The sequence below is a fragment of the Streptomyces sp. NPDC026500 genome, assembly GCF_055567635.1.
Genome location: NZ_JBVHQB010000038.1, coordinates 1 through 56,778 on the forward strand (window position 1 = coordinate 1; position 56,778 = coordinate 56,778).

Here is a 56,778-nt window from a genome sequence, read left to right on the forward strand (position 1 = left end):
GTCGCGGCAGGACAGGGCGGGATCCCCCGCCCCCGGCGATCAGCCGGTGCCGGAGGGACGACACCGCCCAAACAGCGGTCGAGCGTCCGTGAACCCCAACCCACCTCGGTTGAAATCCCCCTCTTTTAAGAGGGGGAGGATGTCAATTCTTCCCCCGCGACCTGGTCGACCACCTCGCCGACGGCTGGGACCTTCAAGAGGTCCACCCGTTCGAGGAGGGCGGCCTGCCGCGGCGGCTGTGGCGCGTCACCCAGGCCCTGCCCCGGTGAGCGCCGCCCCGCCGCCGTCGGCGGACCTGGTGGTCGACGGCTTCGGCCTGCTGTGCGTCACCCTGCTGCTGCGACTGCGCGCCCGGATCACCGCCGCCGGGCAGGTCCGAAGCGTCGAGTGGCGGCCGGGATCCAGTGACTGGTCGCGCAGGGCGGCGGCCGAGGCGACGGCGTTGCGCAACCGGTCGCCGCGGGTGGTGTCGCGGAAGTCGAGGACGACGGTGAGGTCCCACCGGCCGGTCGTGTCCCGGGGTTCGGCGCTTGTTGTCGCGGCCACGTGCCGCGTGGTCGGCGTGCCGTCGGCCGGGCGGCTTTGGTAGCGGGGGCCGCGGTCCAGGACGATGCGGTTGCGGTCGTCGAAGACCCGTACGTGTTGCGCCAGTTCGGCCGCCATGGTGGGGTCCGCAACTATGTGAACAACAGCAGTGGCAGCACCAGTTGTTCGGGCTGGATCGACTGGGCCCCGGAGGGGGACACCGGCCACTTCTACGGTCTGCAGAACCGGATCTGGGCCAATCCGTGGACGACCCTGGAGTCCACCTACATCCCGGACAACTCCCCCGCCCTGGCCCGGGTCTGTGTGCAGGCGACCGGCGACAACACCGCGCGCTGCACCGCATGGTGGTAGAACGCTGACGGCCACCGCCTGATCGTCAGGGGTGCTGAACCCTCGCCGGGCACCGCTGCCGGGCCGCGGTACCCCCGCGGCCCGGCAGCGGTGCCCGGCGTCCTGGCGGACGTTGCCGAGATCGGCGCCACATCGCCGGCGGAGGGCCCGGCGCGGATCCGCTCAGCCTTCCCGTACCCGTCCCCTGCACACTCCTGCACCCGGGCCCGGGCAGCCCTGCGGGAACCGGACGAAAGCAAGCTCACCGGGCTGCAGCAGCCCGGTCACCAGCGCCGCCGATGCGAGGCCCCGTGCTCCGGGCCGGCTGACGCGCTCGGCCCGCGACAACGACCGTCAGGTCAGAGGTGGTTGAAGGGCTCGGCGTAGGCGAAGGTGCCGCGCAGGGTCGGCTCGTACGCCGAGAGGGTCCGCACCTGGAAGTAGTCGCCGTAGCCGGGGTCCGGCGCGGTGATGCCGTACTGCGTGCTGGGGTGGAAGCCGTAACGGCCGTAGTACGCGGGGCTGCCGAGCAGGGCGACGAGCGGTTCGCCCAGTGCGTCCGCCGCGCCGAGCGCGGTGTGGACGAGTGCCAGCCCGACGCCTCGGCGCTGGTGATCGGGGTGCACGCTGAGCGGGCCGAGTCCCAGGACCGGGGCGGTGTCGACGTGGGCCCGGGTGCAGATCACATGCCCGACCACCTCGTCCCGCTCGTTCACCGCCACGAGCGACAACTTGGGCAACCAGCCCTCGCAGGTGCGCAGTTCGTCCAGCAGGGTGGCCTCGACGGGGACCGCCGTCCCCGGTTTGGCGAACGCGGCCGCGGTGAGGGCGAATACGGCTGGAATGTCGGCGGGTGTTTCGCGTCGGATCAGCACCGGCACAGTCTGGGTGTCGGGGCGGCGCGGGTGCAAAGGAATAAGGAAGAGGGAATCAGAAGGTGTTCTCCTTCCTCCCTGCTGTAACCGGCGAGACCGACTCCGGGGCGGCTCAGTGGCCGACGCGCCCCGGTTTTTCCTGGGTCCGCACGGAACGGCGAGGCGTCCGCCGGCGGCTCAGGTCGGCAGGGGCAGTCCAGCGAGCATGATCGCCGACCGGATGACGTTGCCGAGGTCGCGTTCCGACTGCTCGGCGTTGTGATGGACTTCGTACTGGATCACCAGGCCGTCCACGGCGGCGACGATGAAGCGTACGAGTGCGGGCAGGTCGACCTCGGGCGGGCTGGGCATGTGGGCCAGTGCGGAGGCGAACACCTCCTGGGCGGACATTTGGTAGCGGGTGTACTGCCACTCCGCGAGCCACTCGAACCCGGGGGTGCGGCGGCAGAAGACAGTCAGCTCGTACTGCATCAGTTGCAGGCCGTCGTCACCCACCACGTAGGCCCAGAAGGCCCGCAGTCCCGTCTCGATGGCCTGGGTGAGTCCGCCGGCCGGGTCGACGGCGTTGCGCAGCACCTGTTCGACCTGTGTGGTCACTTCGGCGATGACCGCGCTGAGCAGCTCGTTCTTGTCGTGGAAGGCGTAGTGCAGGGCCGCTTGTGGGGCGCCGGCGTGCTCGGCGATGCGGCGGGTGGTCGCCCGATCCAGGCCCTCCCGGGACATCACTTCGATCGCGGCTTTGACGAACTGCGCCCGACGCGCGTCGACCGTCATCCGAGCCAGTGTTCCCACCTCTTCGCGCCTGCCGCCGAGCATCGTCCCGGCAGAAGTTTCAACATCGCCTCTTGACGGGCCAAGGTCACTCTACTTCACTTGGGCAACCGACTTGGTCACTTGCCCAACTTTGGAGTTGCTCATGTCCGACCCCCATGACACCGACGTCGTTGTGGTGGGCGCCGGCCTCGCCGGCCTGTCCGCCGCACGCCGCCTGCACGACGCAGGAGTGGACGTGGTCGTCCTGGAAGCCCGCGACCGCGTCGGGGGCCGTACCTACTCCGCCACCGAGGACGGGGGCCGCCTGGTGGAGTACGGCGGCCAGTGGATCGGTCCCACCCAGGACCGCATGTACGCGCTGGTCGAGGAGTTCGGCCTGGAGACCTTCGCCCAGTACAACGACGGCGACAACCTGCAGCTGTCCGACGGCAAACTGCTGCGTTACCACGGCGCGATCCCGACCGGAGACCCGGTCATCGCCGCCGACCTGATGGACGCGATGGTCGAGCTGACCTCCGCTGCCATGACCGTCGACACGGCCGCGCCCTGGGCGCATCCGCAGGCCGCCGAGTTGGACAGCACGACCGTGGAGACCTGGATCCTCCAGCAGTCGTACTGCGAGGGCGCCAAGGTGTGGCTGCGCGCCCTGACCCGCGCGCTGTTCCCCGCCGAGCCCGGCGAGATCTCGATGCTCCACGCGCTCTTCTACATCGCCTCGGGCGGCGGGCTGGAGAAGCTGATCGGCACTATCAACAGCGCCCAGGAGGCCCGGATCACCCACGGCTCGATGCAGGTCTCGCAGCGACTGGCCGCGCTGCTCGGTGATCGGGTGCGGCTGAACAGTCCGGTCCACCGCATCGAGCACGGTAGCGACGCGGTCGCCGTGCATCACGAGGGCGGTGTGCTCCGGGCCCGCCGGGTGATCGTCGCCATCCCGCCGACCCTCGCCGGACGCATCCGCTACCTCCCGGCTCTGCCGGGCCTGCGCGACCAGCTCACCCAGCGCTCCTTCATGGGTTCCGCCGTCAAGATGAGCGTCGTCTACGACAGCCCGTTCTGGCGCGAGGAGGGCCTGTCCGGCCACATGGTCAGCGACAGCGGCCTGGTGTGCACCACCTTCGACCAGACCCACCCCGACCGCCCCGAGGGCGTCCTGGTCTGCTTCGTGGACGCAGGCGCCGCCCGCCGCGCCGCGGCGATGACCGCCGCTGAGCGGCAGACGACCGTCATCGAGGACCTGGCCAGGTATTTCGGCGAGAAGGCGCGCACCCCGATCGCCGTCCACGAGAAGCTCTGGCTCGACGACGAGTGGGCGCGCGGCTGTTACGTCGGCATCATGTCGCCCGGTACCTGGTCCACCCTCGGCTCGGCCCTGCGTGAACCGATCGGCTCCATCCACTGGGCCGGCACCGAGTACGCCACCGTCTGGAACGGATACATGGACGGGGCGGTCAGCTCCGGGCAGGAGACCGCCGACGCCGTCCTCGCCGAGATCACCGCCGCAGCGGCCGCCTCGATCGCCACCGAGGTGACCCGATGAACGCCGGAGCAGAGCAGGAGACGGTGACCGCAGCGGAACTGCAGCAGGCCCTGGCCGACTACGCCGACAAGGCCAACGCCAGCCCGCGGGCCAGGAAGACCCTGGCCACCTGGAGCTGCCTCATCCACATCGAGGCCACCGACCTCTCCGAGGCCGCCTTCACCTTCCATGTCATCGCCGGCGCCGCCCAGCCCGTGGCCGAGGGGCGCCGCGGTATCCCGGACCTCGTCGTGCGCGGCCGCGCCTTCGACCTGGCGGAGATCTTCTGGGGCGACGCCAACCCCGTGTCCAACTACATGCAGGGCGCCATCAAGACCCAGGGCCGCGCGGAGGACGTCATGCGTCTGGACGCGATGGCCATGTTCATCTTCCTCGGACAGTAGGAGCAAGACACCCGCCATGGCCGATCAGATCTCGAACGAGCAGCCCCAGCTCAGCCGCTCCCTCTCCCTCGGCGGCGCCTCCGCCATCTCCACCGGCCTCGCGTTCGCCGCCATCAACTTCCTGGGCCTGGCCCAGTTGCTCACCTACGTCAGCGGGCCCGTCTCCTGGCTCGCGGTTCTCGCCGGCGCCGTCCTGATCCTCGGGGTGCGTGCCCTGTTCTCCGAACTCAACGGCCTCTACCCGACCGCCGCCGGCATCCGGCTGTGGATGCAGCGGGCCATGAACGACCGGCTGGCCCTGATCATCACGCTCACCTACATGACCGCGATCGTGCTGGTCATCGGGGCGGACGCGTACATCATCGGCGAGGCCATGGCCTACGCCTTCCACAACGGCCATCTGGTCGCGATCGGTTACGTCGCCGCCCTGCTGGTCCTGGCCACCTGGACGAACCTGCGCGGCATCAAGCTCGCCGGCGCCGCGGAGAAAGTCGTCACCACCGTCGTGGTCGTGGCGACCGTGGCGATCGGGGTGATCACCATGATCCACCACAGCCCGCTCGCACACCCGGGCGCCGGATCCAGCAGTTCCCCGGTGCAGGCGCTGATCCTCGGCATCTTCCTCTACACCGGCTTCGAGTGGGTCACCACCAACGCCGAGGAGGTCACCAGGCCCACAACCATCCAGCGGGCCATGCTCGTCTCGGTCCTCGTGCTCGCCGGCAGCCAGGCGGTGTTCGCGGTCGCCATGGGCGTCACCCTGAATGGCGCCCAACTCGGCACGGCCTACCCGCAGTTGCTCGTCGCCCAGTCTTCCCTCGGCCATGTCGGGATGCTGGTGATGCTCGCCGTCACCGCACTCACCGCCGTCAACACCTTCAACGGCGGCTTCGTCACCCTCTCCCGGTTCATCTACGCGGTCGCCCGCGAGGGCAAGCTTCCCCGCCCGCTGACCCGCCTCAACGACCGTGCCGTCCCCGTCCTGCCCATCTACCTCCTCGGCGGCAGCTCCCTCGTGCTGGCCGTCGTGGTCGCCGCGACCGGTTCGTTCGCCGTGATGGTGTCGGTGTGTGCCGCCCTGGAGATGATGATCTACGCTGCGGCCGGCTTCGTCGTGTGGCGGCTGCGCCGCCGCGCCCCGGAGCAGGCACGGCCGTTCAAACTGCGCGGCGGAGCCCCGCTGGCGCTCGCCTTCACCGTGCTGTTCGGCCTGCTCGGCCTGCTCGCCGGCGTCAGTGTCGGCCCCGACATCACCCCCGTGCCGCTCGCCGTCGTCCTCGGCTGCGCCGCGCTCGTCGCCGTGTACGTCTTCACCTACGTCCCTCGTCTGGAGCGCCGCGAGGCCGAGGAACTCGCCGCCCGCCGGGCCGCCCGCGCCGCCGCCCGCGCCATGCGGTCTGCGGAAGGAGCCAACCCCTGACCGCCGCCTTGGCCCTGGACGTCGAGTCCCTGGAACGATGGTGTCGCCGAGCTGCGTGAGAGGGCCGAGTCGTGGACAGCGACGCTCAGGAGCGGAGCACCCAGCTGAAGGAGCTGATGCCGCAGGTCCCGGGAAGCGCCGAGGAACTCGCCGGTGCGCGTGCTCGCGCGAAAGGCTACGACCCAAAGCGTCGGGGGGTGACCGGCTACCAGACCGCCGTCCGGGTCTCAAGGGACCTCCTGCTGGTGGGCGCGCCCCGGCCTTCCCCCTGATCGACCCAGCCCGCGGCACCGCCCACCTCGACGCTTGACCCGCCGCCACCTGCCCGGACCACCCCTGCTGCCCTAGGAGCGAACCCATGACAGCCCCTGCCCTCGACACCGCACTGCTTGACCACGCCATCGCCGAGCTGCGCGAGGGCGCAGACTCGTGGGCCGCCACCCCGATCGGCGAGCGGATCGCGCTGCTGGAGCGACTGCTGCCGCGCATCGTCGACGGCGCCGCGGAGATGGCCGCCGCCGGCGCCCGTGCCAAGGGCTACGGTCCCGACTCCCCGTGGGCAGCCGAGGACTGGATCGCCGCCCCCTGGGCGCTCGCCCAAAACGTCGGTGCCTACCTGCACGTACTTCGCCGGATCGCCGCAGGCAAGCCGCCCGTCGCACCCGGGGCGGTGCGCGAGGGCAACGGGCACACCCGGGTCGACGTCTTCCCCGCCACCGGCTGGGACAGCCTGCTACTCAACGGCTTCAAGGCCCAGGTGTGGATGCAGCCGGGCATCAGCGCACAGCAGGTACAGGACCGGGCCGCCGGCGAGTATCGCGGGCGGCCCGGACACCCGGCCGTCGCCCTGGTACTGGGCGCGGGCAACGTCGCGGCCATCACCGCCCTCGACATCCTGCACAAGCTGTATGCCGAGGGCCAGGTCGTCATCGCCAAGATGAACCCGGTCAACGCCTACCTCCGGCCGCACTTCGAGCAGATCTTCACCGAGTTCACCGCGCGCGGCTGGGTGCGCTTCGTCGACGGCGGCGCTGCCGAAGGCGGCTACCTGACCGCGCACGCGGGCGTGGACGCCATCCATGTCACCGGCAGCGACCGCACCCACGACGCCATCGTGTGGGGGACCGACGAGCAGGCCGATCAGCGGCGCCGCGACGACACGCCGCTGATGGGCAAGCCGTTCAGCAGCGAGCTGGGCGGGGTCAGCCCGTGCATCGTGGCCCCGGGCCCCTGGAGCGCGGCGGACTTCCGCTTCCAGGCCGAGCACATCGTCAGCAGCAAGATGAACAACTCCGGTCACAACTGCATCGCCAGCCAGATCCTGGTCCTGCCCCGGTCGTGGGACGGCACCGAGCGGCTGCTCGCCGAAATCCGCGCGGTGCTGCGTGAACTGCCGCCGCGCACCGACTACTACCCCGGGGCCGACCAGCGCCTCGCCTCCGTGCTCAAGGCCCACCCGGACGCCGAGAGCCACGGCGGCTGCCGGATCGTCGTCTCCGACATCACCGACCACGACGACGCGATGATCACCGACGAGGTCTTCGCCAGCGCCCTCGGCGTGGTACGGCTGCCGGGCGACACCCCCGAGGACTTCCTGGGCCACGCCGTCGACTTCGCCAACGACACACTCCCCGGCACCCTCGGCGCCACCCTCATCGTCCACCCGAGAACCGAGACGAAGCACCGCGCCGCCGTGGACGCGGCCGTGGCCGGACTGCGTTACGGCACCCTCGGCGTCAACTGCTGGTCCGCGCTCGGCTTCCTGCTCGGCTACACCCCCTGGGGTGCCTTCCCCGGCCACACCCGGCAGGACATCGGCAGCGGTATCGGCTTCGTCCACAACGCCTTCATGCTCGAGGACATCGAGAAGACCGTCCTGCGCGCCCCCTTCGCACCCACCCCCCGCGGACTGTTCAGCGGCTCGCCCTCGCTGTCCCCCCGCCCGCCGTACTTCGTCACCAACCGCACCGCCAGGACCACCATCGAACGCATCACCCGCTTCACCGCCGCCCCCGGCATCGCCAAGCTGCCCGCCATCTTTGCCTCCGCACTGCGCGGCTGACCCCGCCTTGCGCACCCCCCACACCCCGCCCCCTGAGCCGCCACCAGAAACGAGACGCCGAAGATGGTGCGGACCTCGCCTTCTGACTCCAGTCGGCCGAAGACGGTGGCTTCGGCGCCGTGTGCCTTCGTCCCGCGTTTTCGCAGCTTCTCGATGTCCGTCAGCGGCGTGTTGTGCAGGGCTGGCCGCGAGCGCAGGAAGTCTCCGGCTCGGACGAGGAAGTCGTCGATGTCTTCGGTGAGTTGCCAGTCATCCGCAAGCATGCTTCCTGATCCCGGATGTACTCGACTCGGGGTACGGGGTGCCGGAGATGTTCGGCTCGGCGGGCGCCGTCGGACCCCAGGGTGAGCCGTCCGGTGGAGTCATGTGGCGGCAGGTGGTGGAGAAGCCCGGCAGGGCGGCGCACTCCGACGGGGTGTCGGGGTGCGCCGCCCTGGGGTGGGACGGGTTGGCGGGTGGGGCCGCGTTGTCATGTCGGCTAGGGCCTGTCTGGCCATTCGCGTCGGATCAGGCCGCGGCGTCTGGTGCCGTGCATCGCAAGGCGGAGGGTCGCCCTCGTACTGGGCGTACTTGGGCGTGCCCGACAACGCGGCGAGGTGCGGTGCCAGGCGTCGCGGGCCCGGCGGGAATGGTCAGACAGGTCCTAGGCGGGGTCGCGGTCGAACTGGGCCTTCGACCAGCGGTAGCCGAGGGCGCTCAGGCCCAGGCACCAGGCGAGGGCGATCCACCAGTTGTTGCCGATCTCGGTGCCCAGGAGGAGTCCGCGCAGGGTTTCGATGGCGGGGGTGAAGGGCTGGTACTGGGCGATCGGCTGGAACCAGCCGGGCATGGAGTGCAGGGGGACGAAGGCGCTGGAGATGAGGGGCAGGAGGATCAGCGGCATGGCGTTGTTGCTGGCCGCCTCGGCGTTGGGGCTGCCCATGCCCATGCCGACCGCGATCCAGGTGAACGCCAGGGCGAAGAGCGCGAGCAGTCCGAGGGCCGCCAGCCATTCCACCACCGTGGCGTCCGTGGAACGGAAGCCCATGGCGACGCCGACCGCGCCGACGAGGACGACGCTGATGATGGCCTGCAGCACGCTGCCGACGACGTGTCCGAACAGGACGGAGCCGCGGTGGATGGCCATGGTGCGAAAGCGGGCGATGATGCCCTCGTTCATGTCGGTGGCGACGGACACGGCGGTGCCGACGACGGTGGAGCCGATCGTCATCAGCAGGATGCCGGGGACGATGTAGGCGATGTAGGCGGAGCGGCCCTCGCCGCCGCTCATGGTGTTGCCGAAGATGTAGACGAACAGCAGCAGGAGCATCACGGGGGTGAGCAGCAGGTTCAGGGTGAGCGAGGGGTAGCGGCGGGCGTGCAGGAGGTTGCGGCGCAGCATGGTGGACGAGTCGCGTACGGCGAGGGAGAAGGAGCTCATCGCAGGGCCTCCTTGGGCTGGTTCGGCTGGTTCGGCTGGTTCGGCTGGCTCGGTACGGTGTTGCCGGTCAGGGCGAAGAAGACGTCGTCGAGGTCGGGGGTGTGCACGGTGAGTTCGTCGGCCTCGATGCCGGCGGCGTCCAGCCGGTCGAGGATGGCGCGCAGTTCGCGCTGGCTGCCGTCGCTGGGGAGTTGCAGGGCGAGGGCCTCGTCGTCGCGCGATGCCTCGTTCAGCGAGGTGGCGGCCAACTGGTAGGCGGCCGGGTCGGTGAAGCGGAGGCGGATGTGTCCGCCGGGGATGAGCCGCTTGAGTTCCTCGGCGGTGCCTTCGGCGGCGATCTTGCCGTTGTTGAGGACGGCGATGCGGTCGGCGAGTTCGTCGGCCTCCTCCAGGTACTGGGTGGTGAGGAAGACCGTGGTGCCGCCGGTGACGAGTTCGCGGATGATCTGCCACATGTTGTGGCGGGAGCGGGGGTCCAGGCCGGTGGTCGGCTCGTCGAGGAAGATGATCCGCGGGCTGCCGACCAGGGTCATGGCGATGTCCAGGCGGCGCTTCATGCCGCCGGAGTAGGTGGAGGCGGGCTTCTTGGCGGCCTCGGTGAGGTCGAAGCGCTCCAGGAGTTCGGCGGTGACGCGCTGTCCCTCGGGCTTGGTGAGGTGGTGCAGGTCGGCCATGAGGAGCATGTTCTCCTCGCCGGTGATCAGGCCGTCGACGGCGGAGAACTGGCCGGTGACGCCGATCGCGGCGCGTGCGGCCTGCGCTTCGGTGGCCAGGTCGTGGCCGCCGACGTGGATCTGGCCGGAGCCGGGGTCCGGGGAGATGAGGGTGGAGAGGATCTTGACGGCGGTGGTCTTGCCGGCGCCGTTCGGGCCGAGCAGGGAGAAGACCGTTCCTTCGGGGACGATCAGGTCGATGCCGTCGAGGACGACCTTGTCGCCGTAGGACTTGCGCAACCCGTGCGCCGCGATGGCCGAGTTGGTCATGGGGGATGCTCCTTTTAGAGGCTGCGGGCGGTGATGTCGCCGTGGGCGGTGGTCGCGTGGATGGTCAGGCCGGGGGCGGGGTCGGTGTTCTTGAGCGTGTTGCTGATCCGGCCGTAGGTGGTGCCGGCGTCCAGTGCGGCGGAGACTCCGTGGGCGGCGCCGACGGTGATGTCGCCCATCTGGGTGCTCAGCGTGAGCGTGCCGCGCGCGGCCTCGGTGATGTGAATGGCGCCCTTCTGGGTGCTGATCTCGGCGGGGCCGTTCAGGCGGCCGACCGTGATGTCGGCGTCGAGGCCGGTGAGGCGGGCGCTGTCGGCCTCGTCGAGCTTGACCGAACGGTGGGCGCCGTCGAAGGCGACGTCGCCGAGGCGCCCCAAACCGCGGAGTTCGGCGGCGGCCGCCTTCGCCTGGACGCGGGAGCCGGCGGGCAGTTGGACGGTCACCTCGACGGATCCGACGGGCCGAGGATCCGGTTCCTGGCCTCCGGGGCCTCGATGCGCAGGACGCCGTCGCCGTAGACGACCTGGATCTGTTCGGCCGCCTTCACGTCGCGGCTCTTGGAGGGGTTGGCGGGCAGGATCTCGACGGTGGTGTCGGTGCGGTCGGCGGCGATGAACTGGATGCGCCCGGCGGGGATGTCCAGGACGGCCGAGACGGGGGCGGGGGTGTCGAACTTCTGCATCGTGCTCTCCTTCTCCGGCATTGCGCGCCCTGTCGGCCCGCTGTTTCCGATGACAGAAACGCTACGTTGCATTCACCGATCCGGCAATAGAGTTGTTGCGTCAAACCGCCATCATCGCAGGCAGTTGCTCGAAATTTGTTGCAATGGCCCCACGCTTAACGCAACACCCTCGCACAAGAGCCGTTGCAATGGATTGAAAGTGAACGCTATAGCCGGTGAAGACATCACCGGGTTCCTCCGAGGATGCCCCGGCCGTCAGGCCGGGGTGGGGGTACCTCCCGCTTGCGGGGGAGAATCGGACTCCTGCGGAGCAGGGCAGGAAACGGGATTTCGCCCCCAGGGCGAAACACCGTCCACCTGATTGGGTACGCTGCGCGCCGTGCGGTGCGAGAACCAAGCGTGCACACCGTGCTGATCGAGAGCCAGGACAGCACATGCACCTCCAAGCTTTGCTGGATCAAACCGGGCTGGTTTCAACCCGGCTGGTGTCGATCGCGGAAGACCTGTTGGGTCGCTGACCCGCAGGCAGCGTGAGCCAGGAATCCCCCTGCTTCAGCTGGGGGAGGATTCAAAGACCGCCGACGCAGAGCGTGACGCCGGGCGGCAGACTCACCCAGCAGGAACGCCGGCAGATCACACTGTGACCGGCCGAAGCATCCCTGCACCAACACCGCCAAAAGCCTGGACCACTTGAGCCTCGGCCATCACGCGGGAAGTCATGCGCAACAGCGGCCCCACCGCCTGCCGGGCCAAGACGGCCCACCGCGCCGCCGAAGGCCGTGCCCAGTCGACGACGACGTCAACTCCCCACAGCAGCACCTGAAACCACGATCGGATCGCTGGCAACAACCCCGTACGCGCCCGCCGGACAGCCCCGTCCGGAGCGGTAGCGCGTGGGCTCCGGTGAGCAACACGGCCCGGATGAGCGCATGATGTGCGGCCGCAGGTGCGCTCGACACCCACGTGGACGTGCGTGGCACCAAGTGCCCGTCAAGGTCCCAGCGGTCCAGGACCGCGGCTGGAGACTTCAACTCGGAGACATGAGGCATCCCATGGCCCGAACCCGGCTCCGCGTCCCGATGGCGACACAGCCACGAGGCCCCTGCCCGTCCCGCAGGTGAAGCGGGAGCGCAGCGGACAGACGCCGGCCATCAGCGGGCCGCCGCAACTACGTGACCGGTCGCTCTCGCACATGCCCTCGCCCGCGCCGGGCGGCCGCAGGGCCCGGGCCGGAACGGTCCGGCGCCGGTTGTCATGTGCATCGTATGATCACAGGGACCGGGGGGTTGCGTTGCACCAGTTGGCGGCCCCCGACCTCGGGGCCCCTCTGACCAAGGCGCCCTTCATCACGGGAGATTCTCAAAAAGTGCGGAACTTCAAGCGATTCCTGGGCACAGCTGTCGCCGTGGCCGGCCTGACGGGTGGCGCAGTCCTTTCGGGGGCCGGAAGTGCTTCCGCCGACCCGAACTTCACGTTCAGCGTGGACAGGGTCGGCAAGAACTACAGCATTGAGGTCTACAACAACCATGTGCGCGCGGGCTTCGCGGACTGGAACGCCGACCCCGACAACTCGGTCACCCCGCCCATCCCGGGGGACGCCCTCGAAGTCCGCGACATCCTGAGCGACGGCTGGGGCATCGAAGCCGAAGCGGCGGCGCAGTCCAACGCGGCCGGGTACCGCAAAGCGACCACGCGAGGCCACTCCGCGTACTACAACTCCGGCTGGAAAACCGGCAACATCGCGGAGGGGACCCCGATCGTCGTCAATGTCTGCGCCGTGAAGGGTGACAAGGAGCAGTGCGGTTCCGCGTACGGTCTGGCGTAGCCGTTCCTCCTTCCTGAGTGCTCGACAGGCTGCCGTCCCCGCGCGCCCTCCGGCGAGCGCCTGCGGCGTCCCGTGAGCGTCCGCGCCGTGCTTGACGGCCTGCAGCACGATGGGACCTGACGAGGGGTCCGGCCGGTTCACGGCCGGGCCCCTCGCTGCTCTGCCGGGCAGCGCCGGGATCGAGCAGGAGCACCGCGTGAGCCAGGAATCCCCCTGCTTTAGCTGGGGGAGGATTCAATCGGGATACCGCCTGGCCCGGGTTGGGACTGCCCGGCCCGGCAGCGTTCAGGTCTCCAGGACGGGCGACAGCCCGAAGCCTCACGCGCAGGGGCCAGGCTGAGCCTCCGGCATTTGGAGGCACGGAGCGTTTGGTCACTCCCCTCATGAGCCCGCCCGTACGGCGCCCTGCAGTGAGCGCCGTTGCCCCGGCTTCACCGTGCCTCCCCCCGCGAGAGGCGCAGGGTGTGCAGGTCGCCGGGCCGTGTGCCGTGCGAGTGACGCACGGTCCGCTTGGATCAAGTGCATGCCCCGAACGAGGGATTTGGAAGTCCCTGAGCAGGAATGCGGGACCGCGGATCATGGGTGACGATCTGACCAGTTGTGGCGAACCCGCCCACCCGGCCAGTACCACGAGGAGTAGCAGTGTCAGGTCAGCGAGGATGGAATCCCTGGAAAACGATCGCCCCTGCGGCGCTGGCTGCGGTCGTGGCCTTCGCTTCTCCGGCGGCGGCGGCCGAGCAGTCGACGACGACAGTCCAGGCAACGCCCTCGTCGGCGAGCGTGGGTGAAAGCGTTCGGCTGACGGCAACCGTGGCCTGCGCCGCCGACGCCACAAGCGGGCTGGGGCTGACGTTCTTCGACGGCGACATCCTCCTGGGGACGGTGCGTGTCGGTGCCGATGGGAAGGCGGGATACACCACCAAGTTCACCACCCCTGGCACGCACACGATCACAGGTGCCTACAACGGCAACCAGAACTGCGGCGCGTCGAACAGCACGGCCACCGTGCAAGTAGCGCCGGCACCGGTACCCCCTTTGCCGCCTGACAGCGGAACCTGCCTGCTCCTCCTTTGTGGAGGGTCCGTCATCAATTTCTCTGTCGGCGACATCAACAACCACATCCACGGATAGCTGCGCCGGTCCGGGACCGGCCTGCCTTCCTCTTTTCGAATGAGGGCGGTGGAGCGGGGCTCAGAGCGTGCCGGATGCCACGGCCCAAGTACTGCCCTGGCGGAGCGGGTCACCCCGTTCGCACACGGACATGCCCTGGCGCACCGGCCGGCTCACCAGGACGGTGATCGAGTGCTGCTGCATCGCGCCGGGCCCATGGCCACAGCTCATTTGGACACTCGAGCGTCGGTCACCACGCAGCAGCCGTGCCGGGTGCATACGTGTTTACGCAGTCCCCACAGGGCCACAGGTACGCCGAAAGCCACCAGAGACGCAGCGGTGTACAGGCCGGCCTGGTAACCCATCAGAAAGGCGTGCTCGGAATTCGCGCCCGTCGACATGGCTGAGCGCTGCGCAAGCGTCACAATCAGACCGACCACGGCGATGCCGAGGACGCCGGATGCTTCTCGGGTGGCGCTGAACAGCCCCGCGGCGATGCCGGACAGCTGGTCGGGCGAGGACTCCAGAGCCCGTGTGGTCAGGGGAACCGCCAGGGCCGAGCCGACACCGATCGTCGCCAACCCCGGCAAGAGGTCGACGAAGTCGCCGTGCCTGCTCCCCACGGCCACCAGCAGCAGGCCCAGAGCCACGAAAAGTATTCCCGTCGCGGCCACCCGCCCGTCCCCCCAGCGGCGGGCCAATGCCGTGACAAAGGGAGCGGTCATCAGGAGCGACAGAGCCACCGGCGTGAACATGAACCCGGTGGAGGTGGGGCTCAGGTGCAGAACGTTCTGCAGGTACAGCGTGGTGAAGAAGTAGACCCCGCTGACTCCCAGGCCCCAGAGGAGTTGGGTGATGAGGCCGCCCGTAAAGGCGCGCCGTCCGAAGAGGACGGCGATGGTGGCCCGTCGGTGAGGTGATGACTTCACAGCGAGCGTGAGCAAGGACAGGGCTGAGAGAAGGGCGACGGTCACGATGCGGGGAGCGCTGAACCCGTCGCGGGGTCCTTCGATGAGGCAGTACGCAAGTCCTGCGACAGGGAGGCAGACCAGGGCGACCGCGCGCAGTGACGTGGCGGGAACGTCGGCATCGTCCGGTGCCGGGCCCGATGCCGACGGGTGAGGCACGCATGCCAGGCAGAACAGGAGGCATACGGCCCCGATGGGCGCGTTGACCGCGAAGAGCCAGTTCCATCCCAGGTGCTCCGTGATCAGGCCGGACAGGACGGGGCCGCCTGCCAGGGCGGAGGCCAGCGCGACGGTGAGAGCGGTGACGCCTGCGTTCCTGGAACGGGGTGGGAGGTCGTGCGACAGGACGGCCAGGGAGGCGGGGAGGATCAGGGCAGCCCCCATGCCCTGCAGCCCCCGGCCCGCGATGAGCGCCGCCGCGTGATGCGCTGCGCTGCACAGCATCGACGACAGCGTGAAGACGACGACGCCGAGCAGAAGGGTCAGGCGTCGGCCTTTGCTGTCCGCCAGATGCCCGCCGATCAGAAGAAAACTGGAATGCACCAGTGGGTAGATGGCAGCCACCCACTTCAGCCCGGACTCGTCGAGGGCGAGTTGTGTCTGGATCTGCGGCAGAGCCACGTTGACGACAGTGCCGTCCAGAGCCGTCATGAAAGAGGGCAGAATGACGGCTACCAGGATGCCGCGACTGCGCAGTCGGCTCATCAACAGTTCCCGTGAGTGAGCCCGGTATCAATGGCGAGGACCGCCAAAGGGTCAGAGGACCCAACCGGGTTCACCCATACTCGGGGATGCGCGACGCGGCGCTCAAAACCGACACGCCGCGGCCCTCCGGAGCCCGGGGCCACCGTCCTTGAGCCGTGTCCATCGGCATCGACTGCCTCTGCTGACGGGCCACGGCCTGCATCGATTACGGCGTGTCACACAATTCTCTGATCAGGTTCGTGTTTTTCTGATCTTCGTTGCGCGCATGTCCGGAAATCCCGGACCAAGGCGCCGAACCAGGGACACGGGCCCGCTGCTGCACGGCACTGTCGCACATGCCGGTCTCCATCGAGCCGACGGGGAAGTCCTTCGATCCTGTCCGAACGCAACGAAGGCTTGGTGACGCATTGCCGTCTGCTATGGGAGATACGCTCAACCGCCATCTGTCTCAGAACGCATTGCATACGCCCGACGAGACGGCGTTCACCTTCGTGGATTTCAGCAGCGAAAGAGACGGCATCCCGTATGAGCTGACCTGGAAACAGCTCCACGACAAGGTCCGGGCCACCGCGACGGGCCTGCGTACAGCGGGAGCGATCGGTGAGCGAGTGGCCATCGTCGCGCCGCAGAGCCTGGACTATGTCATCGGCTTCCTGGCAGCCGCCTGCGCCGGCGCCGTCGCGGTCCCCCTGTTCCCGCCCTCCCTGCCTGGTCACGGCGAAAAGCTGGCCGCCTCGCTGGATGACGCCGCGCCCCTGCTGGCCATCTCCACCCAGGAGCAGCGCGCATCGGTGACGGACTTCTGCACCGAGCGCGGGATCGTGCCCGGCATGCGCGTCACGACCCTGGAGGACCTCCAGGCGCACGACGGTGACGACGCGCAGGAACCGCTCGGGCACGTCACCCCGGGGGACTGCGCCTACCTGCAGTACACGTCGGGATCGACGAAGTTCCCCTCCGGGGTGGAGATCACCCACGCCAATGTCTGCACCAACGCCCGCCAGGCGCTGGAGGCATACGACATCCGCCGGGGCCACAACTGTGCCGTTGGATGGCTGCCGCTCTACCACGACATGGGCCTGGTGCTGATGATCGCGCTGCCGGTTGTCGGCGGCGTTCCCTCGGTCCTCATGGATCCGCTGGCGTTCGTCCAGCAGCCCGCGCGATGGCTGCACCTGCTCACACGGTACGGCGGCGCTGTCACCGCGGCGCCGAACTTCGCCTACGACTACTGCGTCCGGCGGGTGAAGGAAGAGGACCGCGCCGCCCTGTCCCTGGGATCGGTAGCCGCGATGGTCAACGGCAGCGAACCGATTCGTGCCCAGACACTGACACGGTTCCAGGAGGCCTTCGCACCCTGTGGCATGCGCAGAACGGCGATGCGCCCTTCCTACGGTCTGGCGGAAGCCACCGTGTTCGTCACGGCCTCGCCCCTGACGCAAGAGCCGACCGTCACCCCCTTCGACAGGGACATGCTGGCGCAGGGCAACGCTCGCGTGGCAGAGCCCACCGAAGGCGGGGCCGTCAGCGAACTGGTCGCCTGCGGCCGGCCGACCAACCAGGAAGTCGCCATCGTCGACGCCACGACGCACCGCAGGCAGGAGGACGGCACCGTCGCCGAAATCTGGATCAAGGGGCCCAATGTCGGGCGTGGTTACTGGCGCCGTCCCCAGGAGAGCCGGGCAACGTTCCACGCGGTCCTGGACGGAGACAGCCCCGAGGATCCCTCCAAGCGCTGGCTGCGCACCGGCGACTTGGGGATGTGGTACGACAAGCAGCTCTACGTCACCGGACGCACCAAGGACCTGGTGATCGTCGACGGCACCAACCATTACCCGCACGACATCGAAGAGACCGTGCAGAACGCACACCCGGCCCTGCGGCGCAGCCACTCCGCGGCCTTCGCCGTGAGTACCGAGGAGGGCGAGAAGCTCGTCGTCGTCGCCGAGCACACCCGCGACCTCGCCGACCCCGAGACGGTCCGCGAGGAGGTGGCCCGCGCGGTGCGCGCCGCGGTCGTCGGCAGTCATGCCATCGCGGTCCACGACTTCGTCCTCGCGGCACCCAACACGGTGCCCCACACGACGAGCGGCAAGGTCGCGCGCACGGCCTGCCGCGAGCGTTATCTGGCAGGCGAGTGGCCGCAGCCGAAGCACGCGGCGCAGAAGGGGGCTGACTGCACATGACGGCAGCAGGGGAGCAGGCCGACAGAGGGACGGGCCCCGGGTCGCCGGACGCCGACGATCCGGTGCGCACAGGAGCGCCGGACGCCGCGGAGTTGCGCTCCGTGCTGCGAGAACTCGTCGCGAGCCTGTGCGGCGTACCGGCGGACGAGCTGGACGACACACGCCCCCTGCCCGAATACGGCCTCACGTCACGGGATGCGGTCGATCTCAGCGGGCGCCTCGAGCATCTCCTCGGCGTGTCGCTTCCCGCCACCCTGCTGTGGGAGAACCCGACCATCGGGCAGCTCCTTCACCGCCTCGCGCCGCCCGGACAGCCTGCCCACGCCGCCGAGCGCTCAGCCGACGGGGGCAGCCCGGTCAATGGGGCCGTGCCCATTGCGGTGGTGGGCATCGGATGCCGTCTGCCCGGCGGCATCAACGGGCCCGATGCCTTCTGGCAGCACCTCCTCACCGGTACCGATGCGGTCGGTCACGTCCCGGACAAACGCTGGCGGGACTTCGACGACGGAAGCCCCGACACCGCCGCCGTGCTGGACCACACCACCCGGTGGGGCGGGTACCTGGATGGCATCGAGGGCTTCGACGCCGACTTCTTCGGCATCGCCCCCCGCGAAGCCGAGGTCATGGATCCGCAGCAGCGGCTCCTTCTCGAAGTGGGCTGTGAAGCCCTCGACCACGCGGGGATCGCCGCCCCGGCCCTGCAGGGAACGGCCACCGGCGTCTTCGTCGGCATCAGCGCGCTCGAATACGGGCATCTGACCACCGCGGAACTGTCACGTGTCACCGCCTGGACCAGTACCGGAGCGGCAGGCAGTATCGCCGCGAACCGGCTGTCCTACCTACTGGACCTGCACGGCCCGAGCATGACCATCGATTCCGCGTGCTCGTCGTCCCTCGTCGCCGTCCACCAGGCGTGCCGCAGTCTGCGCAGCGGTGAAAGCGACACCGCGCTGGCAGCGGGGGTCAACGTGCTGCTGTCTCCGGCCGTCACCGTGAACTTCGACCAGGCCGACGCCCTGGCGGACAACGGCAGATGCAAACCCTTCGACGCGAGCGCCGACGGCATCACCCGGGGCGAGGGCTGCGGTGTCGTTGTCCTCAAACGGCTCGCCGATGCCCAGCGCGACGGTGACAGGATCCTCGCGGTCATCCGTGGCACCGCCGTCAACTCCGACGGCCGCTCGGCCGGTCTCATGGCACCCAACCCCATCGCCCAGCAGGCCCTGTTGGGCAGTGCCCTGCGCGACGCCGGTGCAGAAGCCGCCGACATCGACTATGTCGAGGCACACGGCACGGGCACCCTGCTGGGCGACCCCATCGAGGCAGGCGCCCTCGGCGCCGTCCTCGGGCGCGGCCGGCCGGCCGGCCGCCCGCTGCTCATCGGCTCGGTCAAGAGCAACCTGGGGCACCTCGAAGGGGCGGCGGGCGTCACCGGCCTGATCAAGACGGTGCTGTCGCTCCACCACGGACAGCTTCCCGCGACCCTGCACTTCCACAGCCCCAACCCGCACATCGATTTCACGGCCCTCGGGCTGCGGGTCGTCACCGAGCCGACCCCGTGGCCGGGCGGCAGCGACCGGCCGCACCGCGCCGGCGTGTCGGCCTTCGGATTCGGAGGCACCAACGCGCACGTCGTCCTGGAGCAGGCGCCGCACCCCGCGCAGACACCCCACCGGCCGGGCGCGCGGGCGGGTGCCGACGAAGCGGGCAGCGCTCTCCCGCACGTCCTGCTCGTCACCGCACGCTCGAAGGACCGGCTCGGTGACGTCGCCACCAGCCTCACGCACCGGCTGGCTTCCAGGGACGACCTGCCGCCGCTCACCGACCTCGCCCACACCCTCGCCCACCACCGCCGCGGACCCGTCACCGCAGCTGTCGTGGCCAGAACGCGCAGCGACCTGGCCGACGCACTGGCCGCACTCGTGCGGGACGAATCCGTGCCCGGCGTCATCGCGCCCGGCGTCCAGGGTGAGCGGCCCGGCCCCCGGCGGCCGGTCTTCGTCTTCTCCGGCTACGGCTCCCAGTGGCCCGGTATGGGACGCCGCCTGCTGAGAGACAGCCCGGTCTTCACCCGGTCCGTGGCCCGGCTGGACCCCGTGTTCGCCTCCGAACTGGGCACTTCCCTGACCGACCTCATCCGCGCCGACCAGGGGACGAGCGTGGACCGTGTCCAGCCGCTCCTGTTCGGCCTGCAATGTGCGCTCGCCGACACCCTGCGCGGCCACGGCGTGGAACCCGCCGCGGTGATCGGCCACTCGATGGGAGAGGTCAGCGCGGCGGTGGTAGCCGGTGCACTGGACATGCGTGACGGCCTGAAGGTGATCCTGCACCGCTCGGTGGAGCTGGCAGGGATCGACGCCGAACACGCCGGTGCCATGGCAGCGGTGGAACTTCCGGACGAGGAACGCGCCGACGTCCTCGGCCGCTACCCGGGCGTCGACATCGCGGTGCATTCCTCACCGCATCGGTGCACCGTTGCCGGACCGGCGGGACCTGTCGGCGAGCTGGTCGAGGACCTCACGGCGGAAGGCCGCCTGGCCCGTCTCCTGTCCGTGGGCGGAGCCGGCCACTCCCCCGCGGTCGACCCCATCCTGCCGGCGCTGCGCGAAGCCCTCGCGTCCCTTCAGGCCCGCACGCCCACGATCCCCTGGTACGGCACGGTCCTCGGCGACCCGCGCGCGACCGTCCGCCCGGACGCGGACTACTGGTGCGCCAACGCCCGTCGGCCGGTGCGATTCCAGCAGGCGGTGGCCGCCGCCGCGGCAGACGGCCACGACCTGTTCCTTGAGATCGCACCGCACCCCGTCGCCGCTGTCCCCCTCGGTGAAACGCTCACCGCCGTATCCGGCGACACAGCCCTCGTGGTGCCCACCCTGCACAAGAACGCCGACGACACCGTCAACTTCTTCGCCGCGCTGGCCCGGCTCCATCTCGCCGGCGTCGAAGGGCCCGGCGACACGCTGTGGCCGAGCGGCCGGCGCGTTGCGCTGCCCACCCCGCCGTGGCGTCACGTACGCCACTGGTTCCCCGCCCGCAGGGCAACGCGAGGGGCACCCGCTTGTGGCAGCCACGGGCTGCTGGGCCTGCGCGTGGAGGACCCGCAGACCGGCCGGGTCCTGTGGCAGGGGGATGCGGGCACCGCCCATTGCCGACAGCAGCCCCGCACCCTGCACGGGCGGCCTGTGCTCGGCCTGCCGATGTGTGCGGAGCTGCTGCTCGCCGCGGCGGAAGACATCCGCCGGACGGACTTGGCGAGCGTGCGCATCGAGGACCTGGTCGTGCACGAGTGGCTGCCGCTGTCCACCAGTACACCCATTACCACCGTGTGGCAGCCGTCCGGCCTTCACCAGGCAGCCGTCACCATCCACTCACGGTCCGCCGCGGGTACCTGGCTGTGCCACGCATCGGCCCGGGTCCTGACCGCACCGGGGCCCCTCGCTGCGGACCGGCCCTGCGACGACGCCGCACTGATCGAGGCCACCGCCTGGAAGGCAGCCGACTCCCGGCCGGCTCCCGGCCGCCACCAGCTGGCGGAACTGCTCGACGCCCTGCTGTGCGCGCCGGTCACTTCCGGAGCGGGCCAGGACACGACCGGGCCGCAAGCGCATCCGGCCGAAAGCGCCCCGGCCTCGCTGCGGCTCCTTCAGCTGCAGCGCACCGCGGTGGACGACGAGTACCGGATCCGGTGCTTCGCGTCGGCGCGCGACGACGCCCCCGCGAACAGCCCGCACGGTCGATGGGACATCCAGGCACAGAGCGTCCCCGGTGATGCGGACATCGTGGCTCACGGTGTGGAAGTGCGGCTCATCGAACCGTGCGACATCGCGGCGCCCCTGGACGACATCACGTATGACATCCAGTGGCAGAAGAACAGCGTCGGCGTCCCGCGCCCACCGGCCTGCGTCCTGCTGCTGGCCGGTCCCCACGGCAACGACGACGGCCGGCTCACCGCCCCCCTCGCGGCGGCCCTCGAAGACAGAGGCGTGGCGGTCACCGTCGGGGAGTACCAGGACGGCTCCGTCGACAGCCTGCTGGACGCCTGGCGGGTGCAGACCGGTGAAAGCCGGGCCGCGATCGTCATGCTCTTCGGCCCCGGACCGGCATCACTGGGGACCTCTCCCGAACTCCATGCGGCCGCACATGTGGCGCGGCTTCTCGTCGCCGGCTCCCCCGGCGCGCCGGTCCCCCGCCTGTGGCTTGTGACAAACAATGCTCTGGCCACGGCCCCCGGCGAGGTACCGGACCCCGACCAGGCCTGTCTGCGCGGTCTCGTCCGCGTCATGACCCTTGAACGCCCGGACCTTCGGTCCTCGCTCGTGGACATCTCCCCCCAGCCGGGGCTGGTGGACGACCTCGTCCAGGAAATCCTCGCCGACGGCGACGCGGACGAGGTCGCCTGGCGTGCCGGAACCCGCCTCGTGGCCCAACTGGCACGGGCGGACATGAGCGAGCCGTACGCCGAAGTACCCTTCGCCCGTCCCAGCGGCGCCTACATCCTCACCGGCGGACTCACCGGCCTCGGCCTGGCCACCGCCCGGCGGCTCGCCGAGCACGGAGCGGGCCGCATCGTGCTCAACGGCCGCAGGGCTCCGGGCCCGGAAGCCGAGACAGCCCTGGCGGAACTACGCACGCACGGAACCTCCGTCACCGTGGTCCAGGGCGACATCGCCGAACCCGACGTGGCACAACGCCTCGTCGAAGCCGCCGTGGCCGAAGGCCATGCGCTGCGCGGCGTCGCCCACGCCGCCGGCGTACTCCACGACCGCATCATCAGCGACATGCAGCCGTCCGACATCGCCGCGGTCTTCAGGCCCAAGGTCATGGGGGCGCTACACCTGGAGGACGCCACCGCCGAGCACGACCTCGACTGGTGGCTCGCCTACAGCTCCGCTGCCGCCCTGTTCGGCTCCCCCGGACAGGCCGCCTATGCCGCCGCCAACGCATGGCTGGACGCCCTGGCACACCAGCGACGCGCCGCCGGTCGTCCCGCGACCGCCATCGCGTGGGGTCCGTGGGCACAGGTCGGTGCCGCACCGGACAACCCGGCTCTGGCACTGGAACCCATCCGCCTGTCCGAAGGCCTGGACGCCCTGCAAGCGCTCATCACCCGCGGGCGGCCGTACACAGGAGTGGTGCACCTGGACACCCAACGCGCCCTGACTGCCTATCCGGGCCTGGAGGCCATTCCGTTCTTCGCCGGGGTCCTCTCGGACGAAACCGGCCTCGCCGGGGACTGGGCCGGTCCCGAAGGCATCGCAGGACTGGGCGACGCCGCCGCCGGCAAGGTCTGCGAGCGACTGGCCAAACGCACAGCGGCGGTCATGGGTTTCACGGTGCATGATCTTGACGAGAGCGCCGCGCTCACGGACTTGGGACTCGACTCCCTCATGACGGTGCGGATCCAGAACGCGGTCAGGCAGGACTTCGCGCTGGACCTGTCCCCCAAGCTCCTGCTGCGGGGAGCCAGTCTCCGCGACCTCAGTGACATGGTGCTGGGCGAACTGGGACTTGAGCACCGCGGCCGCGTGTCCGGGCCGGTTGCGCAGGACACGCCGCATGCGGCCGACAGGGACACACACCCTCCCCTGCCCACGTACATCGGTCCCCGGGACGCCGCCGAACGCCTCGTGGCGAGCGTCTGGGCCGACACGATCGGTGCCCGCCCCGAGGGCGTCCACGACGACTTCATCGCCGCATGCGGCGACACGCACGCGGCCCGGGCTCTCGCCGACGCGATCCTTCAGCGCCTCGGCGACACGGATGTCACCCTGTCCGAGGAGCAGGTCGTCCAGGCCCGCACCGTCGCGGCCCTTGCGGACCTGATCCGGCCCGCGGTCAACGGCACCGCCGAGTCCGTCGTACGCACGCTGCGCGAAGCCCAGCCCGGTGCCTCCCGCTCACCGCTGTTCACCTTCCACCCCGCGGGTGGCCCGACGTCCGTCTACCGCCCTCTTGTCCAGCTGCTTCCCGCCGGCCGGCCCGTCTACGGACTCGACCGGCTGGACGCGGTCGCCACACTGGAGGAAAAGGCGGCTCACTACCTGCGCATCATCACCGAGCTTCAGCCCGAGGGGCCCTACCACCTCCTGGGCTGGTCCTTCGGCGGCTGCCTGGCCTACGAGACCGCTCGCCAACTGCGCGACCAGGGCCGGGCCGTGGGCTTCCTGGGGCTGATCGACACCATCCTGCCCGCCGCTCTGCCGGGGCTGAACTCTCAGGACATGCTGCTGGAGCGGTTCGGCCGGTTCGCCCAATACATCGAGCAGACCTACGGACACCGCCTGGACCTCCCCTACGAGGAGCTCGCCGCCACTCCCGACGAGCAGCAGATCGACCTCGTGATGAGACGGGTGGCCGAAGCCGGCCTCAGCATGAGCCCCGGCATCCTGGAACACCAGCGGACCTCCTACATCGACGCCCGCATCGGAGAGCGCTACCAGCCAGGGCCGTACGACGGGCACGTCGTGCTGTACCGGGCTCAAGAGGCCCAGCCGCTGACGACGGCCCTCGACCCGCGCTACCTGCGATCGGAGCAGGACCTGGGCTGGGCTCCGCTGTGCCCCTCGCTCGAGGTCGTCCCCGTTCAGGGTGATCACCTGTCACTGATCGACCCGCCCTACGTGGAGGCCATTGCCGAGCACCTCGCCGGAGCCCTCCTGCGCCGCGCGAGCTGACCTGCAGCGCCGTGGGACTGGAGCGCGCGCAAGGCTTCAGGCCCTTGACGGTGCGCTCCTCCGCTCGCCTCGACCGCTCTGCACGGGCGCGCGATGGAGTGAGCGGACGCCCGGGTCTTCGACGGGGCTCAGCTCCGGAAGAGCCGCAAGCGGCTTTCGCCGACCTTCGCCCGGGCCTGTGGGTCTGTCACGCCCAGACCCGGGCTCGGGGCCAGGCAGAGTACGCCGACCTTGCCGATGTGCTGATTGGTCTGCACGCTCCTGACAGCCGCCCCCACATCACTCAGGGCATAGGTCTTCGACAGCGCCGGCACGAGATGCCCCAGGCTGAACAGCCGGTTCACCTCGGTCTGTTCGTGCAGGTTGGCGCCGTGGCTGCCGATGATCCGCTTCAGCCGCATCCACAGGTAGCGGTTGTCGTAGGTGTGCTCATATCCGGTGCTGGAGCCGCACGTGATCACGGTTCCGCCGCGGCGTGCGAGGAAGACCGAAGCCCCGAACGTCTTGCGGCCCACGTGCTCGAACACGATGTGCGGATCCTCACCCACCGCTTGGCGGATGGCCGCGCCGACCTTCTTCCATCCCTGTGGCCGCTCCAGTGCGGTGGGATCCCCGTCCTCGATGTCCGAGCGGTTGATGACCGCCTCGCAGCCCAACGACCGCAGCAGGGCGGCCTTCTCCTCGGAGTTCACCACGCCGACCGGAATGCCGCCCCCGTTACGCACCAGCTGGACGGCGTACGAGCCCAGGCCACCGGTCGCCCCCCACACGAGAACCACGTCCCCCTGCTTCATCTGCGCGCCACGGTCGCTCACCAGCATGCGGTAGGCGGTGCTGGCGCACAGAGGATTGACGGCCGCCTCCTCCCAGCTCAGCAGTGCCGGCTTGGGCATCAGCTGGCTTGCCCGCACGATGGCGTAGTGGGCCAGAGCACCGAAGTTCGTCTCGAAGCCCCAGGCCTTCTGCCCGTCTCCGAGCATCCCGTCGCGGTGCGTGTCGGGGTCCTGCTCGTCGACATAGGCGGGTGCGACGACCACATGGTCCCCGACCTTCCACCTACGGACCGAGGAACCGGTTCGTACGATCACGCCGGAAGCGTCCGATCCCACCACGTGATAGGGGAGATCGTGGCGTGCCTCCCACCCGCCGGCCTTCCCCATCTGCTTCAGGAACTGGAACGTCGGCACGGGCTCGAACATGGCAGACCACACCGTGTTGTAGTTGATCGCACTCGCCATCACCGCGACCAGCGCCTCGTCCGGAGCCAGTTCGGGCATCGGTATCTCGTCGACGAACAGAGACTTCCGTACGTCCTTGTCCTCCACCCCCTCGAACATGCCGACGTCGCTGGCCCGGATCGTCGCCGCCGTGAAGCAGTCGGGCACGGGCAGGGTCTCCAGGGTTCGCCCGTCGACCCCTGCCACTACGGCTTCCGACATGGTGCTGTTCATCAAGGACCTGGCCTCCTGCTCGTGTTTCGACAGCCCGGTTGGCACGACGTGCCGGGACGCCTTTACAAGCAAGCTTCGTCAGCTGCCGGGACGCAACCGCACGAGCGCTGCTTGAACCCTTGATCACTGAGAAGTGTGCAGATCAAGGCACCCGAGCGCCCGGCAGCCGGGAACAGGCCGTAGACCATGGGGAGTAGCTGCCGTACACCGGTGAACCATGAAGCAGTGCGGTGCCGCTTCGCAGCAGCAGCCGCTCCTTCTGCCGTACGTGCACGGGAACGGTCACCTGCGCAGCGCCGCGAACAAGGGCGCACGCAGGCATCCTGGAAGCCCGGCGGGCGTCCGCGACGGCGGGGACACGACCCCCGCGCACCCGCCATACAGGTGACGTTCTGCCCTCTCTCTTGCCGGGCAGGTCACCCGTCTGGGTCACTGGAGACACCGGTAGGCAGCCCATCCCATCCGGGTAGCGCGCATCAGTGATGCCGCTGACCTGTCTGATGCGTACTACCAGCACATGCAGCTGCGCCGCCGCCCTTGCAGAGAGCTGCACGACAGGCCGCCCGACGGCTCACCGGACGCCGTCGAAGCCGACCACAGATCGTCGGGCATCTCACCCCGGCGCCGCAGGCATCCAGCGCCGTGCCCGGGCCATCTCCCCGCCGACTTGGGCTGTGCCGACTCGGCACGAAGCCGCCCATGCACGCGGGAAGCGGCTGCTGTCATCGCGAACAACGACCCGTCCAGGAGGACACTCATGTCTGCACCTGCCCTGCTCCCCGCTCTGTCTCCCGTCCTGACCCAGCCGACGCTGCTCGCCACAGCACCCGGCTTCGGACCGAGCACCGGCGGCAACGTCGTCCTGCTCATCGGCGCCAACCTGGGCGGAGCGACCTCCGTCACCTTCGGGGGCACGCCCGCCGCCATCGTCTCCCAGGACCCCTTCGGGTTCCTGGTCACCGTGGTCGCACCGGCGGGAGCCGCCGGCAACGTGCCCGTCGTGGTGACCACCGCGGCCGGCGCCAGCACGCCGGCGAACTACACCTACCTGGGGCCCGTCGTCCCCTCCCCGCCGATCATCCTCGCGATCACGCCGCCGGCCGGTCCGACGACCGGCGGCACCCCCTTCACCATCGTGGGTGCCAACCTCAACGGCGCAAGCGTCACCTTCGGCGGTGTACCCGCTGCCGCCGTAAACGTCATCGGCGGCGTGGTCCTGACCGGTATCGCACCGGCGGGAGCCGCCGGCAACGTGCCCGTCGTGGTGACCACGCCGGCCGGCACCGCCTCCGTGCCCGGCGGATACACCTACGTCGGACCGCCTCTGCCCACCGCGGTTTCCATCATTCCGGCCACCGGCCCCGCCGTCGGCGGCACTCCGTTTGCCGTCATCGGCACCAACCTCACCGGCGCGACCGTGACCATCGGTGGTACTGCGGTGGGCAACGTGGTCGTCGACCCCACCGGCACGGTGCTGGCAGGCATCACCCCCGCCGGGACAGCCGGAAACGCCGCGGTCGTAGTGACGACCCCAGCGGGCAGCGCAACCGTCGCCGGCGGGTTCACCTACGCCTGACCGGTGCATAGGTGGGGCCGGACGGTAGCCGACCGTCCGGCCCCACCCGCATGCAGCGAGCGGCTGGGCACCCCGGAGACGAGAACCCCCGGAAGGCCATTGGGTGAAGGAAACGTTCCCCCACGCAGCAGCCCTGCCGCTCGGCACTCAACGGGTCGCCTTCACCGTTGCTCCGGTTGCGCAGGACACCGCAGAGGCCTGCGCGCCGCGCCGGTGTCCAACAAAACAGCGGGCCTGCCGACCGTGACCAACCATGGCCAAAAACACGCATGGTGAACAGCAGCCAGCATGATCGTTACATCGCCGTTCCCGCCGCGCCCCACAGCCGAGAGGCGAGCGGCCGAGAGACAGCCGTACGGCTGCCGACCAGGGAACAGGCGAGGATTTTCGGCCATTTCGCAAGGAATCGTCCAGGTATGCGCCCCCCGGTGCGCCCCGCTGATCGGGTGACTAGAGATCGCATCCCCTTGCGGCATATTCCACGGCCTGCGTCACTGTAAGTATCCAACCGGTGGGCAGCCCATCCCTCTCCGGGGGAGCGCGGCCTCCGGTATGGCCGCTGCCTGCCTTGCGCGCGGGGCAGACCAGCGTCCGGCTTGATGTCGCGATGGGCGCCCCCTCAGAGGGAGTGGATCCCCCAGCCGGTGCCCTGTTCCAGGGCGCCGGCTGGGCGGTTGGGACAGGGGCACGTCCACCCCGAGGAACCGTCCGAGCGATGAACGCCGACTCCGCACCGCCGGGTCGGCCCGATTCCGCGGACGCGGCGCGCCTGCCACGAGCAACCGCCTGAGGCCGCAAGGAGGACACGTGCCTGCTCGGGCAGAGGTACCGCGCAGGCTCCTTGCGCCGGGAGTTCAGGCCATGGCCGCGGGTTGCCCAGATCCTCGTTCGGACAGCGGCGCGGGAGCGGGAGAGCTGCGATGTCGGCAACGCCGTTCGTGCAGTCACTGGAGGATCCGGCGGACACATCACCGTGCGTGGACGAGCGTGTCCAGGACGGAGCAGGCACGAGCGGTGCCGTCCTCGGACGTGAGTGCACGGCCGAGCCGGCGGGCGGCCTCGGTGTAGGCGGTGTCCGTGGTGAGGGCGTGCAGGCGTTGGGCGAGAACGGGGACGGTGAGGCGACGGGCCGGCAAGGGCTTGGGGCCTGCGCCAAGGCTGTGCACACGGGCGGCCCAGTACCCCTGGTCGCCGAAGAACGGGCAGACGAGGGAGGGTACTCCGGCGCGCAGCGCCGAAGCGGTGGTGCCCGCGCCGCCGTGGTGGACAACCCCGGCCGTCCTGGGGAACATCCAGTCGTGGGGGACGTCGCCGACCACGAGCATGTCCTCTTCGCTGGTGGCGGGATCGCCGGCCAGCACGCCGCGTAGTCCTGCGCGTCGCAGTGCCGTTCGCACGAGGCGCCCGGTGGCCTCGGGATCGCTGGTCTTCATGCTGCCGAATCCGACGTACACAGGTGGGGGGCCCTGGTCCAGGAAGGCGAGCAGTCGCCGTGGCGGATTCCATTGCGGCTGCTCATGGTGCCAGAAACCGGTCACGTGGACGTTCGGTCCCCAGTCGGCCGGTCGCGGCACGATCGTGTCGCTGAACGCGCAGAGGACGGGGGCGCGGCGGACCCGGCGGAAGGGATCCAGCAGGGACAGGGCGGGGAGGCCCAGGCTCTGCCTGCGCCAGGAGTTGATGAACTGGCGGCACACGAGCCAGGATCCCAGGTCGACCGCGTCGAAGCTGAGACGGTTGCCGAGGGAGCCGAGGAAGCGGGCAGCCGGTGCGAGCGGGTGCGGGAACATGCCGGTGGGCTGGCTCGGCTGGAAGTGGATGATCGCGTGCGGCACGCGCAGGTACTGGCTCAGGTGGACGCCGAGGAAGCTGAAGGTGGGGGCCAGGACCAGATCGGCTCCTTCGGCGCCCGCCTGGGTGCGGGCGAGGATCGGGGCGATCCGGGGCTGCAGGACTCTGTTGATGCTGCGGATGAATGCCACCGGGTTGCTTCGGCCGGCGAGCAGTTCCTGGCCCTCTGCCGACTCGATGATCTCGGTGGGATCGGCCGGGAGGTGATGGAAGTCCAGTCCGGCCGCTTCGATCAGGTCCTGGTAGCGGGAACTGGCGAGCACCCGCACGCTGTCGCCACGCCGGGTGAGGGCCCGGCCCAGTGCCAGGCAGGGCTGGACGTCTCCGCGGGATCCTGCCGCAAAGATCACTACGTTTCGGCCCATGTCCCTTGCTTCTCTCGGTCCGCAGCAGATGCCTGCCGGCAGTGGTGGGATGAACGGGAGGCGGGCGACGCGGCCCGCCCGGACGTGCTACCTGAGCGATTTCCTGACGTCCGGCCAGATGGCGTGCAGTTCACGCTGCCAGTACGGCCATGAATGGGTGCCCGGTCCGTAGATGTGTGTCGTCGTGCTGACACCTGCCGAGCGAAGTGCGCCGGCGAATTTCTTGACCGAGTTTGGGAGCGCCGCTTCGGCCAGCGCGCCCACCAGAATGACATCGAGCGCATGGCCCAGGTCCAGTGGTCCGGGACTGCCGTTGCCGCAGGAGAGATGGACGGTTGTCCCGCGGAACGCCTGTGGCATCGCGGAGGGGTTGTGGGCCTTCCAGATGTCGGCGTTCTCGTTCGGGTCGCCCCACACTTGTTTGATGTCGGTGCCGTCCCTCTGGGAGCCGAGGGCGAGCACCAGACGCACCGCGGGGTCGTTGAGGTCGACGTAGGAGCTCATGGCCGCCACGTACCGGAACATGCCCGGGTGGTGTGCTGTGTAGTTGAGTGCGCCGAGTCCCCCCATGGACAGGCCCACGATGGCCCGGGACCTGCTGGCGCGGTACTGCTTCTCCATGAGCTGGACCAGTTCGGTGGTGTGGAAGGCCTCCCAGCGGGGCGCTCCGAGGTACCAGTCGCTGTAGTAGCCGGCTTTCCCTCCGTCGGGCATGACGATCAGCACGTCGGAGTCCTTGGCGAGTGCTTCGACGTCCGTCTCACGCGTCCAGGACGTGTAGTCGTCGTCCCCGCCGTGCAGCATGTAGAGCACGGGAAAGGTGGACTTCTTCTTCGTGGCCCAGCTTTTGGGAAGAATGACGCGGACAGGGATGGACCTCTTCATGGCCGGTGAACTGACCGTCAGGTCCTCGGTGCGCGCATCGATCTTCCTGACAGCGATGATCCGGGCAGCGGGCCGGGACGACACAGACTTGCCGTCCGCGCCGCGCGCGGCCGCGGTTGTTCCGGCACTGAGCGCGGCGGCGAGCGACAGGCCCGCCAGGAGAGCGCAGCCGACACGTCGTGCACGGCCGGTCAAGGAGTTGACGGCAATTGGCATGGGCTGAGGGACTCCGTCGGGCGTAGGGGCACTGGGCGCCGGCGGCGCGCCGGCTCACAGAGGGATACGACACCGATGCGCCAGGGCCGCCGGCCGAGCGCCGGGTACTGCCCGGCGGACCGACGGTGGGTGTGTGCGGCCCTGGTGGCACTCCCGGTTTGCGGTGCGGTTCAACGTCGCACCACGCCGGGTGGCACAGCCGATGCCCGGCGGCCGACCACTCCGGCGGGAAGCGCTTGTCCTCCGGCCGTACGGGATGGCGACAGCGGAGCTGTCCACTCCCGTGCCCCCTCCGGAGCATGATCGATACGCATGGTACGGACCATGCCGAAACGGATGATCAAGTGCCAGGAGGCGCACCGGCCGGCACATGAAGCGGTCCCCGCACGGCGGCGTTCCGCCAAAGCCACGGCCGGTCCCCCGAGGGCGCGGGGGCGTGGGCGCCCGTACCGGCGGAGAGGGTACCGCTCACATGGCCGGAGCATGCGACCGGGACGGTGGACCGGCGCTGCTCCCGCTCGTGCAGGAGCGAGGCCTCGCCGACGCAGCGTGCCGGCAGCAGAGCCAGGCCGCTGTGCCCGTTGGAACGTCCGCCGCGTAACGGGCAACGCCACGGCCCCGGCGAACGGCCCCGGGTTGGGCCGTCGCGGATGAATGGGCGACATGGCCGCAGTACTTGGCCTGCCGCCCGGGCCGTCGGCGTGTCAGATCCCGGGCGGGGCCACGCGGGTGTAGGTGAGGCTGCCGCTGGTTCCTCCCGCGGTGGTGACGGTCACGGGCACCGGGCCGGCGGGTCCGGCAGGGACCGCGACGGTGATCTGCGTGTCGGAGACCACCGTGAAACCGGCGGCAGCGGTACCGACCTTGACCGCCGAAGCGGTGGACAGTGCGGTGCCGCTCAGTGTGATCACCGCACCGGGGGTAGTGGGGCCGCTGCCTGGATTCAGCCCGGTGAGGGTGGGGGCCGCGACGTAGGCGAACGCCGCCGGGTTGCTGGTTCCGCCCGGGGTGGTGACCGTGATCTGTGTGTTTCCCGTCCCCGGTGGCGCCGTCGCAGTGATCTGAGTCGACGACAGCACGGTGAACGATCCCGCGGGCGTGGAGCCGAAGCGCACAGCCGTCGGGTTCAGCAGGTCGCTGCCGGTGAGGGTGACCGTTGTTCCCCCGGCTGCAGCCCCCAGACTCGGACTGGCACCCAGCAGCACCGGCGGTGCGGCGTAGTAGAAGTACGCCGTGGGCGACACCGCGCTGGTCCCGCCCGGCGTGGTGACGGTCACCGGGGCTGCGCCCGGGCTTCCTGCGGGTGTGACCGCCGTGATCTGGGTGGCCGAGTTGACCGTGAACGACGTAGCGGGGGTTGCGGCGAACAGGACCGCTGTGGCGCCCGTGAAGCCGGTCCCGGTGAGTGTGACGGTGCCGGCGCCCGATGTGGGACCGCTGCTGGGCGTCACCCCCGTCACCACCGGAACAGCGGCTGCGATGTAGGTGAAGGACACCGCGTTGCTGGTGCCGGTGGGGCTGACGACCGTCACTGCTACCGAGCCGGCGCTGCCGGGCGGCGTGAGGGCGGTGATCTGCGTCGCGGAGTTGACCGTGTAGGAGGCCGCGGGCGTACTGCCGAACCGCACCGCAGTGGCGCCGGTCAGCCCGGTTCCTGTGACGGTGACGGTCGTGCCACCGGTCGTGGGGCCTTGTGAGGGACTCACCGCGCTGATGGCTGGTGGCATGACGTGCTCCTGTGGCAGCCGGGAGAAGACGGAAATCCGGTCCGCGCTGCGAGCGGCCGGAACCAAAAGGGAAGTGCTCCGGGAAAGCGGGAGCAGAGGAGACTGCCGCTTTCCCGGAGCCCGGAGGTACCTCACCGCCGTCCGCTGACTGAACGGACGGCGGCGCTCTGGTCAGATGCCGGGGCCTGCAACGTAGGTGAAGGCGTCGGCGGCGGTGTCGGATCCGGCAGGGTTGGTGACCACGACGTCGACCGCACCAGCCGTTCCGGGCGGGGTGACCACGGACAGCGTGGTCGCACTGACCACGGAGAACGGCGCCGGGGTGCCGTCGAAGGTGACCGAGTCGGTGCTGTCGAGGCTGGTACCGGTGATGGTCACAGCCGTGCCCCCGGACGTCGGGCCGGCGGACGGCGCGACGGTGGTGATGGCGGGGACGTCGACGTAGGTGTAGGACAGGCCGTTGTTGGTTCCGCCGGCCGTGCTCACGCTCACGCCGACCGGCCCGGGCGCAGCCCCCGCGGGCACGACGACGCTGAGCTGGCTGTCGGAGACCACCGTCGGCGTGGCGGCCAGCGCGCCGAAGGAGACGCTGGTCGCGGTCGACAGGCCGGTCCCGTTGACGGTGATGGTGTTCCCGCCGGCGAGCGGGCCGGATGTGGTGCCCAGGGACGACTTGAACGGGGCTCCCACATAGAAGAACGACACCGGGTTGCTGGTACCGCCGGGCGTGGTCACGATCAGCCCGACCGTGCCCGTCCCGGACGGCGACACGGCGGTGACCTGAGTCGGTGAGACGTTGGTGACGCTGGTCGCCGATTTGGTGCCGAACTTCACGGCACTGGTGCCGGACAGGTTGGTTCCGGTGATCGTTACCAGCGTGCCGCCGCCGGTAGACCCCTGGTTCGGGGAGATGGGCATGGGTGTGCTCCTGACTCTCAGCAGAGGACGGGCGAACACGCGAACCAGCGGGCCATTTCCCAGCCTGAGCACACGCCTTTGGTCGCAGGCGAGCTGACAGTCCGGTGTGATTCTGTGGCCCCGTCGAGGCACATGGACGCGAAAAACGGCTTCCGCATCTGGCGGCGAGCGCACGGCCGAAAACGAAAGAACCGGCAGAAGCCGCCACTACCAGATTTCCCCCGGTCAGGGATGGGCGGCCCACCGGTTCGCTACTCAAGTGACCCATGCGGGTGCACGGATGACAAGAGGTCAACTCCGGCATCACCCGAATGGGTCAATGTACGTGAACGGCACGAAAAGCGACTGGCACTCGTGTAGAGGCAGCGGCACCGGGATCGCTACGGCCGGCCCCTGGCCCGGGACGCACTGCCGTGGCGGCGCCGTCCGTGCCGCGTGAAAGGCTTGCCGGATCCTGGACGATCAGCTGTCGCCGGTCTGCGATTCGGTGCTGTTGTCGCGCAATTCCCCAGGCGCCCTGGGTGGTTGGTGCCCGTCTCGGGCACGATTGTCGGTGCCGCTTGCCAGGATGTGCGGATGCCCTCAACCGACCACCTCCTCACTGCCTCTGACGATCAGCCGCGTGCCCAGCTTCTGGGGCTGGTCGGCGCCATCGAACCGTGGGACGACCTGGAGCGCGCCCACCTGGGGACCGCCGCGCAGTGGATCGCCGGCGGATCCCCGCTCCACCGGGTGCGCAAGCCGGATGTTCCGGCGATGCACTTGGTGAGCTACTTCGTCGTCCTCGACGAGAGGCGCGGGCAGTTGCTGCTCGTCGCGCACCGCAAGGCGCGCCTGTGGCTGCCGGCCGGGGGCCATGTCGAGCCGGGTGAGGACCCGTGGGCCGCGGTGGTCCGCGAATGCCGTGAGGAGCTGGGTATCGAGGCCGTGGCGTCACCGATCACCGGCGAGCGTCCCCTCTTCCTGACCGTCACCCGAACCCGGGGGCAGCACGCGCACACCGACGTCTCGCTCTGGTACGTCCTCGACGCCGACGCCCGCACCATCACCTCCTACGACGAAGGCGAGTTCAACGCCATCCGGTGGCTGACCGACAGACAGGTACTCGAGGAGTCGGACGAGCTCCTCGACCCCCACATGCACCGCTTCACCCGCAAGCTGCGGCACGCCCGGACCATGGGACAGGATGCGCGGCCGGTGCCCGCTCAACCGTAGGCAGCCGTCTCCAGGCTGTTCATCGATGAAGTCCGCTGGCCGGCCCGGAGGTGCCATGCCCCTGCAGATGAAGTTGAGCGCGATCACTCTCGACTGCCCTGATCCGTCGGCTCTGGCGGCGTTCTACCAGCAGGCCACCGGCCTCGAACCCCACCCGAAGTCGGACGTGCGCTCCGACCAGCAGCGGGAGGATCGACGGTGATCGGTCCCACCCGTCACGGCCAGGAACCAGCAGATACGCCCGCGCTCCCCCGCCACCGCTCGGCCGCCTTGACCAGATCCCGGCTAACCCGCCCGCCCCAGGAACTCACCGCGTTTGATACGGGAGGGTGGCGCGGTGACGCTGCCGCCTGCCACAAGAGCGGCGCCTGGGGGTACGCCGCAGGTCTGTACTGGGGCAGCGGGTCGCAACGCCCTCTCGGGCCGACCGTCCAGACGTTCCACCGCGCCAGCCGTCATAATGAGGACATGGCAACCAGCGCACAGTCCTCTGCTTCCCCGTCGGATCTGACGGGATCGCATGCAGAGGACCTTGCGCTCTACCAGGAGAAGTTCCGACGGCGGCTGCCAGCTGCCCTGGAAGAGCTGCAGGGCCCGACCCAGGGCGTCGTGGAACTGCCCTTGCACGTGGCGTGGTCCGGGATGACGTTCTACGACCTCAACAAACCTCGCCAACGGATGGGTCTGTACCGCACCGTCCTGCACGAAGGCTTGCGCGAGGACCTGGAGCGCTACCTCCATCAGGACATTCTGCTGCAGCTGTGGCCGACCTTGCGCCGCCTGGTGGGCCGCAGTGTGCGCACCGTGTGGGAGGACGCTTTTCCCGCTCTCGCTGCCCGCGGTCGGGCGGTCGTGTGACGGACATGCCGGAGCTGCACACGCGGCTGCTGGCTGACGTGATCGCCCTCCCCGGTCTTCAGGCCGGGGGTGAATCGCATTTCTGGACTGCTCTGACCTCGGCCGTGGGCACGGGTCCGCACTATCCACCCACGCCCACGACTGCCCGCGCTCAGTCCGGGTGCTTCTGCTGTGCGATGTAGTCCTTGACCACCTGGAGCGGAGCGCCGCCGCACGAGCCCGCGAAGTACGAGGGCGACCAGAACCGGCCGTACATGATGGCCCGGTTGACCCGGCCGGTGAACTCGGCGCGCAGGCGGCGTGAGGAGACGCCTTTGAGGCTGTTGACCAGGCCGGCCAGGGCGACCTTGGGCGGGTAGTGCACGAGCAGGTGGACGTGGTCCGTTTCGCCGTTGAACTCCTTCAGCTTGGCGTCGAAGTCCTCGCACACCTTTCACCTCTTCGCAGCGCCGTCAGCATCTCCTCGTCGAGGACGCCGCGCCGGTACTTCGTGACGAACACCAAGTGTGTGCAAGTTGTAGATGACTGTTCGGCCCCTGCGGGGGGTTTGGTTCCCATCGTGGCGACATGGGCCAGCGCTAAGGTGGTCGCTGTGCAGCTTCGGTACAGCTTCCGTCTGTACCCGAGCGCCGGTCAACGCATGGCGTTGGCGAGGGCGTTCGGGTGTGCGCGGGTCGTCTTCAACGATGCGTTGCGCGTCCGCGAGGAGGCCCGAGCGGCGGGGCTGGGGTTCGTCACCTCGGCGGAACTGTCCAAGGGCCTCACAGCCGCGAAGAAGACGCCGGAACGGGCCTGGCTCGGCGAGGTCTCGGCGGTGATCCTCCAGCAGTCCCTGCGGGACCTGGACACCGCCTACCGGAACTTCTTCGACGGGCTCAAGAGCAAGCGCCCGCGCATGGGTGCGCCTCGTTTCAAGTCGAAGCGGGACAACCGGCAGTCGATCCGCTTCACCGCGAACGCGGCCTGGCGGATCACGCCGGGCAAAAAGCTGCGTCTGCCGAAGGTCGGCGACGTTCCCGTGCGCTGGTCCCGCGCCCTGCCGTCCACCCCGTCCACCGTGACCGTGGTCAAGGACGCGGCCGGCCGGTACTTCGCGAGCTTCGTCGTAGAGACGGACGCCTGCGAGGTACTGCCCGAGACGACACCAGAGATCGGCATCGACCTCGGCCTCGGGCACTTCGCCGTCCTCTCCGACGGCCGGAAGATCGACAGCCCGCGCTTCCTGCGCCGGGCCGAGAAGCGCCTGAAGAAGACGCAGCGGGAGCTGTCCCGCAAACAGAAGGGCTCCAGCAACCGAGGCAAGGCCCGGCTGAAGGTCGCCCGCGCTCACGCGCAGGTCACCGACGCACGCCGCGAGTTCCACCACCGGCTCTCCACCCGGCTGATCCGCGAGAACCAAGCGCTCGCCGTCGAGGACCTGTGTGTCAAAGGACTCGCCCGCACCCGCCTGGCCAAGTCCGTCCACGACGCCGGATGGTCCGCGTTCGTGACCATGCTGGAGTACAAAGCCGCCCGGTACGGGCGCACCCTCGTGAAGATCGGCCGCTTCGAACCGACCTCCCAGGTGTGCTCCGCATGCGGCGTCAAGGACGGCCCGAAGCCCCTCCACGTCCGCATGTGGACATGTGGGGCATGCGGGGCGATCCTCGACCGGGACATCAACGCGGCGGTCAACGTCGCCAAGGCCGCCGGACTGGCGGCATCAGCCTGTGGAGCGCAGGTAAGACCGGCACCCGTGCCGGCACAGCGCGGCGAAACAGGAACCCGCCAGCAGCTGCCCACCACATCGCCGCAGTGGGAGCAGACTGGAATCCCGGGCCTTTAGGCCCGGGAGGATGTCAAGGCCTCGACGACTCCGCCGTCGCCGCCCTTCGGACCTGGGCTGTGGAATGGGCCGACGACCTCGCAGCCCGGTTTCTGGAGGCCCACGACCCCGACATTGACTGACCGGCCGGAGCCCCCGTCCCGCTGCCCGCTGCGGCAAGCCGGTCAGGCGGCGCGGCAGAGTGCCGCTGGGCCGGCCGGTGCCGTCGCGCGGGCCGCGGTCGCGGGTACGGGACGGACCGTGCGGACGGCGGCCGCGTCCTGCGCGTGGTCGCGGGCGAAGACGACGAGGCGCAGCGCCGCGAACCGGGCGACGCCGGCGAGTGCGGAGGCGGACAGGTAGACGACCTGCTCGAGCACCGCACCGGGCGCCGCCGCCAGCTGCTGCAGGACAAACATCGCCGCGCAGGTCACCGCATACGTGGCCGCCGCGGACCCGGCCGACTGCGCGTGCTGGCGCCAGGTGGCGTGCCCGCCCGCGCCGAAGGTGAAGCGGGCGTGCAGTTCGGTGGCGAGGAGCGTGGAGACCACGGTGATCAGGGCGTTGGCCAGGCCCCATGAGATCCAGGAGGCGAGGGCCGCCACGGCGAAGCTGGAGGCGAGTCCCACTCCGCCGCCGCAGAGCACGAAGCGGGCGAAGGCGGTGAAGGCGCCGGGTGCCGCCGGCTGCCGGTTCTGTGCTGTTTCCATGACCCCACCCCGTTGACTGCTCGCTTCGCGAAACGCGTACCTCTCGGCCTTGCGAGGCCCCCGCCGTTGTTTCTTACAATGGAAACGCTACGTTGCATTCATGGGTGCGGCAACAGATTTGTTGTGCATGTCCGCCATTATTGCAGGTAGTTGCCGAGAAATCGTTGCAATGGCTTTGCTTCTAATGCAACAGCCCACCCTCTATTCATTGCAATGAATAGAGGGTGAACGCTCCATCGGAGACACCGCTCGCCGCACGGGCCGCCCCTGCGCTCGATGGCGGCGGGACGTGCAGGCGCCTCAGGCCGCCGGCCGCGTCTTCAGTGCTTCCCGCGGTCGTGGGCGGCGACCTCGCGTACGGCCTCGGCGATGGCCGCGAAGTCCTTCTTGAGGATCGCGTCGTGGTTGCTGGCGACCTTGGCGCTGATGCGGATGTTCGGGTTGCGGGCGGTCACCGCGTCGAGGCCGGCGCGGATCCGCTCCTGCTCGTCGCCCTTGCTTCCGAGGGACGCCCCCGAGGCGACCACGTACCGCGCCGGGACGGTGATGCTGTCCAGCACGGGGCCCAGTTCGCGCTCGCGGGCGAGCCTGCCGAGCTCGATGTTGGTGTTCGCCATCTGTTCGGCATTCATCCGCGGGGTCAGGCCCGTCGGGCGCAGCAGCGGCAGGAACGGGCTCATCCGCCGGAACAGTTTCCGGATCCGCTGTTCCATGGCCTCATCCAGCCAGTCGTACGGCTGCGCGCCCTCGACCAGGACCGCGCCCAGGGCGCGCTCGGGATTGCGGCCGGCCCAGTGTGCCGCGACGAACGCCCCGTAGGACCAGCCCGCCACCAGGGCCCGGTCCACGCCCCTGGCGGCGAGGACGGCGTCGACGTCCCGGACGGCCGCCTCGAAGGAGTAGTCCGCCGAGCGCTTCGATTTGCCGCGGGCCCGCTCGTCGTAGGTGATGTGCCGCCATCCCGGCCCGAGTTCGGCGATGACGCGCCGCCAGTACCCCTGGGTGGCGAACTGGCCGTTGAGGTAGACCACGGGGATGCCGGGGCCGCCGGTGTCGGTGACGGCCAGGGCCGTGTCGTCGACGGGCACCATGCCGGTCCACGTCGAAGTCGAGCCGGTCGAGGGGGTGTTGTTCTTCTTCATGTGTCTTCTCCTGTTCGCGTCGGGTGTCCTGGACGGCTTCTGCGGGTCCTGCTCTGCTCGTGGATCGCAGGTCCCTCGGGACGGACGGCCGTGCCCTTGGCGGCGGCCGGCAGGTTCTCGGTCGCGGTGGGCCCGGCCGGACAGTCCTGGTTCCTGGCTTCAGAGGCTGCGGGCGGTGATGTCGCCGCGGGAGGTGGTGGCGCGGATGTCGAGTCCGGCGGTGCCGTCGTTCTTGAGGGCGTTGCTGACGCGGCCGTGGTCGGTGCCGGCGTCCAGGGAGGCCCAGACGCCGGGGGCGGCGGCGATGGAGATGTCGCCGGACCGGGTGCGGAGCACGACCGTGCCGCGCACGGCCTCGGTGATGCGGATGTCGCCCCGTGCGGTGCTGATCTGCGCGGGGCCGCCCAGCCGGCCGACCTCGACGTCGCCGTCGGTCGCGGTGAGGCGGACGCTCGCGGCCTCGTCGATCTTGATCTGGCGGTACGCGCCTTCGAAGGCGACGTCGCCCAGGCGTCCGACGCCGCGGAGCTCGGCGCCGGCGGCCCTGGCCTCGACGCGGGAGCCGGCGGGCAGCTGGACGGTGATCTCCAGGGATCCGGAGGAGCCGAAGAGCTGGCTGCCGGGGGTCGGGGCCGTGATCCGCAGGACGCCGTCGGCGTAGGTGACGGTGGTCTGCTCGGCGGTCTTGGTGTCGCGGCTCTTGGAGGGGTTGGCGGGCAGGACCTCGACGGTGGTGTCGGCGCGGTCCGCGGCGATGAACTGGATGCGTCCGGCGGGGATGTCCAGGACGGCGGAGATCGGGGCGGGGGTGTCGAACTTCTGCATCGTGTTCTCCTGCGCTCGCTTCTTGTTTCCGACATTGGAAACGCTACGTTGCTTTCCATAGTCAGGCAACATAGTCGTTGCGCAGAATCAGCATCCATACAGGTAGAAGCCTATAAATCGTTGCAACGGTCTTGGGAGTAACGCAACAACCACCGCTCCGATCATTGCAATGAATGAGGAGTGAACGCTATAGTGGGGGGATCAGGGACCGCCGCGAGGGATCACCGAGGAGACCGCGATGCCGGGAGGCAGACTCACCCAGCAGGAACGCCAGCAGATCGCGCTGGGACTGGCCGACAGCCTCCCCTACGCCGAGATCGCCCGAAGCCTCGACCGTCCGACCTCGACGATCACGCGCGAGGTGATGCGCAACGGCGGCCCCACCGCCTACCGCGCCGACCTGGCCCACCGCGCCACCGAACGCCGCGCCCACCGGCGCAAGGCCGCCCCCTCCCGAGGGCCGGAGTCGGCACCCCAGCCGCACGGACGCGACGCCGAGGCCGTGGCCGAGTACGAGGAGACGTTCACCACCGTCCTCATGGCCTCGGGCCTGCCCAAGATGACGGCCCGGGTACTGACCTGCCTGTTCACCGCCGACGCGGGCAGCCTCACCGCGTCCCAGCTCGCCCAGCGTCTCCAGGTCAGCCCGGCGTCCATCTCCAAAGCCATCACGTTCCTGGAGAGCCAGAGCCTCGTCCGCCGCGAACGCGACGAGGGCCGCCGCGACCGCTACGTCGTCGACGACGAACTCTTCTACCAGGCGACGATCGCCAGCGCCCGGGCCAACGACGAACTCGTCAAGACCGCACGCCAGGGCGTCGCCGTCCTCGGCCGCGACACCCCCGCCGCCACCCGCCTGGAGAACATCGCCCGCTTCCTCGACTTCATCAGCGAAAGCATCACCCGCGCCGCCGAACAGGCCCGCGAGGTCCTGCACACCAGACCCGGACCGGCCTCGGACGACACCGCCCAGCCGAGTCCGGACCACGGCCGGCCGGCCGTCTGAGCCGCCGAAGCCCCCGCCCGGCCGGTGACCGCAGGCGGCCCGCGCACCCCTCACCGCCCGCTGCCGCCGGGCGCGGGCGGGCCGCTCACCGCGGGGACCGCCCCGGCCGAGGAACGGAACGCAGCACCGGACGTTCTCCCGCCTCCTGCGCCTGCGATGATCGGGACGGCAGCGCACCCGGTCCGAGGTCTCCGCTGCGGACGGAAGGGATGACACATGGCGCCCGAGGCGGCTGCGGCGGCTGCGGAGACCGCGGACCCGGCCCACGCCCGTATCCCCGACACCGCATCCGGGGGCACGGTCATCCTGCTCAACGGCACCTCCAGCTCCGGCAAGAGCAGCATCGCCCGGGCACTGCTCGACCTCCTCGACGGAACGTGGTTCCACATGCCGGTGGACGCCTTCCACAACATGCGCGGCGGACGCGGTGGGCGCGAGATGTCCGACGAGGACCTCCAGGCCGAGATCGACCGCACGGCCAAGGGATTCCACCGCGCCGTCGCCGGCATGGCCGCAGGCGGCAACAACCTCGTCGTCGACCACCCGCTCAGCCGCCGCTGGCGACTGCTGGACCTCCTCGACCTGCTCGTACCCGAAGACACCGTCCTGGTCGGGGTCCGCTGCCCGCTGCCCGAGCTGGAGCGCCGAGAAATCGAACGCGGCGACCGACAGCGGGGACTGGCCGCCCTGCAGTACGGCCAGGTGCACTCCCACGAACTGCATGACCTGGACGTCGACACCAGCCTCCGCTCCCCGGCCGAATGCGCCCATCACATCCGTGACTTCCTGTCGGACCGGCCGCGCCCCACCGCCTTCGACACACTCCGGCGGACACTGCGGCAGGACGGTCCAGCCCCCGGCGGTGCCAGAAACCTCCGCGGCCGGTAGTCGGGCCTTTCGGAGGCGCGGAACCCCCCTTGCCGCCATCGCGGCCGCCGGGGCTCTTTCCGCTGTTCCGCCGGCGGGACATCGCCAAGGCCCAGGCCTTCCGCACGTACTGCATCGACAAGCGCGGCGACGGCGCGGCGTTCGACTGGTGAAAGGGCCGCGGGACACCCCGGTCCCGGGTCCGGTACAGCGGCCTGCCCGGCCGGCGGAGTTCGACGACCGGCGGGCGGAGTTGGGCAGGACGGGCCGGGCGGAGTTGGGCAGGACGGGCCGTCAACTCCCGTCGATCGCGCCGCACTTTCGCTTCGGGTACGGCCTACCGGCCGGGACCGGGGGCTTTCGCCCGCGCCGTCGCGGCCGGTGGCCGCGCCGGTCCGCCGGGGACCGGGATCACGGCCCGGGCGCCGCGCTCGGAGCCGGCTGATGACACGGTGCGCTCCGCCAATTCCTCGGCGTCCAAGCGTCGGGCCCCGTGACCGGCCACGCTCTATGCTGCCGAGGTGATCAGACCGATTGAACTGGTGATATTCGATTGTGACGGAGTGCTGGTCGACAGCGAACGCATCGCCGTACGCGTTCAGGTCGCTCTCGGCGCCGCACTGGGCTGGCCGCTCACCCAGGAGGATGTCATCGCCCGCTTCATCGGGCGCTCGCACGCCGCCATCCGCGAGCAGGTCGCCGCTCGGACGGATGAGGAGACGGCCGGGATCTGGGCGAAGCGGTTCGAGGAACTTCATCGCGAAGCCGTGGACGCCGGGCTCCTCCCCGTCGAGGGCCTGCCCGAGGCTCTCGACATGATCACCCTCGCGACCTGCGTGGCCTCCAGCGGGTCGCACGACAAGATGCGGCACACCCTGGGCCGCACCGGGCTGTACGAACGCTTTGCGGGCCGGATCTTCAGCGCCACCGAGGTCGCCCACGGCAAGCCCGCCCCGGACCTGTTCCTGCACGCCGCCCAGCGGATGGGCGTCGATCCGGCGGCCTGCGCCGTGGTCGAGGACAGCCGACCCGGTATCCGGGCCGCCCGCGCCGCGGGCATGCGCTCCTTCGGCTACGCCGGCGGGCCCACCCCGGCCGGACAGCTCGAAGGTCCCGGCACTGTCGTCTTTCACGACATGCGCCAACTGCCCGCCCTGCTCACCGAAATGACCTCCTGCCGCCCTTCGGTCCGCGCCACGCAACGGCCGATTCCTACCCGCCCTGAGCCGGCACCGCCTTTTCGAGAAGCGTGAACGACTTGGGCGCACCTCCTGGCTGCGGTTTGCCTGCCTTGTGGCCGACGACCTCGTACCCGGCGTTCAGGTAGTACGCAGTCAAAGGCGCGTTGGTGGCCAAGCAGTCCAGGCGCACCAAGGCCCGCCCCGTCGCGGCCACGCGGCGCTCCGCGGCCTGCAGAAGCCATCGCCCCGTCCCCGGCGGGACGCTGCCGTGATCCACCATCAGGCGATGGACATAGCCGGCCACTGGCGGCTGTGCTCCCCAGGCGTCCTCGTCCTGCCACCACAGCTCCCAGGCCCCGGCCAGAAGGCCGGCGGCCTCCGCGAGCCAGACCTCTCCGCTCGTCATGACGCGCCGGAAGTGATCCTCGTCCAACTCGCCCGGCTGCCACTGGCCCCTGATGCCCTGAGCGAGCATCCAACGGGCGGCGTCGTCCCGCAGGCGGACGATGGCGGGAAGGTCGGCACGGGTGGCGAGACGGAAGCACATGTCGTTCACGCCGCGATCTTCACACGGAAGCGAGGCGCCTCAACTGTGCGGCCACGCCTGCCCCGTACGGACGGCCGCGCTTCGAGCAGTCCACGTCCACCGACATGGCCCGGCCGAGGTCCTCATCAGCGCCGGCTCGGGCCACCAGCACGGTGAACACCCGCTCTCAGATACCGTCAAAGGCCCCCCATGCACAGCCGGTTGTACATGCCTCGCCCCGTTGCCGTACTTCTGCGCATCAATTGACGGCACACCCGGACCGACGACCGAAACCGGTCCAGGTGGAATTGCCTGGTAGACCGGGTCCGCAACTCGGAGCCTCCTACAAAACCCGATACAACCCTGAGCCGGCCGAACGCGTCTCGTAGGTGCGGACGATGCACCTGGGACTCGTCGGCACGGCCCTGGCGCCTGCCGTGCCGGGGCGAGGTCCGAAAGGGGAGACATGCTCAGGCGAATCCGGCCCGGTCGGGTGCGTGCGGTGCTGGCTGCCGTGTTGGGTGGGGGGCTGTTCCTGGTCGTGCTGGTGACGCACGAGCCCGGGGACAAGCCGTGGGATCTCGAGGTGACGGGCGCCGCGCTCAAGGCCAGGAAGGGTGAGACCGTCACGGCCGACCTGGCCCTGGACTTCCACGGTGCCGATGTCCAGGCCCAGCTGGACGCCGAGAACAGCGTCCCGTTCGCCCGTGTCGACGTGCGGTTCCCCGACGGCGTGACCGTGCTGAGCACTCCGCAGCTTTGCGATCTCGGCAACAGCAGGACGAGAAAGCCCTACTACCTGTGCGCATACGGCCTGTACACCAACAGCTTCGACATACCCATGCTCCGGGACGGATTCCACATCGCCTATCCCTTCAGGCTGCGGATCGACGACCCGTCCAGGCTCACCGGCGGCAGGATCCTTGTCGACGCCCCGGCGGAGCGGCTGCGCGACGACGCCGACCCCGACAACAGCACCGCTGCCATCACCATCGAAGCCATCGGCGAAACAGGCGCCTCGGGCGCCTCGGCCGGCTTCGGTACGACGGCCCGGGCCGCGGCCGCGAGCACAGCGGCCGTGGCACTGACCGGGCTCCTCGCCGCCGCCCTCGTCCGCGCCCGTCGACGCAGCGCACGTTCCAGCACCTCCGCGGTGAACGACTGATCACCGACGCCGGCGCCGGCGGAAGCGGATCATCCGCCGCACGGCCGGTACGGCTCCGCGTACGGCATGGCCCGATGCCCGACCTGCTGGTCGTACGGCGTCCCTGCAAAGCCCTGCCAAGGAGTACCTTCCCCGGCGAGCCCATGGTCCACCACGGGTGGAAAGCGGGCCCGAGGATCGCGCCCTGGTCCCGCTGAAGATCACCGAGCCAGACGAGCGAACGGCCGTACAAACAAAGGCCCCTGTCGTCCAAGCCGCGTGGGTCGCGGCTTCCCGACCAGCGGTTCAACAGGGCGGAGGCAAAGGGGAAGCCCTGGCGGCTGACGCAGACCACGGCGCGCTCGATGTCCCCGGTCCAGGTCTCGCAGGCCGCCGGCCCTGCGTTCTTCCGCTCCGGGAACAGCACCCCCGCGAACCGGGCATGAGCGCCAGCATCGGCACGAGCGAGCCCGGTGTCGACAATCGCCTGGGTGCCGGGCCGGGGCTGCGTTTCGCCGCCTGGGCTCTCCCACTTGGCCACCGTACGCAACGCGACGCCGAGGTGTTCGGCCAAGGCCCGCATGCTCATCCGCAGGACAGCGCGCGAGCGCTCGCTTCCCGGCCCGTCCACTGCTGCACGCCGACCACGGATCACCTCCCTCCGCCACGAAGCACTCTCGGTGACGACGCGGGGCGGGAAGTGCAACGGAAGTACAACACCAGGTCATTTCAACGCCGTTCACGCCGCCCGACGCTGTGGACATGGACGACGAACTCATCACGGAACGCCGACGCGTCGCCTTCCCGCAGGTCTTCGGCTACCTGCGACACATCACCGGTGGCCCGGTCCGCCATGCGGCGCTCGTCGACTGCCTCACCGAATTACTGCCGCCGGCACGAACTGGATCTCTGCGGCGTCTTCACCGACCGCGACGCCACGGCGGCCATCCGCTCCCCCGCCTTCGTCGGCCTGGTCGACGCCCCCGAACCACCCGACACCTACGGCGCCGTGGTCCCGCCCTCAGCCACCTCGGCCCCAGGGGCGTCGGCACCACCTCGGCCACCGGCGCCGGACAACGGGCGGCCGACGCGGCCCGCCTGGTCCACGGTCAGCTCCTCCAAACGCAGCGGGACACCGAGCAGCCGCCCCAACTGCCCTCGTCCGCCCGGCCACGGTCACCGTCCCGGGCCCGGTCAGGGTGGAGACACAACCCGCATGACCCTCCTCCGCCAGCACCCGCACCGCCGCCCGCACAACATCCCGCGGATCCACACCGGCACTGCCCGAGGCGCCGCACAGCGCACGCACCGTACGCCCCGAGCCGGCCGACGGCGCCCACGCCAGGATGTTGGAGGCGAACGCCCGCGGACGCAGCAGCGTCCACTGCAGACCCCAGGCCCGCAACAGCCCCTCACCGGCACGCTGCCACCAGGCGATCACCCGCCCCCTCGTCCAGGACCGCGGCCGCGGAAAGCCTCACCACCCGCCGCACTCCGGCCAATCACGCCGCCCGCACGAACCGCGCATCGTCACCCCCACCGACCCGCGTGGCGACCAAAAACTCCGCCCCCACCCCCTTCCAGCGCCCCGGCCGGCAAACACAGGCCCCCGTCACCGGCGGCCACCGCCCGGGCCCTCGCCGCCGCCCCCACCACCCGCGCACGATCCCCGACCATGACACGAACACCCAGGTGGGCAAGGAGCAGCCCGGCCACCTCCCGCCCCACCGTCCCCGTGCCCCCGGTCACCAGGATCACCGCACCACCACCCCCCGCCACCACAACACCGCACCCGCCCCCCGCCACCACCCGCACACCCGCCCGCACCACGACGGTTTTCCGCAACTCATTGAATCCCGTACAGCCTCAGGGGTACCCACAAAGCCAACCACCTGTAATATACAAACTGGACGGTTTTTTTATTGGGTCTCCGGGCTCAGCAACAGTGGGGAGGCCGACATGGTGAAACAGGAACGGGCAGTCCGAACCCGACAGGCAATCCTCTCGGCAGCAGCCAGAATCTTCGAGGAACGCAGCTACCAGGCCGCCACCATCAACGAAATCCTCACCGCCGCCGGAGTGACCAAGGGCGCCCTCTACTTCCACTTCCCCTCCAAAGAAAGCCTCGCCGAAGGCGTCCTGCACGAACAAGACCTCAAAACACCCGTCCCCGACCGCCCCTGCAAAATCCAGCAACTCATCGACACCGTCGTCCTGCACGCCCACCGCCTGCAGACCGACCCCATGGTCCGAGCAGGCGTACGCCTCACCCTCGACCAACAAGCCCAAGGACTCGACCGCAGCGGACCCTTCCAACGCTGGAGCCAGGTCGGCACCGAACTCCTCGAAAAAGCCCAAGCCCAGGGCGAACTCCTCCCCCACGTCATCCCCGCACAAACCGCCGACGTCCTCGTCGGAGCCTTCGCCGGCGTCCAGGCCATGTCCCAAGCCCAATGCAACTACCAAGACCTCCCCACCCGCGTCAGCACCCTGCTCCGCCACATCCTCCCCAGCATCGCCATCCCCTCCGTCCTCGCCTCCGTCGACCTCACCCCCACCAGAGGCGCCACCGTCCTCACCGAACTCCACACCCACCCCACCCCCTAACCCCCACACCCAACCCACACATCCCACGTCCCGACCGGCACCCACCGACCCCCGGCCCCCGCACCACGGCCCTCACCGAACCGCACACCGGGCACCCCGTACCGGGCCGGTCCCCGTCAGCCGGCCGTACCGGCAACCACCGCACGCCTTGCCCCCGCCGTGCTCCTCACCGCACCACACACCCGGCACCCCGCGTCCCGGCGCCCGCAGTTGGTCACCTTCGATGGAGGCGTCTGGGACGTGACGCAGGTACAGCGGGGCCGTCTGGCGCCTGACCGATCACCCTCATCACGGACAGGTACGGCTTGGTGTCTTGCGGATGAGTGAACGCCGTCTTGACCTGCCGGGCCGCGCCGCACCCGCCGGAGCCGGGCTTGGCGCTGCAGGTCAGCGCCGTCAGGTAGCTGAACGTGGCCACACCACTCACGGCCAGGTTGCCGCCGCCGGTCGAACAGGCAAGGCTCTTCGCGGCGTCCCAGCGCGGCGCCAGCACGAAAATGTTGCCCGTGAGGTCGCCGGTCAGCGTGGCGTCGGGCGGCGGGGCAATGGAAATGGAGGGCCGATAAACAGCGAACACCAGATCGGTGGAGCCGCTGCCGCCTTGGCCCGGCTTGGCGCTGACGTGTCGCTGAACGTGCACTGCGCGGAAAGTTCAGTGAAGGTCTTCGTTCCGGGGATGCGGCCGCTGCCGGGCAGCGGCCACGGGAGGGCCAGCTCTGGGGGATGCCGGCCCTCGTGGTGATCTTCATGGCGGCCACTTCGGTGTCACCCAGGGCCACCATTTCGGTGAAGTAGTACTGGACGTTGATCACGCGGCTGCTCTTGGCGATGGCTCCCACGACGCGGACACGGGGGGGGGTCGTTGCGAGGTGTTCTCCGTCCAGCACCCTGGGAGTTACGCCTTGACCGGGCCGCTACCCCGCTCCTTCACGATGCGATCGCCGACCGCGACCGACTTCCACAGCCCACGGTCGATGCGCACCTTCATGGACTGGCCGTCCACACGCCTCACCCTGACGAAGTGGTACATGTTCGCGCCGTCGAGCATGCCCCGCGACTTGCCCTCAACGATGCCTTCCCAGGCATCGCCCGGTCCTGGTTTGCGAGATTTGAACATGCCCCAAGCCTACGGAGGCCGACAGGCGTGGTGCAGTGTCAAGAGGCACACACACTGCAGTACAGGTGTCGCACAAGCACCCCTACAAATGTCCTGAGCAGCACAACGACGACAGCCCTCAGGAACTGAACCGGCAGACATCAACCTTCGGGTCCTCAACCCCGAGCACCAGCACTGGCGGCGCGGCATCGAGGCCTCCGTGCTGTACCCGCGCGAGGTCGGCAACCTGAAGGTGCCCTTCACATACCGCGTGCCGAAGGACCCCGAGACGGTGGAGACGGGGTGGCCGGCCTCGCTCGCCAACTTCCCGCTGGGACAGTGGATCGCCGACGCCCGCCGCTTCCACGCCCGCAGAGACACGGACGAGGACCGCGTCCAGCAACTGGAGAAACTGGGCATGGCGTGGGTCGCACTACGACGTCGCATGGGAGGAGGGCCTGGCCGCCGCCCACGGGCGGGCTGCCGAGAACGAGCACCACCTGGCCCCACAGGACGCCACCAACCAGGGCGCGAAGGTCGACATCCGGCTCAAGAACGCCCGCACCGCCGCACCGAAAACGATGAACATCGAGCAGCGGCGTGCCGAAGCACTGCCGGTCAGTTCGGTGTCCGTTCAGTTCCGCTGCAGCACCCGGTTCAGCCCCGTAGCCACCGTCGTGGCGAGCAGCCACCCGGCGGTGACCAGGGCGACGACGGCCCAGCGTAGGGCGCCGTGCGGTGCGTACGCGGTCTGCTGGCCGAAGTCGACGACGGGGATCAGCACGTCAAGTGTGTAGATGGCTGGCTGAAATCCCGGGGGCGTGCCGTCGCCGGACGGGGCGGGTGGGTCGGCGGCGAAGAGGGTGGTGCCCGCGGCGAAGAGGGCCGCCAGCAGCCAGACCGCGCGCTGAGGCCGGTACCCGTAGCCCACGGTGGCGTCCTGCAGCACGCCCCATGCGCGGGCCGGGCGGGAGAGCGTGCGGCGGAGCCTACGCTGGCGGGCGAGGAGGGGCTCGGCCATGACGTGCTCCGGTGCTTCGCCTTCGCGCAAGATCTCCGGACCCGTCTGGTAGGCGGGCAGCGCGGCGTCGATGAACTGCTCCTGCGCGCCCAGGTCACCCCAGTGGACCGGCACCATGTCGACTCCGGCCGCGGTGGCGAGTGCCGACACGGCCGTGGCGAACTCGTCTCGATCGCGGTTGGCGACGCCGTGGATGACGAAGACCGGATCCTTCACGTACTGACTCCCTCTATGCGATGGTGTGCGCTGTTGCAGCGCCCGTCCTTGACGCCCTCCGGGCGCTACCCGTCCAGGGCGAAATCCGGGCCGGCTACGAACGCACCAAGTTCCGCCACTGGATCGACGCGGACCGCGACGGCTGCAACACCCGGCAGGAGGTCCTCAAGGCCGAAGCCGTCGTCGCCCCGCAACAGGGCCCGGGCTGTTCGCTCACCGGAGGAGAGTGGTACAGCCCCTACGACGACAAGTACTTCACCGACGCGCGCGCCCTCGACATCGACCACCTCGTATCCGTAGCTGCGACAGGCTGATGCCGACAAGATCCCTGGTCTGGGTGTGAACGGCATGGCGCTGACAAGAGCTCGGCGTCGACGCTCATCTCCAATGGATCACGGGACATACGGCGTGCCAGGTTCCCCCCAGCCCCGGCAAGCTGCGCAGCTCCCCGATCCGCAAGAGCCGCGCAAAGAGCAGGTACAGCAGAACCATCGCAATGCCGCCCGCAGCCAACGACAGGGCAGGCGTCCAAGAGCCTGATGTCACGCTCTGGCTGCAGGAGCGGGCGATGAGCCACCCGGCAGTCCCGGCAGCGGTGGCGGCCGCGGTCAGTTTTGCGTAGGTGCGACAGATCCGCCGACCGTCGAGCAGCCCTTCCGTGCGCCGCCGCAGCCGCAGGGCCGTCAGCAACAGGCCGAACGCATAGGACAGGGCGTAGGCGGCGGCCATCCCCGTGACCGCCCAGCGAGGGGACAGCAGGAAGTGGCAGGCTGCGGCGAGAGCGATGTTGACGCTGCTGATCCACAGCGCCATCCGGAATGGCGTGCGGGTGTCTTCGAAGGCGTAGAAGCCGCGCAGCAGGAGGTATTGGGCGGAGAACGGGATCAGCCCCAGGCCAAAGGCTTGCAGCATGTGACCCAGGGGGACGGTGGCGGCGGCGTCGGTGGCCCCGTGGGCGAACAACAGCTGAGCGATCTGCGGACCGAAGGCGAGGAAGAAGAAAGCGGCCGGGACGATGATGATGCCGCTGACCCGCAGCGCGCGGGACAAGTCGACGCGCAGTGCGTCGAGACGGTGCTCCGCCACCGCCCGGCTCATGCGCGGGAGCAGGGCCGTCACGAGGGAGACAGTGACGATCGACTGGGGCAGCATCCAGATCTGCTGGGCGTAGCTGTAGGCGGTGTAGCCGACGCCGTCGTGGGGCAGGGCGGCGTCGGCGGCGGAGGCCAGGCGGGTGACCACCGTGCTCGCCACGAGGTTGGCCAGCACGAACAGCAGGGTCCAGCGGGCCGCGTTCACGCTCTTGCGCAGGCCGGTGCCGCGCCAGTCGAAGCGCGGCCGGAACCGGAAGCCGGCCGCGTGGGCGTAGGGGATCAAGGCGAGTGCCTGGAGGGCCAGGGCGAGTGTGGTCCCGATCCCGAGCAGCCTGACCTGTGCGCCGGTGATGTCCGCGACCTGTTCGGGGGCGGTCATCATGCCGAGGTAGAGGCCGAACATGGTGATCAGGACGAGGTTGTTGAGGACCGGGGTCCACATCATCGCGCCGAACCGGTTCCGGGCGTTGAGGACTTGGCCGAAGATGCTGAACACGCCGTAGAAGAAGATCTGCGGGAGCAGGAAGCGTGCGAAGACCACGGTCAGCTCGAACGCGTCGTGCGTGGCGGGTGTGTCGTGCTGGTAGACGCTGACGATCTGAGGGGCAGCCCACGTGGCCAGCGCGGTCCCCACGCCGAGTATGCACAGCACCAGGGTGACCAGGCGTTGTTCAAAGGCGGCGCCGCCGTCGTGGTGTTCTGCTCGGGCCCGGACCAGTTGGGGGACCAGAACGGAGTTCAGCGCGCCGCCGATCAGCAGGAAGTAAAGACTGGTGGGCACCGTGTTGGCCTGGTTGTAGGTGGTGGCCAGCAGCCCGGTGCCCAGTGCGGCGGCCTGCAGCACCTGCCGTATCAGTCCGGTGGCGCGCGAAACTACCGTTCCTGCCGCCATCAGTGCGGACGAACGCAGCAGCCCTCCCCCGCCTTTGGCCTTCTTAGAGGTCGTTTCATCCTGTTGTTTCATCCCCGAATGCGCCTTTGGTGTGCTGGTGTCGGGTCGCGCCAGGAGATGGTGTTCTCGCTGGTGAGGCGGCGGGCCATGAGGTCGGTCATGGCGATGTGGATCATGGCTTCGGAGCGGGCGGGCAGGGTTTCGTAGTCGCGGGCCAGGCGGCGGTGGAGCATGAGCCAGCCGTAGGTCCGCTCGACTGCCCAGCGTTTCGGGATCGGGGTGAATCCCCTGGTCCCGGGCTTGCGTTGAGTGATTTCCATGTCGATGCCGAGGGTGGCTGCATGCTCGACGAGGTGCTGACGGTAGCCGCCGTCGACCCAGACCTTGCGTAGGCCGGGATGGCTGGCGGCGGCCTGGTCCAGGAGGGTTTTTCCGGCGGTGGAGTCCTGGACGCTGGCCGCGGTGACCAGCACCGCCAGCAGAAGGCCGAGGGTGTCGGTGATGATGCTGCGTTTGCGGCCCACGATCTTCTTGCCCGCATCGATGCCCTGGCTCCTGGCGGGGACACTGGTGGAAGTCTTGATGCTCTGCGCGTCGATCACGCAGGCCGAGGGATCGGGGCTCTTTCCTTCCTGCTGGCGCACCAACTCCCTCAGCAGACCGTTGAGCTGGGCGAAGACGCCGTCCTTTTGCCACCTGGCGAAGTAGCCGTAGACGCTCTGATGCGGTGGGAAGTCGTGCGGGAGATAGGCCCACTGGCAGCCGGTGCGATCCACGTAGAGGATCGCGTTCATGATCTCGCGCAGGTCATGCCTCGGGGGCCGGCCGAAGTCCAGAGCCCGGCCGCGACGCTCGAAGCGCCAGGCTGACAGCACCGGCTCAATCAACTCCCAGCGGGCATCGGACAGATCACTCGGATACGCACGACGTTCCGTCATGACCTGGACGTACTGCTGCCCGGGGGCGTGCGCCCAGGCGTGCATCCTGCCGCGTCGAAGCACGGTACAGACCTGGGCGTCCTGGAATGAGACGGGCGCAAGCAGACCTTCACCCCATGCGTCACACCACCAGCCTCACCGAGAAGAACCGCCTCCACAGACTCACCAGCAACACACCAAGAGGTGGAACAAACCAACTCAGAGTGTCGCACTCAAGATGAAAACGACCTCTTAGACACCGTTTCTTATGGCGTGATCGTTCGTTGGACCGCGTATGACGGATCTGGTTGAGCGGTTGGTGCCGGACGAGTTGTGGGTGCTGTTCCGGCGGGTGGTGCCGCCGACGGAGGTCATACGTCCGCAGGGTGGCGGTCGGCGTCGAGCGGGTGACCGCGAGGCATTGGCCGCGATCATCTTCGTGGCGACCTCGGGCTGCACCTGGCGGCAGTTGCCGCCGGTGTTCGGCCCGAGTTGGCAGACGGTCTACCGGCGCTTCGCCCAGTGGAGCCGGGCCCGGGTCTGGGCCCGGCTCCACCGCGTCGTCCTCGACGAACTCGGCGCCCGCGGGGAACTGGACTGGTCGCGCTGCGCGATCGACTCCGTCAGCATGCGCGCTGCAAAAGGGGGCCCCTGACGGGACCGAATCCGACCGACCGTGGCAAGTCTGGATCGAAAATCCACTTGATCACCGACCGGAACGGACTGCCGCTCTCGCTGGGCATTTCCGGCGCGAACATGCACGACAGCCTCGGCCTTGAACCACTCGTGCGGGGCATCCCGCCGATCCGGTCCAGGCGAGGACCTCGCCGACGGCGCCCCGGCAAACTCCACGCAGACAAGGGCTACGACTACGACCACCTGCGCCGCTGGCTCCGCAAACGCGGCATCCGCCACCGCATCGCCCGCAAGGGCATCGAGTCCTCAAAACGGCTCGGCCGCCATAGGTGGGTCGTCGAAAGGACCGTGTCCTGGCTCGCCGGCTGCCGTCGGCTCCACCGCCGATACGAGCGCAAGGCCGAACACTTCCTCGCCTTCGTCGGCATAGCCGCAGCCCTCATCTGCCACCGCCGCCTCGTCCGTACGGACGGGCAGGAGCAGTCAGTGTGAGGCTCCGACACTGCTGACCCAGACACCGAAGGGCTTGATATCCGGCTCGGTCTCGGTCTGCTCCGAGAAACTCTGCACGTCGTCAAGGTCCGACCAGGCGATGCAGCCCGGCTCGCTGTCGGACAGAAATCCCTCGACGACCGGACCGAGGGCGTCGGAAGCCACATAGGCACTACGGAACGGCAACGCATCCGGGGGCACAGAACCGGTCGAGCACCGAAGCTGCCCTGCCTGTTCGTCGTGCCACACGTAGAACGTCGCCACCCCGGGAAAACCCAGATCTCGAATGCGTCCCCGGATGGCAGCAGCAGTCCGCTCGAAGGCTGCCACCACCTCGGCGACCGACAACGAACTCCTATCCTCCTCCGCCGCACCCAGCGACCAGGTGTTGGTCTCCCATTCCACCCGCCGGTCAGCCGGCTCCAACGCCAGGGGCTCGTCCGCCACCTCGTCGATCCACGTCAACAGCACCACAGCAGTATCCCTGCACAGCTCGGCCCGAGAACCACCAAGAGAAACAACGTCTTATGGGCGGCGTGCCTCCGTCTTGTGCGTGACCGTTCTAATCGCTCGGACGACGTCTCCTCGATCATGGGCACAATCTACGATCCAGATCTCACCTGCGTGGAGGGGCCTCGCGTTTCGAGGGCTGCCGGGACCGCTACCGAACCACGCGGCTGCCCTGGGACCGTCGGTCGGCCTCATATCGCATCCCGCGAGCAGAGGTGGGGCCCGGCGTTCGGGGGGATGCCGCCGGGCCACACCGCACCTCGCCATCGCATGTGCGGACCCCAATTCCGCGTATCAACGACAGTTGGCGGTGTGCGAGGCCAAGCCACACTGCCCCAGAGCAGGCGCTTCCCCGAGCTGGTCACCAGCAGCTGAAGGAAGTATCGGCGGTCTGTTGCCCGAGCAGGACCCCGTTGAAGGTGGGGGCGTACGCAGACGGCTACCCCTCGGACGCCGACCTGCGCACCACGACCACCGGCTACGACTGGGTCAAGGGCCTGCCCACCAGCACCGTCACCGACCCGTCCGGGCTGGCGCTGAAGACCACCCCGTCGTACGACTCACAGGGCCGGGTCATCAAGACCACCCTGCCCAAGTCCTCCGGCTCGGACGCCGGCGCGACGGTGACGACGTACTACTCGGCCACCGGCAGTGGCGCCTGCAACGGCCGCCTCGACTGGGCCGACCTGGTCTGCAGCACAGGACCGGCCGGCGCGATCACAGGTGGCGGCTCCAACCCGACTCAGCTGCCCACCAAAACGATTGAGTACGACAGGTGGGGCAAACCTTCGAAGTCCATCGAGACAGCGAACTCGGTCACCCGCACCACTTCCACGATCTATGACCCCGCCGGACGCCCGAACCTGACGTCCGTCAGCGGCGGGGTGGGCACCGCCATATCGGACACCGCGACCACGTACGACCCGGACAGCGGGGACGTGGCCACCGTCACCTCCAACGGGCAGACCATCACCCACACCTACGACCAGCTCGGACGGGAGATCTCCTACAACGACGGCGCGGGCAACACCGCCGCCACCCAGTACGACGGCCTCGGCCGCGTGGTGAAGACCACCGACTCCGCACCCTCGACCACCACCTACACCTACGACATGTCCAAGGACCCGCGCGGTGTGGAGACCTCCCGCACCGACTCCGTGGTCGGTTCGTTCGCCGCGACCTACGACGCGGACGGCGGCCTGGTCACCGAGTCCCTGCCCGGCGGCTACACCCTGAGCGTCGGCCAGGACGAGACCGGCGCCGAGATCTCCCGGGTCTACACCCGGGACAGCGACAACACCGTCGTCGCCTCCGACACCACGGACGAAAGCGTCCAGGGTCAGGTCGTGGCCGACGCCGACACCGCGGGCCAGACCCGGGCGCGCAGCTACGGCTACGACGTGGCCGGACGCCTCACCAGAGCGGACGACACCGATCCGACGGGGGCCTGTACCCGCCGCGACTACACCTTCGATAACAACACCAACCGCACCGCCCTCGCCACCGCCATCAGCGACATCGGCGCGGCCTGCACCTCCACCGGCGCCACCACCACCTCCTACACCTACGACAGCGCAGACCGACTGACTGCCACCGGCTCGGTCTACGACGCCTTCGGCCGCACCACCACCCAGGCATCCGGCGCAACGATCGGCTACTACGCCAACGACCTCGTCCGACAGCAAACCTCCGGCACCAGTCGGCGGACCTGGACCCTGGACGCGGCCAGCCGACTTGCCGCCTGGACAACTGAATCCAACAGCAGCGGCACCTGGACCCAGAACGGCGCCAAAACGAACCACTATGGAGGCGACACCGACAGCCCTGACTGGGTGCAAGAGACCGGGACCTCTCTCACCCGAAATGTCCAGGGCCCAAGCGGTGACTTGGACGCCATAACCAGTGCCACCGACAGCGTGGTTCTCCAGCTGACGGGGCTGATGCAGGGTTGGGTGACAGGTTGACCTGCCCCAGGTCCTGGGTTCCAGTTCTGGTGGCTAACTGACAGTCCTTCACGGAAGGCTGGCAGTCATGCCTCGCCCTTATCCTCCGGAGTTCCGGGCACGTGCCATCGCGCTGGTTCGCGCCGGCAAGCAGGCCAAACAGACCGCGGTCGAGCTCGGCATCCATCCGGTCACGTTGTCGAAGTGGTTACGGCAAGACGACATCGACAACGGGCGGCGACCGGCGAGCTTTCACACGTCTCCTCGGCTCTGCGGTTCAGGCTGGCGAAGGAAGACGATGCGGTGGTCCGGGTGAGCTTGATCCTGGCGGTCGCCCAACTCGCCCGCGAACACCAGGATGACCACGCGCCCAGGTGGGCCCGGGGCCTCTGGTCGGATCCCGGGCGACCGCCCGAGGTCCGCATCGGCGCCGGCCTGGCTTGGCTGTGCCTGGTCACCGACCCCGCCCCCGACGAGCTGCGCACCCTCCTCACCGACCCCGGCACTCGTCAATACGACGACCTGCTCCAGCCGGTGCCATGGCTCACCTGGGTCGACTCCACCGGCGTCGGGCTGTGCAGCTGCATCGATGAAATGCTCACGG

Annotated in this window: 46 protein-coding genes and 5 pseudogenes (1 of these 51 only partly in view); 26 read left to right on the top strand and 25 right to left on the bottom strand. The window is 69.4% G+C overall.

What is annotated here, in order from left to right:
- Positions 1-246: 246 nt before the first annotated feature.
- The gene (locus tag ACZ4N5_RS39960; protein ID WP_467761881.1) at positions 247-663 is read right to left on the bottom strand and encodes a hypothetical protein; all 417 of its coding nucleotides are present in this window, start codon (positions 661-663) and stop codon (positions 247-249) included.
- An 18-nt stretch (positions 664-681) separates the two neighbouring features.
- Between ACZ4N5_RS39960 and ACZ4N5_RS39965 the strand changes: the two genes are divergently transcribed.
- Positions 682-897: a hypothetical protein gene (locus tag ACZ4N5_RS39965; RefSeq protein WP_467761882.1), complete on the top strand. Its 216-nt coding sequence runs from the start codon at positions 682-684 to the stop codon at positions 895-897.
- Positions 898-1,235: 338 nt separating this feature from the next.
- Here the strand turns inward: ACZ4N5_RS39965 and ACZ4N5_RS39970 are convergent, their stop codons facing one another.
- Together ACZ4N5_RS39970 and ACZ4N5_RS39975 are read right to left on the bottom strand one after the other, a co-directional pair.
- Positions 1,236-1,751: a GNAT family N-acetyltransferase gene (locus ACZ4N5_RS39970; RefSeq protein WP_467761883.1), complete on the bottom strand. Its 516-nt coding sequence runs from the start codon at positions 1,749-1,751 to the stop codon at positions 1,236-1,238.
- A gap of 177 nt (positions 1,752-1,928) precedes the next feature.
- On the bottom strand, positions 1,929-2,525 hold the full coding sequence (locus tag ACZ4N5_RS39975) for a TetR/AcrR family transcriptional regulator (protein WP_467761884.1): 597 nt from the start codon (positions 2,523-2,525) through the stop codon (positions 1,929-1,931).
- A gap of 142 nt (positions 2,526-2,667) precedes the next feature.
- Between ACZ4N5_RS39975 and ACZ4N5_RS39980 the strand changes: the two genes are divergently transcribed.
- The 4 genes from ACZ4N5_RS39980 to ACZ4N5_RS39995 all read left to right on the top strand — a co-directional run bounded on the left by ACZ4N5_RS39980 (position 2,668) and on the right by ACZ4N5_RS39995 (position 7,930).
- Positions 2,668-4,065: a flavin monoamine oxidase family protein gene (locus ACZ4N5_RS39980; RefSeq protein ID WP_467761885.1), complete on the top strand. Its 1,398-nt coding sequence runs from the start codon at positions 2,668-2,670 to the stop codon at positions 4,063-4,065.
- Positions 4,062-4,448, top strand: a complete 387-nt coding sequence (locus ACZ4N5_RS39985) for an SCP2 sterol-binding domain-containing protein (protein ID WP_467761886.1) — start codon at positions 4,062-4,064, stop codon at positions 4,446-4,448. Before ACZ4N5_RS39980 ends, ACZ4N5_RS39985 begins: the two co-directional genes overlap by 4 nt.
- A gap of 16 nt (positions 4,449-4,464) precedes the next feature.
- Positions 4,465-5,868: an APC family permease gene (locus ACZ4N5_RS39990; RefSeq protein WP_467761887.1), complete on the top strand. Its 1,404-nt coding sequence runs from the start codon at positions 4,465-4,467 to the stop codon at positions 5,866-5,868.
- A 358-nt stretch (positions 5,869-6,226) separates the two neighbouring features.
- The gene (locus ACZ4N5_RS39995; RefSeq protein WP_467761888.1) at positions 6,227-7,930 is read left to right on the top strand and encodes an aldehyde dehydrogenase family protein; all 1,704 of its coding nucleotides are present in this window, start codon (positions 6,227-6,229) and stop codon (positions 7,928-7,930) included.
- A 59-nt stretch (positions 7,931-7,989) separates the two neighbouring features.
- On the opposite strand, the pseudogene ACZ4N5_RS40000 reads toward ACZ4N5_RS39995, so the two are convergent.
- The 4 genes and pseudogenes from ACZ4N5_RS40000 to ACZ4N5_RS40015 form a co-directional block, all read right to left on the bottom strand.
- A pseudogene (locus ACZ4N5_RS40000) lies at positions 7,990-8,193 on the bottom strand (GNAT family N-acetyltransferase); the annotation flags it as partial.
- A gap of 380 nt (positions 8,194-8,573) precedes the next feature.
- On the bottom strand, positions 8,574-9,350 hold the full coding sequence (locus ACZ4N5_RS40005) for an ABC transporter permease (RefSeq protein WP_467761889.1): 777 nt from the start codon (positions 9,348-9,350) through the stop codon (positions 8,574-8,576).
- Positions 9,347-10,333 carry an ATP-binding cassette domain-containing protein gene (locus tag ACZ4N5_RS40010; RefSeq protein WP_467761890.1) on the bottom strand — a complete coding sequence of 329 codons (987 nt, stop codon included), beginning with the start codon at positions 10,331-10,333 and terminating at the stop codon, positions 9,347-9,349. The genes ACZ4N5_RS40005 and ACZ4N5_RS40010 overlap by 4 nt, the downstream gene beginning before the upstream one ends.
- Positions 10,334-10,347: 14 nt before the next feature.
- A pseudogene (locus ACZ4N5_RS40015) lies at positions 10,348-11,015 on the bottom strand (DUF4097 family beta strand repeat-containing protein).
- Positions 11,016-12,381: 1,366 nt separating this feature from the next.
- Here ACZ4N5_RS40015 and ACZ4N5_RS40020 point away from each other — a divergent pair.
- Together ACZ4N5_RS40020 and ACZ4N5_RS40025 are read left to right on the top strand one after the other, a co-directional pair.
- On the top strand, positions 12,382-12,840 hold the full coding sequence (locus ACZ4N5_RS40020; RefSeq protein ID WP_467761891.1) for a hypothetical protein: 459 nt from the start codon (positions 12,382-12,384) through the stop codon (positions 12,838-12,840).
- Positions 12,841-13,482: 642 nt separating this feature from the next.
- Positions 13,483-13,971, top strand: a complete 489-nt coding sequence (locus ACZ4N5_RS40025; protein ID WP_467761892.1) for an Ig-like domain-containing protein — start codon at positions 13,483-13,485, stop codon at positions 13,969-13,971.
- A gap of 60 nt (positions 13,972-14,031) precedes the next feature.
- Here the strand turns inward: ACZ4N5_RS40025 and ACZ4N5_RS40030 are convergent, their stop codons facing one another.
- Positions 14,032-14,181: a hypothetical protein gene (locus tag ACZ4N5_RS40030; protein WP_467761893.1), complete on the bottom strand. Its 150-nt coding sequence runs from the start codon at positions 14,179-14,181 to the stop codon at positions 14,032-14,034.
- Positions 14,178-15,623, bottom strand: coding sequence for an MFS transporter (locus ACZ4N5_RS40035; RefSeq protein WP_467761894.1), 1,446 nt, complete (start codon positions 15,621-15,623; stop codon positions 14,178-14,180). The genes ACZ4N5_RS40030 and ACZ4N5_RS40035 overlap by 4 nt, the downstream gene beginning before the upstream one ends.
- A 458-nt stretch (positions 15,624-16,081) precedes the next feature.
- Here ACZ4N5_RS40035 and ACZ4N5_RS40040 point away from each other — a divergent pair, with 458 nt between their 5' ends.
- Both ACZ4N5_RS40040 and ACZ4N5_RS40045 read left to right on the top strand, forming a co-directional pair.
- The gene (locus ACZ4N5_RS40040; RefSeq protein ID WP_467761895.1) at positions 16,082-17,809 is read left to right on the top strand and encodes a fatty acyl-AMP ligase; all 1,728 of its coding nucleotides are present in this window, start codon (positions 16,082-16,084) and stop codon (positions 17,807-17,809) included.
- The gene (locus ACZ4N5_RS40045) at positions 17,806-24,483 is read left to right on the top strand and encodes an SDR family NAD(P)-dependent oxidoreductase (protein ID WP_467761896.1); all 6,678 of its coding nucleotides are present in this window, start codon (positions 17,806-17,808) and stop codon (positions 24,481-24,483) included. The genes ACZ4N5_RS40040 and ACZ4N5_RS40045 overlap by 4 nt, the downstream gene beginning before the upstream one ends.
- A gap of 128 nt (positions 24,484-24,611) precedes the next feature.
- Here ACZ4N5_RS40045 and ccrA read toward each other — a convergent pair whose 3' ends face one another.
- Positions 24,612-25,934 carry a crotonyl-CoA carboxylase/reductase gene (gene ccrA / locus ACZ4N5_RS40050; RefSeq protein ID WP_467761897.1) on the bottom strand — a complete coding sequence of 441 codons (1,323 nt, stop codon included), beginning with the start codon at positions 25,932-25,934 and terminating at the stop codon, positions 24,612-24,614.
- A gap of 757 nt (positions 25,935-26,691) precedes the next feature.
- On the opposite strand from ccrA, the gene ACZ4N5_RS40055 reads away from it, so the two are divergent.
- A complete protein-coding gene (locus ACZ4N5_RS40055) occupies positions 26,692-27,510 on the top strand; it encodes an IPT/TIG domain-containing protein (protein ID WP_467761898.1) in 819 nt (272 codons plus the stop codon).
- A gap of 968 nt (positions 27,511-28,478) precedes the next feature.
- On the opposite strand, the gene ACZ4N5_RS40060 is transcribed toward ACZ4N5_RS40055, so the two are convergent.
- The 4 genes from ACZ4N5_RS40060 to ACZ4N5_RS40075 all read right to left on the bottom strand — a co-directional run bounded on the left by ACZ4N5_RS40060 (position 28,479) and on the right by ACZ4N5_RS40075 (position 33,472).
- Positions 28,479-29,726 (bottom strand): glycosyltransferase, encoded by a 1,248-nt coding sequence (locus ACZ4N5_RS40060; protein ID WP_467761899.1) that lies wholly within the window; start codon positions 29,724-29,726, stop codon positions 28,479-28,481.
- Between the two features lie 87 nt (positions 29,727-29,813).
- Complete coding sequence (locus ACZ4N5_RS40065) at positions 29,814-30,827, bottom strand: alpha/beta hydrolase (protein WP_467761900.1); 1,014 nt, start codon at positions 30,825-30,827, stop codon at positions 29,814-29,816.
- A gap of 704 nt (positions 30,828-31,531) precedes the next feature.
- Positions 31,532-32,554: an IPT/TIG domain-containing protein gene (locus ACZ4N5_RS40070; protein ID WP_467761901.1), complete on the bottom strand. Its 1,023-nt coding sequence runs from the start codon at positions 32,552-32,554 to the stop codon at positions 31,532-31,534.
- 171 nt (positions 32,555-32,725) lie between these two features.
- The gene (locus tag ACZ4N5_RS40075) at positions 32,726-33,472 is read right to left on the bottom strand and encodes an IPT/TIG domain-containing protein (RefSeq protein ID WP_467761902.1); all 747 of its coding nucleotides are present in this window, start codon (positions 33,470-33,472) and stop codon (positions 32,726-32,728) included.
- A gap of 576 nt (positions 33,473-34,048) precedes the next feature.
- On the opposite strand from ACZ4N5_RS40075, the gene ACZ4N5_RS40080 reads away from it, so the two are divergent.
- The 3 genes and pseudogenes from ACZ4N5_RS40080 to ACZ4N5_RS40090 all read left to right on the top strand — a co-directional run bounded on the left by ACZ4N5_RS40080 (position 34,049) and on the right by ACZ4N5_RS40090 (position 35,545).
- The gene (locus tag ACZ4N5_RS40080) at positions 34,049-34,687 is read left to right on the top strand and encodes an NUDIX hydrolase (protein ID WP_467761903.1); all 639 of its coding nucleotides are present in this window, start codon (positions 34,049-34,051) and stop codon (positions 34,685-34,687) included.
- A 55-nt stretch (positions 34,688-34,742) separates the two neighbouring features.
- Positions 34,743-34,880: pseudogene (locus ACZ4N5_RS40085) on the top strand (VOC family protein); the annotation flags it as partial.
- Positions 34,881-35,155: 275 nt separating this feature from the next.
- The gene (locus ACZ4N5_RS40090; RefSeq protein WP_467761904.1) at positions 35,156-35,545 is read left to right on the top strand and encodes a hypothetical protein; all 390 of its coding nucleotides are present in this window, start codon (positions 35,156-35,158) and stop codon (positions 35,543-35,545) included.
- 151 nt (positions 35,546-35,696) lie between these two features.
- Here the strand turns inward: ACZ4N5_RS40090 and tnpA are convergent.
- Positions 35,697-36,068 (bottom strand): annotated as a pseudogene (gene tnpA, locus ACZ4N5_RS40095) (IS200/IS605 family transposase).
- A 69-nt stretch (positions 36,069-36,137) separates the two neighbouring features.
- On the opposite strand from tnpA, the gene ACZ4N5_RS40100 reads away from it, so the two are divergent.
- Positions 36,138-37,370 (top strand): RNA-guided endonuclease InsQ/TnpB family protein, encoded by a 1,233-nt coding sequence (locus ACZ4N5_RS40100; protein ID WP_467761905.1) that lies wholly within the window; start codon positions 36,138-36,140, stop codon positions 37,368-37,370.
- Between the two features lie 164 nt (positions 37,371-37,534).
- On the opposite strand, the gene ACZ4N5_RS40105 is transcribed toward ACZ4N5_RS40100, so the two are convergent.
- The 3 genes from ACZ4N5_RS40105 to ACZ4N5_RS40115 form a co-directional block, all read right to left on the bottom strand.
- Entirely contained in the window at positions 37,535-38,059 is a 525-nt protein-coding gene (locus ACZ4N5_RS40105; protein WP_467761906.1) for a GtrA domain-containing protein, read from the bottom strand.
- A 320-nt stretch (positions 38,060-38,379) separates the two neighbouring features.
- Positions 38,380-39,201 (bottom strand): alpha/beta fold hydrolase, encoded by an 822-nt coding sequence (locus ACZ4N5_RS40110; protein ID WP_467761907.1) that lies wholly within the window; start codon positions 39,199-39,201, stop codon positions 38,380-38,382.
- 159 nt (positions 39,202-39,360) lie between these two features.
- Complete coding sequence (locus ACZ4N5_RS40115; RefSeq protein WP_467761908.1) at positions 39,361-40,026, bottom strand: DUF4097 family beta strand repeat-containing protein; 666 nt, start codon at positions 40,024-40,026, stop codon at positions 39,361-39,363.
- A 238-nt stretch (positions 40,027-40,264) separates the two neighbouring features.
- On the opposite strand from ACZ4N5_RS40115, the gene ACZ4N5_RS40120 reads away from it, so the two are divergent.
- The 4 genes from ACZ4N5_RS40120 to ACZ4N5_RS40135 all read left to right on the top strand — a co-directional run bounded on the left by ACZ4N5_RS40120 (position 40,265) and on the right by ACZ4N5_RS40135 (position 43,152).
- Positions 40,265-41,032 (top strand): helix-turn-helix domain-containing protein, encoded by a 768-nt coding sequence (locus tag ACZ4N5_RS40120; RefSeq protein WP_467761909.1) that lies wholly within the window; start codon positions 40,265-40,267, stop codon positions 41,030-41,032.
- 216 nt (positions 41,033-41,248) lie between these two features.
- Positions 41,249-41,920: a phosphotransferase-like protein gene (locus ACZ4N5_RS40125; protein WP_467761910.1), complete on the top strand. Its 672-nt coding sequence runs from the start codon at positions 41,249-41,251 to the stop codon at positions 41,918-41,920.
- Between the two features lie 29 nt (positions 41,921-41,949).
- Positions 41,950-42,072 (top strand): hypothetical protein, encoded by a 123-nt coding sequence (locus ACZ4N5_RS40130; RefSeq protein ID WP_467761911.1) that lies wholly within the window; start codon positions 41,950-41,952, stop codon positions 42,070-42,072.
- A gap of 348 nt (positions 42,073-42,420) precedes the next feature.
- Positions 42,421-43,152 carry an HAD family hydrolase gene (locus tag ACZ4N5_RS40135; RefSeq protein WP_467761912.1) on the top strand — a complete coding sequence of 244 codons (732 nt, stop codon included), beginning with the start codon at positions 42,421-42,423 and terminating at the stop codon, positions 43,150-43,152.
- On the opposite strand, the gene ACZ4N5_RS40140 is transcribed toward ACZ4N5_RS40135, so the two are convergent.
- Positions 43,112-43,627, bottom strand: a complete 516-nt coding sequence (locus tag ACZ4N5_RS40140; RefSeq protein ID WP_467761926.1) for a GNAT family N-acetyltransferase — start codon at positions 43,625-43,627, stop codon at positions 43,112-43,114. The two genes, ACZ4N5_RS40135 and ACZ4N5_RS40140, sit on opposite strands and share 41 nt — an antisense overlap.
- A gap of 445 nt (positions 43,628-44,072) precedes the next feature.
- Between ACZ4N5_RS40140 and ACZ4N5_RS40145 the strand changes: the two genes are divergently transcribed.
- A complete protein-coding gene (locus tag ACZ4N5_RS40145) occupies positions 44,073-44,771 on the top strand; it encodes a hypothetical protein (protein WP_467761913.1) in 699 nt (232 codons plus the stop codon).
- 1,938 nt (positions 44,772-46,709) lie between these two features.
- The gene (locus tag ACZ4N5_RS40150; protein WP_467761914.1) at positions 46,710-47,357 is read left to right on the top strand and encodes a ScbR family autoregulator-binding transcription factor; all 648 of its coding nucleotides are present in this window, start codon (positions 46,710-46,712) and stop codon (positions 47,355-47,357) included.
- Positions 47,358-47,571: 214 nt separating this feature from the next.
- Here the strand turns inward: ACZ4N5_RS40150 and ACZ4N5_RS40155 are convergent, their stop codons facing one another.
- Both ACZ4N5_RS40155 and ACZ4N5_RS40160 read right to left on the bottom strand, forming a co-directional pair.
- Entirely contained in the window at positions 47,572-47,997 is a 426-nt protein-coding gene (locus ACZ4N5_RS40155; protein ID WP_467761915.1) for a hypothetical protein, read from the bottom strand.
- Between the two features lie 255 nt (positions 47,998-48,252).
- Positions 48,253-48,474: a DUF7489 domain-containing protein gene (locus ACZ4N5_RS40160; RefSeq protein WP_467761916.1), complete on the bottom strand. Its 222-nt coding sequence runs from the start codon at positions 48,472-48,474 to the stop codon at positions 48,253-48,255.
- 199 nt (positions 48,475-48,673) lie between these two features.
- On the opposite strand from ACZ4N5_RS40160, the gene ACZ4N5_RS40165 reads away from it, so the two are divergent.
- Positions 48,674-49,180, top strand: coding sequence for a helicase associated domain-containing protein (locus ACZ4N5_RS40165; protein WP_467761917.1), 507 nt, complete (start codon positions 48,674-48,676; stop codon positions 49,178-49,180).
- On the opposite strand, the gene ACZ4N5_RS40170 is transcribed toward ACZ4N5_RS40165, so the two are convergent.
- Positions 49,088-49,690 carry a hypothetical protein gene (locus ACZ4N5_RS40170; protein ID WP_467761918.1) on the bottom strand — a complete coding sequence of 201 codons (603 nt, stop codon included), beginning with the start codon at positions 49,688-49,690 and terminating at the stop codon, positions 49,088-49,090. The genes ACZ4N5_RS40165 and ACZ4N5_RS40170 overlap by 93 nt on opposite strands.
- A gap of 20 nt (positions 49,691-49,710) precedes the next feature.
- Between ACZ4N5_RS40170 and ACZ4N5_RS40175 the strand changes: the two genes are divergently transcribed.
- Positions 49,711-50,004, top strand: coding sequence for a hypothetical protein (locus ACZ4N5_RS40175; RefSeq protein WP_467761919.1), 294 nt, complete (start codon positions 49,711-49,713; stop codon positions 50,002-50,004).
- A 64-nt stretch (positions 50,005-50,068) separates the two neighbouring features.
- Here ACZ4N5_RS40175 and murJ read toward each other — a convergent pair whose 3' ends face one another.
- Together murJ and ACZ4N5_RS40185 are read right to left on the bottom strand one after the other, a co-directional pair.
- Positions 50,069-51,676 (bottom strand): murein biosynthesis integral membrane protein MurJ, encoded by a 1,608-nt coding sequence (murJ, locus tag ACZ4N5_RS40180; protein WP_467761927.1) that lies wholly within the window; start codon positions 51,674-51,676, stop codon positions 50,069-50,071.
- 68 nt (positions 51,677-51,744) lie between these two features.
- On the bottom strand, positions 51,745-52,614 hold the full coding sequence (locus ACZ4N5_RS40185) for an IS5 family transposase (RefSeq protein WP_467761920.1): 870 nt from the start codon (positions 52,612-52,614) through the stop codon (positions 51,745-51,747).
- A 274-nt stretch (positions 52,615-52,888) separates the two neighbouring features.
- Here ACZ4N5_RS40185 and ACZ4N5_RS40190 point away from each other — a divergent pair.
- Positions 52,889-53,721, top strand: a protein-coding gene (locus ACZ4N5_RS40190; protein ID WP_467761921.1) for an IS5 family transposase whose coding sequence is annotated in 2 segments (ribosomal slippage) — positions 52,889-53,246 and positions 53,246-53,721 — 834 coding nt in all. Because the reading frame shifts where the segments join, the coding sequence is not laid out codon by codon here.
- On the opposite strand, the gene ACZ4N5_RS40195 is transcribed toward ACZ4N5_RS40190, so the two are convergent.
- Complete coding sequence (locus ACZ4N5_RS40195) at positions 53,713-54,195, bottom strand: hypothetical protein (RefSeq protein WP_467761922.1); 483 nt, start codon at positions 54,193-54,195, stop codon at positions 53,713-53,715. The genes ACZ4N5_RS40190 and ACZ4N5_RS40195 overlap by 9 nt on opposite strands.
- 455 nt (positions 54,196-54,650) lie before the next feature.
- On the opposite strand from ACZ4N5_RS40195, the gene ACZ4N5_RS40200 reads away from it, so the two are divergent.
- From ACZ4N5_RS40200 to ACZ4N5_RS40210, 3 genes and pseudogenes are all read left to right on the top strand, one after another.
- Entirely contained in the window at positions 54,651-56,195 is a 1,545-nt protein-coding gene (locus ACZ4N5_RS40200) for a hypothetical protein (RefSeq protein WP_467761923.1), read from the top strand.
- 67 nt (positions 56,196-56,262) lie between these two features.
- Positions 56,263-56,418 (top strand): annotated as a pseudogene (locus ACZ4N5_RS40205) (transposase); the annotation flags it as partial.
- Between the two features lie 68 nt (positions 56,419-56,486).
- Positions 56,487-56,778, top strand: partial view of a hypothetical protein gene (locus ACZ4N5_RS40210; protein ID WP_467761924.1) — the 5' portion only. 62 nt of this gene lie beyond the right edge of the window; only the first 292 of its 354 coding nucleotides appear in the window; it begins with the start codon at positions 56,487-56,489; the stop codon falls past the right edge of the window.

What these genes read in the sequence shown, in the direction of transcription:
- ACZ4N5_RS39960 (WP_467761881.1), bottom strand. Translation starts at nt 663, where the DNA reads ATGGCGGCCGAACTGGCGCAACACGTACGGGTCTTCGACGACCGCAAC.
- ACZ4N5_RS39975 (WP_467761884.1), bottom strand. Translation starts at nt 2,525, where the DNA reads ATGACGGTCGACGCGCGTCGGGCGCAGTTCGTCAAAGCCGCGATCGAA.
- ACZ4N5_RS39980 (WP_467761885.1), top strand. Translation starts at nt 2,668, where the DNA reads ATGTCCGACCCCCATGACACCGACGTCGTTGTGGTGGGCGCCGGCCTC.
- ACZ4N5_RS39985 (WP_467761886.1), top strand. Translation starts at nt 4,062, where the DNA reads ATGAACGCCGGAGCAGAGCAGGAGACGGTGACCGCAGCGGAACTGCAG.
- ACZ4N5_RS39990 (WP_467761887.1), top strand. Translation starts at nt 4,465, where the DNA reads ATGGCCGATCAGATCTCGAACGAGCAGCCCCAGCTCAGCCGCTCCCTC.
- ACZ4N5_RS39995 (WP_467761888.1), top strand. Translation starts at nt 6,227, where the DNA reads ATGACAGCCCCTGCCCTCGACACCGCACTGCTTGACCACGCCATCGCC.
- ACZ4N5_RS40005 (WP_467761889.1), bottom strand. Translation starts at nt 9,350, where the DNA reads ATGAGCTCCTTCTCCCTCGCCGTACGCGACTCGTCCACCATGCTGCGC.
- ACZ4N5_RS40010 (WP_467761890.1), bottom strand. Translation starts at nt 10,333, where the DNA reads ATGACCAACTCGGCCATCGCGGCGCACGGGTTGCGCAAGTCCTACGGC.
- ACZ4N5_RS40030 (WP_467761893.1), bottom strand. Translation starts at nt 14,181, where the DNA reads ATGAGCTGTGGCCATGGGCCCGGCGCGATGCAGCAGCACTCGATCACC.
- ACZ4N5_RS40035 (WP_467761894.1), bottom strand. Translation starts at nt 15,623, where the DNA reads ATGAGCCGACTGCGCAGTCGCGGCATCCTGGTAGCCGTCATTCTGCCC.
- ACZ4N5_RS40045 (WP_467761896.1), top strand. Translation starts at nt 17,806, where the DNA reads ATGACGGCAGCAGGGGAGCAGGCCGACAGAGGGACGGGCCCCGGGTCG.
- ccrA (WP_467761897.1), bottom strand. Translation starts at nt 25,934, where the DNA reads ATGAACAGCACCATGTCGGAAGCCGTAGTGGCAGGGGTCGACGGGCGA.
- ACZ4N5_RS40055 (WP_467761898.1), top strand. Translation starts at nt 26,692, where the DNA reads ATGTCTGCACCTGCCCTGCTCCCCGCTCTGTCTCCCGTCCTGACCCAG.
- ACZ4N5_RS40060 (WP_467761899.1), bottom strand. Translation starts at nt 29,726, where the DNA reads ATGGGCCGAAACGTAGTGATCTTTGCGGCAGGATCCCGCGGAGACGTC.
- ACZ4N5_RS40065 (WP_467761900.1), bottom strand. Translation starts at nt 30,827, where the DNA reads ATGCCAATTGCCGTCAACTCCTTGACCGGCCGTGCACGACGTGTCGGC.
- ACZ4N5_RS40070 (WP_467761901.1), bottom strand. Translation starts at nt 32,554, where the DNA reads ATGCCACCAGCCATCAGCGCGGTGAGTCCCTCACAAGGCCCCACGACC.
- ACZ4N5_RS40075 (WP_467761902.1), bottom strand. Translation starts at nt 33,472, where the DNA reads ATGCCCATCTCCCCGAACCAGGGGTCTACCGGCGGCGGCACGCTGGTA.
- ACZ4N5_RS40080 (WP_467761903.1), top strand. Translation starts at nt 34,049, where the DNA reads ATGCCCTCAACCGACCACCTCCTCACTGCCTCTGACGATCAGCCGCGT.
- ACZ4N5_RS40090 (WP_467761904.1), top strand. Translation starts at nt 35,156, where the DNA reads ATGGCAACCAGCGCACAGTCCTCTGCTTCCCCGTCGGATCTGACGGGA.
- ACZ4N5_RS40105 (WP_467761906.1), bottom strand. Translation starts at nt 38,059, where the DNA reads ATGGAAACAGCACAGAACCGGCAGCCGGCGGCACCCGGCGCCTTCACC.
- ACZ4N5_RS40110 (WP_467761907.1), bottom strand. Translation starts at nt 39,201, where the DNA reads ATGAAGAAGAACAACACCCCCTCGACCGGCTCGACTTCGACGTGGACC.
- ACZ4N5_RS40115 (WP_467761908.1), bottom strand. Translation starts at nt 40,026, where the DNA reads ATGCAGAAGTTCGACACCCCCGCCCCGATCTCCGCCGTCCTGGACATC.
- ACZ4N5_RS40120 (WP_467761909.1), top strand. Translation starts at nt 40,265, where the DNA reads ATGCCGGGAGGCAGACTCACCCAGCAGGAACGCCAGCAGATCGCGCTG.
- ACZ4N5_RS40125 (WP_467761910.1), top strand. Translation starts at nt 41,249, where the DNA reads ATGGCGCCCGAGGCGGCTGCGGCGGCTGCGGAGACCGCGGACCCGGCC.
- ACZ4N5_RS40140 (WP_467761926.1), bottom strand. Translation starts at nt 43,627, where the DNA reads ATGTGCTTCCGTCTCGCCACCCGTGCCGACCTTCCCGCCATCGTCCGC.
- ACZ4N5_RS40145 (WP_467761913.1), top strand. Translation starts at nt 44,073, where the DNA reads ATGCTCAGGCGAATCCGGCCCGGTCGGGTGCGTGCGGTGCTGGCTGCC.
- ACZ4N5_RS40150 (WP_467761914.1), top strand. Translation starts at nt 46,710, where the DNA reads ATGGTGAAACAGGAACGGGCAGTCCGAACCCGACAGGCAATCCTCTCG.
- ACZ4N5_RS40160 (WP_467761916.1), bottom strand. Translation starts at nt 48,474, where the DNA reads ATGTTCAAATCTCGCAAACCAGGACCGGGCGATGCCTGGGAAGGCATC.
- ACZ4N5_RS40175 (WP_467761919.1), top strand. Translation starts at nt 49,711, where the DNA reads ATGGTGTGCGCTGTTGCAGCGCCCGTCCTTGACGCCCTCCGGGCGCTA.
- murJ (WP_467761927.1), bottom strand. Translation starts at nt 51,676, where the DNA reads ATGGCGGCAGGAACGGTAGTTTCGCGCGCCACCGGACTGATACGGCAG.
- ACZ4N5_RS40185 (WP_467761920.1), bottom strand. Translation starts at nt 52,614, where the DNA reads ATGACGGAACGTCGTGCGTATCCGAGTGATCTGTCCGATGCCCGCTGG.